57 protein-coding genes, 1 tRNA gene and 2 pseudogenes (1 of these 60 only partly in view) are annotated in these 54,618 nt (G+C 64.2%); 32 read left to right on the forward strand and 28 right to left on the reverse strand.

Going from position 1 to position 54,618, the window contains the following annotated elements:
- Nucleotides 1–286 precede the first annotated feature (286 nt).
- From AC5P9P_RS15310 to AC5P9P_RS15350, 9 genes are all read left to right on the forward strand, one after another.
- Nucleotides 287–2,863 (forward strand): TonB-dependent receptor plug domain-containing protein, encoded by a 2,577-nt coding sequence (locus AC5P9P_RS15310; protein WP_049403171.1) that lies wholly within the window; start codon nt 287–289, stop codon nt 2,861–2,863.
- A 52-nt stretch (nt 2,864–2,915) separates the two neighbouring features.
- Entirely contained in the window at nt 2,916–3,497 is a 582-nt protein-coding gene (msuE, locus tag AC5P9P_RS15315) for an FMN reductase (protein WP_049403172.1), read from the forward strand.
- Nucleotides 3,498–3,654: 157 nt separating this feature from the next.
- Nucleotides 3,655–4,017: a DUF3088 family protein gene (locus AC5P9P_RS15320; RefSeq protein WP_005409341.1), complete on the forward strand. Its 363-nt coding sequence runs from the start codon at nt 3,655–3,657 to the stop codon at nt 4,015–4,017.
- Nucleotides 4,018–4,031: 14 nt separating this feature from the next.
- Complete coding sequence (locus tag AC5P9P_RS15325) at nt 4,032–5,009, forward strand: MsnO8 family LLM class oxidoreductase (protein ID WP_049403173.1); 978 nt, start codon at nt 4,032–4,034, stop codon at nt 5,007–5,009.
- Nucleotides 5,010–5,027: 18 nt separating this feature from the next.
- A complete protein-coding gene (locus AC5P9P_RS15330; protein ID WP_049403174.1) occupies nt 5,028–6,371 on the forward strand; it encodes an LLM class flavin-dependent oxidoreductase in 1,344 nt (447 codons plus the stop codon).
- Nucleotides 6,372–6,375: 4 nt separating this feature from the next.
- Complete coding sequence (locus AC5P9P_RS15335; RefSeq protein WP_495232911.1) at nt 6,376–7,596, forward strand: M20 aminoacylase family protein; 1,221 nt, start codon at nt 6,376–6,378, stop codon at nt 7,594–7,596.
- The gene (locus tag AC5P9P_RS15340; RefSeq protein WP_111108871.1) at nt 7,593–8,144 is read left to right on the forward strand and encodes a GNAT family N-acetyltransferase; all 552 of its coding nucleotides are present in this window, start codon (nt 7,593–7,595) and stop codon (nt 8,142–8,144) included. Before AC5P9P_RS15335 ends, AC5P9P_RS15340 begins: the two co-directional genes overlap by 4 nt.
- On the forward strand, nt 8,141–9,886 hold the full coding sequence (locus AC5P9P_RS15345; RefSeq protein ID WP_111108870.1) for an amino acid ABC transporter permease/ATP-binding protein: 1,746 nt from the start codon (nt 8,141–8,143) through the stop codon (nt 9,884–9,886). Before AC5P9P_RS15340 ends, AC5P9P_RS15345 begins: the two co-directional genes overlap by 4 nt.
- A gap of 15 nt (nt 9,887–9,901) precedes the next feature.
- Entirely contained in the window at nt 9,902–10,879 is a 978-nt protein-coding gene (locus AC5P9P_RS15350) for an ABC transporter substrate-binding protein (RefSeq protein WP_111108869.1), read from the forward strand.
- Nucleotides 10,880–10,936: 57 nt separating this feature from the next.
- On the opposite strand, the pseudogene AC5P9P_RS15355 reads toward AC5P9P_RS15350, so the two are convergent.
- A pseudogene (locus AC5P9P_RS15355) lies at nt 10,937–14,057 on the reverse strand (galactose-binding domain-containing protein).
- A 523-nt stretch (nt 14,058–14,580) separates the two neighbouring features.
- Between AC5P9P_RS15355 and AC5P9P_RS15360 the strand changes: the two are divergent.
- Nucleotides 14,581–15,078 carry a helix-turn-helix transcriptional regulator gene (locus tag AC5P9P_RS15360; protein ID WP_049403212.1) on the forward strand — a complete coding sequence of 166 codons (498 nt, stop codon included), beginning with the start codon at nt 14,581–14,583 and terminating at the stop codon, nt 15,076–15,078.
- Nucleotides 15,079–15,116: 38 nt separating this feature from the next.
- Here AC5P9P_RS15360 and AC5P9P_RS15365 read toward each other — a convergent pair whose 3' ends face one another.
- A complete protein-coding gene (locus AC5P9P_RS15365) occupies nt 15,117–16,193 on the reverse strand; it encodes an MBL fold metallo-hydrolase (RefSeq protein ID WP_049403178.1) in 1,077 nt (358 codons plus the stop codon).
- Between the two features lie 104 nt (nt 16,194–16,297).
- On the opposite strand from AC5P9P_RS15365, the gene AC5P9P_RS15370 reads away from it, so the two are divergent.
- Nucleotides 16,298–16,909: a TetR/AcrR family transcriptional regulator gene (locus tag AC5P9P_RS15370; protein ID WP_049403179.1), complete on the forward strand. Its 612-nt coding sequence runs from the start codon at nt 16,298–16,300 to the stop codon at nt 16,907–16,909.
- Here the strand turns inward: AC5P9P_RS15370 and AC5P9P_RS15375 are convergent.
- From AC5P9P_RS15375 to AC5P9P_RS15385, 3 genes are all read right to left on the reverse strand, one after another.
- On the reverse strand, nt 16,906–18,852 hold the full coding sequence (locus AC5P9P_RS15375; protein ID WP_495201986.1) for an EAL domain-containing protein: 1,947 nt from the start codon (nt 18,850–18,852) through the stop codon (nt 16,906–16,908). The two genes, AC5P9P_RS15370 and AC5P9P_RS15375, sit on opposite strands and share 4 nt — an antisense overlap.
- A 96-nt stretch (nt 18,853–18,948) precedes the next feature.
- Nucleotides 18,949–19,665, reverse strand: a complete 717-nt coding sequence (locus AC5P9P_RS15380) for an SDR family NAD(P)-dependent oxidoreductase (protein ID WP_049430338.1) — start codon at nt 19,663–19,665, stop codon at nt 18,949–18,951.
- A 28-nt stretch (nt 19,666–19,693) separates the two neighbouring features.
- Nucleotides 19,694–19,876 (reverse strand): hypothetical protein, encoded by a 183-nt coding sequence (locus AC5P9P_RS15385; RefSeq protein WP_033834472.1) that lies wholly within the window; start codon nt 19,874–19,876, stop codon nt 19,694–19,696.
- A 75-nt stretch (nt 19,877–19,951) separates the two neighbouring features.
- Between AC5P9P_RS15385 and AC5P9P_RS15390 the strand changes: the two genes are divergently transcribed.
- A complete protein-coding gene (locus AC5P9P_RS15390) occupies nt 19,952–20,755 on the forward strand; it encodes an APH(3')-II family aminoglycoside O-phosphotransferase (protein ID WP_033834473.1) in 804 nt (267 codons plus the stop codon).
- Here AC5P9P_RS15390 and AC5P9P_RS15395 read toward each other — a convergent pair.
- Nucleotides 20,728–21,153 carry a DoxX family protein gene (locus AC5P9P_RS15395; protein ID WP_111108865.1) on the reverse strand — a complete coding sequence of 142 codons (426 nt, stop codon included), beginning with the start codon at nt 21,151–21,153 and terminating at the stop codon, nt 20,728–20,730. The genes AC5P9P_RS15390 and AC5P9P_RS15395 overlap by 28 nt on opposite strands.
- 142 nt (nt 21,154–21,295) lie before the next feature.
- Between AC5P9P_RS15395 and AC5P9P_RS15400 the strand changes: the two genes are divergently transcribed.
- The 3 genes from AC5P9P_RS15400 to AC5P9P_RS15410 all read left to right on the forward strand — a co-directional run bounded on the left by AC5P9P_RS15400 (nt 21,296) and on the right by AC5P9P_RS15410 (nt 24,057).
- Nucleotides 21,296–21,886: a TetR/AcrR family transcriptional regulator gene (locus AC5P9P_RS15400; protein WP_033834488.1), complete on the forward strand. Its 591-nt coding sequence runs from the start codon at nt 21,296–21,298 to the stop codon at nt 21,884–21,886.
- Nucleotides 21,883–22,917, forward strand: coding sequence for a DUF418 domain-containing protein (locus AC5P9P_RS15405; protein ID WP_049403186.1), 1,035 nt, complete (start codon nt 21,883–21,885; stop codon nt 22,915–22,917). The genes AC5P9P_RS15400 and AC5P9P_RS15405 overlap by 4 nt, the downstream gene beginning before the upstream one ends.
- A gap of 99 nt (nt 22,918–23,016) precedes the next feature.
- Complete coding sequence (locus AC5P9P_RS15410; protein ID WP_111188031.1) at nt 23,017–24,057, forward strand: aminoglycoside phosphotransferase family protein; 1,041 nt, start codon at nt 23,017–23,019, stop codon at nt 24,055–24,057.
- A 153-nt stretch (nt 24,058–24,210) separates the two neighbouring features.
- Here the strand turns inward: AC5P9P_RS15410 and AC5P9P_RS15415 are convergent, their stop codons facing one another.
- The 7 genes from AC5P9P_RS15415 to amaB form a co-directional block, all read right to left on the reverse strand.
- Entirely contained in the window at nt 24,211–25,098 is an 888-nt protein-coding gene (locus AC5P9P_RS15415) for a DMT family transporter (protein WP_032966688.1), read from the reverse strand.
- 32 nt (nt 25,099–25,130) lie between these two features.
- On the reverse strand, nt 25,131–26,192 hold the full coding sequence (gene murB / locus AC5P9P_RS15420; RefSeq protein ID WP_111188032.1) for a UDP-N-acetylmuramate dehydrogenase: 1,062 nt from the start codon (nt 26,190–26,192) through the stop codon (nt 25,131–25,133).
- Between the two features lie 8 nt (nt 26,193–26,200).
- Nucleotides 26,201–27,256, reverse strand: a complete 1,056-nt coding sequence (locus AC5P9P_RS15425; RefSeq protein ID WP_495232912.1) for a quinone-dependent dihydroorotate dehydrogenase — start codon at nt 27,254–27,256, stop codon at nt 26,201–26,203.
- Between the two features lie 8 nt (nt 27,257–27,264).
- Nucleotides 27,265–28,035: a class I SAM-dependent methyltransferase gene (locus tag AC5P9P_RS15430; protein WP_495201984.1), complete on the reverse strand. Its 771-nt coding sequence runs from the start codon at nt 28,033–28,035 to the stop codon at nt 27,265–27,267.
- A 4-nt stretch (nt 28,036–28,039) separates the two neighbouring features.
- Nucleotides 28,040–28,324, reverse strand: a complete 285-nt coding sequence (locus AC5P9P_RS15435; RefSeq protein WP_049403190.1) for a DUF4190 domain-containing protein — start codon at nt 28,322–28,324, stop codon at nt 28,040–28,042.
- A 259-nt stretch (nt 28,325–28,583) separates the two neighbouring features.
- Nucleotides 28,584–29,423, reverse strand: coding sequence for an SDR family NAD(P)-dependent oxidoreductase (locus tag AC5P9P_RS15440; RefSeq protein WP_049430871.1), 840 nt, complete (start codon nt 29,421–29,423; stop codon nt 28,584–28,586).
- Nucleotides 29,423–30,955, reverse strand: coding sequence for an L-piperidine-6-carboxylate dehydrogenase (gene amaB, locus AC5P9P_RS15445; RefSeq protein ID WP_049403192.1), 1,533 nt, complete (start codon nt 30,953–30,955; stop codon nt 29,423–29,425). Before amaB ends, AC5P9P_RS15440 begins: the two co-directional genes overlap by 1 nt.
- Before the next feature lie 183 nt (nt 30,956–31,138).
- On the opposite strand from amaB, the gene AC5P9P_RS15450 reads away from it, so the two are divergent.
- Nucleotides 31,139–31,215 (forward strand) — tRNA-Arg (locus AC5P9P_RS15450).
- A gap of 343 nt (nt 31,216–31,558) precedes the next feature.
- Complete coding sequence (locus tag AC5P9P_RS15455) at nt 31,559–34,117, forward strand: hypothetical protein (RefSeq protein WP_495232913.1); 2,559 nt, start codon at nt 31,559–31,561, stop codon at nt 34,115–34,117.
- A 70-nt stretch (nt 34,118–34,187) separates the two neighbouring features.
- Here the strand turns inward: AC5P9P_RS15455 and AC5P9P_RS15460 are convergent, their stop codons facing one another.
- The 11 genes from AC5P9P_RS15460 to AC5P9P_RS15510 all read right to left on the reverse strand — a co-directional run bounded on the left by AC5P9P_RS15460 (nt 34,188) and on the right by AC5P9P_RS15510 (nt 41,075).
- Entirely contained in the window at nt 34,188–35,177 is a 990-nt protein-coding gene (locus AC5P9P_RS15460; RefSeq protein ID WP_495232914.1) for a tyrosine-type recombinase/integrase, read from the reverse strand.
- Nucleotides 35,178–35,357: 180 nt separating this feature from the next.
- The gene (locus tag AC5P9P_RS15465) at nt 35,358–35,675 is read right to left on the reverse strand and encodes a hypothetical protein (RefSeq protein WP_495232915.1); all 318 of its coding nucleotides are present in this window, start codon (nt 35,673–35,675) and stop codon (nt 35,358–35,360) included.
- Nucleotides 35,672–36,259 carry a hypothetical protein gene (locus AC5P9P_RS15470; protein ID WP_495232916.1) on the reverse strand — a complete coding sequence of 196 codons (588 nt, stop codon included), beginning with the start codon at nt 36,257–36,259 and terminating at the stop codon, nt 35,672–35,674. Before AC5P9P_RS15470 ends, AC5P9P_RS15465 begins: the two co-directional genes overlap by 4 nt.
- Nucleotides 36,260–36,572: 313 nt before the next feature.
- Nucleotides 36,573–38,456, reverse strand: coding sequence for a DNA cytosine methyltransferase (locus AC5P9P_RS15475; protein WP_495232954.1), 1,884 nt, complete (start codon nt 38,454–38,456; stop codon nt 36,573–36,575).
- Entirely contained in the window at nt 38,449–39,066 is a 618-nt protein-coding gene (locus tag AC5P9P_RS15480; RefSeq protein WP_495232917.1) for a hypothetical protein, read from the reverse strand. Before AC5P9P_RS15480 ends, AC5P9P_RS15475 begins: the two co-directional genes overlap by 8 nt.
- A complete protein-coding gene (locus AC5P9P_RS15485; protein WP_495232918.1) occupies nt 39,063–39,275 on the reverse strand; it encodes a hypothetical protein in 213 nt (70 codons plus the stop codon). The genes AC5P9P_RS15480 and AC5P9P_RS15485 overlap by 4 nt, the downstream gene beginning before the upstream one ends.
- Nucleotides 39,276–39,352: 77 nt before the next feature.
- Entirely contained in the window at nt 39,353–39,595 is a 243-nt protein-coding gene (locus AC5P9P_RS15490; protein ID WP_495232919.1) for a hypothetical protein, read from the reverse strand.
- On the reverse strand, nt 39,595–39,999 hold the full coding sequence (locus tag AC5P9P_RS15495; RefSeq protein WP_495232920.1) for a hypothetical protein: 405 nt from the start codon (nt 39,997–39,999) through the stop codon (nt 39,595–39,597). Before AC5P9P_RS15495 ends, AC5P9P_RS15490 begins: the two co-directional genes overlap by 1 nt.
- On the reverse strand, nt 39,992–40,174 hold the full coding sequence (locus tag AC5P9P_RS15500) for a hypothetical protein (protein WP_495232921.1): 183 nt from the start codon (nt 40,172–40,174) through the stop codon (nt 39,992–39,994). Before AC5P9P_RS15500 ends, AC5P9P_RS15495 begins: the two co-directional genes overlap by 8 nt.
- Nucleotides 40,171–40,839, reverse strand: a complete 669-nt coding sequence (locus AC5P9P_RS15505; RefSeq protein ID WP_495232922.1) for a hypothetical protein — start codon at nt 40,837–40,839, stop codon at nt 40,171–40,173. Before AC5P9P_RS15505 ends, AC5P9P_RS15500 begins: the two co-directional genes overlap by 4 nt.
- Nucleotides 40,836–41,075: a hypothetical protein gene (locus AC5P9P_RS15510; RefSeq protein ID WP_495232923.1), complete on the reverse strand. Its 240-nt coding sequence runs from the start codon at nt 41,073–41,075 to the stop codon at nt 40,836–40,838. Before AC5P9P_RS15510 ends, AC5P9P_RS15505 begins: the two co-directional genes overlap by 4 nt.
- A gap of 198 nt (nt 41,076–41,273) precedes the next feature.
- Here AC5P9P_RS15510 and AC5P9P_RS15515 point away from each other — a divergent pair, with 198 nt between their 5' ends.
- From AC5P9P_RS15515 to AC5P9P_RS15555, 9 genes are all read left to right on the forward strand, one after another.
- Nucleotides 41,274–41,684: a phage replication initiator YdaU family protein gene (locus AC5P9P_RS15515; protein WP_495232924.1), complete on the forward strand. Its 411-nt coding sequence runs from the start codon at nt 41,274–41,276 to the stop codon at nt 41,682–41,684.
- Complete coding sequence (locus AC5P9P_RS15520) at nt 41,650–42,156, forward strand: hypothetical protein (RefSeq protein ID WP_495232925.1); 507 nt, start codon at nt 41,650–41,652, stop codon at nt 42,154–42,156. The genes AC5P9P_RS15515 and AC5P9P_RS15520 overlap by 35 nt, the downstream gene beginning before the upstream one ends.
- Nucleotides 42,157–42,441: 285 nt before the next feature.
- Nucleotides 42,442–43,431: a hypothetical protein gene (locus AC5P9P_RS15525; RefSeq protein WP_495232926.1), complete on the forward strand. Its 990-nt coding sequence runs from the start codon at nt 42,442–42,444 to the stop codon at nt 43,429–43,431.
- A gap of 29 nt (nt 43,432–43,460) precedes the next feature.
- Nucleotides 43,461–43,739, forward strand: a complete 279-nt coding sequence (locus AC5P9P_RS15530; RefSeq protein ID WP_495232927.1) for a hypothetical protein — start codon at nt 43,461–43,463, stop codon at nt 43,737–43,739.
- Complete coding sequence (locus AC5P9P_RS15535) at nt 43,736–44,131, forward strand: RusA family crossover junction endodeoxyribonuclease (RefSeq protein ID WP_495232928.1); 396 nt, start codon at nt 43,736–43,738, stop codon at nt 44,129–44,131. Before AC5P9P_RS15530 ends, AC5P9P_RS15535 begins: the two co-directional genes overlap by 4 nt.
- Nucleotides 44,128–44,823 carry a hypothetical protein gene (locus tag AC5P9P_RS15540; RefSeq protein ID WP_495232929.1) on the forward strand — a complete coding sequence of 232 codons (696 nt, stop codon included), beginning with the start codon at nt 44,128–44,130 and terminating at the stop codon, nt 44,821–44,823. Before AC5P9P_RS15535 ends, AC5P9P_RS15540 begins: the two co-directional genes overlap by 4 nt.
- A gap of 66 nt (nt 44,824–44,889) precedes the next feature.
- Complete coding sequence (locus AC5P9P_RS15545) at nt 44,890–45,141, forward strand: hypothetical protein (RefSeq protein ID WP_495232930.1); 252 nt, start codon at nt 44,890–44,892, stop codon at nt 45,139–45,141.
- A 102-nt stretch (nt 45,142–45,243) separates the two neighbouring features.
- On the forward strand, nt 45,244–45,744 hold the full coding sequence (locus AC5P9P_RS15550) for a glycoside hydrolase family 19 protein (protein ID WP_495232931.1): 501 nt from the start codon (nt 45,244–45,246) through the stop codon (nt 45,742–45,744).
- 65 nt (nt 45,745–45,809) lie between these two features.
- Nucleotides 45,810–46,304 carry a hypothetical protein gene (locus tag AC5P9P_RS15555; protein ID WP_495232932.1) on the forward strand — a complete coding sequence of 165 codons (495 nt, stop codon included), beginning with the start codon at nt 45,810–45,812 and terminating at the stop codon, nt 46,302–46,304.
- Nucleotides 46,305–46,378: 74 nt separating this feature from the next.
- On the opposite strand, the gene AC5P9P_RS15560 is transcribed toward AC5P9P_RS15555, so the two are convergent.
- Nucleotides 46,379–47,899 (reverse strand): KAP family P-loop NTPase fold protein, encoded by a 1,521-nt coding sequence (locus AC5P9P_RS15560; RefSeq protein WP_495232933.1) that lies wholly within the window; start codon nt 47,897–47,899, stop codon nt 46,379–46,381.
- Nucleotides 47,900–47,990: 91 nt separating this feature from the next.
- Nucleotides 47,991–48,083, reverse strand: a pseudogene (locus tag AC5P9P_RS15565) (DUF4113 domain-containing protein); the annotation flags it as partial.
- A gap of 107 nt (nt 48,084–48,190) precedes the next feature.
- Here AC5P9P_RS15565 and AC5P9P_RS15570 point away from each other — a divergent pair.
- Nucleotides 48,191–48,694, forward strand: a complete 504-nt coding sequence (locus AC5P9P_RS15570; RefSeq protein WP_495232934.1) for a hypothetical protein — start codon at nt 48,191–48,193, stop codon at nt 48,692–48,694.
- A 274-nt stretch (nt 48,695–48,968) separates the two neighbouring features.
- Here the strand turns inward: AC5P9P_RS15570 and AC5P9P_RS15575 are convergent, their stop codons facing one another.
- A complete protein-coding gene (locus AC5P9P_RS15575; RefSeq protein ID WP_495232935.1) occupies nt 48,969–49,967 on the reverse strand; it encodes a tyrosine-type recombinase/integrase in 999 nt (332 codons plus the stop codon).
- Here AC5P9P_RS15575 and AC5P9P_RS15580 point away from each other — a divergent pair.
- On the forward strand, nt 49,954–50,457 hold the full coding sequence (locus tag AC5P9P_RS15580; RefSeq protein ID WP_495232936.1) for a phage tail tip fiber protein: 504 nt from the start codon (nt 49,954–49,956) through the stop codon (nt 50,455–50,457). The two genes, AC5P9P_RS15575 and AC5P9P_RS15580, sit on opposite strands and share 14 nt — an antisense overlap.
- A complete protein-coding gene (locus AC5P9P_RS15585; protein WP_495232937.1) occupies nt 50,457–50,795 on the forward strand; it encodes a hypothetical protein in 339 nt (112 codons plus the stop codon). The genes AC5P9P_RS15580 and AC5P9P_RS15585 overlap by 1 nt, the downstream gene beginning before the upstream one ends.
- 170 nt (nt 50,796–50,965) lie before the next feature.
- Here AC5P9P_RS15585 and AC5P9P_RS15590 read toward each other — a convergent pair whose 3' ends face one another.
- Nucleotides 50,966–52,318 (reverse strand): aspartyl protease family protein, encoded by a 1,353-nt coding sequence (locus tag AC5P9P_RS15590; RefSeq protein WP_065183264.1) that lies wholly within the window; start codon nt 52,316–52,318, stop codon nt 50,966–50,968.
- 233 nt (nt 52,319–52,551) lie between these two features.
- Between AC5P9P_RS15590 and AC5P9P_RS15595 the strand changes: the two genes are divergently transcribed.
- The 3 genes from AC5P9P_RS15595 to AC5P9P_RS15605 form a co-directional block, all read left to right on the forward strand.
- On the forward strand, nt 52,552–52,767 hold the full coding sequence (locus AC5P9P_RS15595; RefSeq protein WP_495232938.1) for a hypothetical protein: 216 nt from the start codon (nt 52,552–52,554) through the stop codon (nt 52,765–52,767).
- Nucleotides 52,697–53,164: a hypothetical protein gene (locus AC5P9P_RS15600; protein ID WP_495232939.1), complete on the forward strand. Its 468-nt coding sequence runs from the start codon at nt 52,697–52,699 to the stop codon at nt 53,162–53,164. Before AC5P9P_RS15595 ends, AC5P9P_RS15600 begins: the two co-directional genes overlap by 71 nt.
- A 202-nt stretch (nt 53,165–53,366) precedes the next feature.
- A protein-coding gene (locus tag AC5P9P_RS15605) for a P-loop ATPase, Sll1717 family (RefSeq protein WP_495232940.1) crosses the window boundary here: on the forward strand, nt 53,367–54,618 show its 5' portion. 314 nt of this gene lie beyond the right edge of the window; 1,252 of the gene's 1,566 nt are visible here — the first part of the coding sequence; the start codon lies at nt 53,367–53,369; the stop codon falls past the right edge of the window.

The raw sequence follows: 54,618 nt of genomic DNA on the forward strand, positions 1-54,618 counted from the left end.
GACAGTCGACTCTACCCCCGTAGGTTGTCGCCCGCCGCCCGCCGCCCGCCGCCGGTCGCCCACCACCCACCACCCACCACCTGCCACCTGCCACCCGCCGCACATCATCCAGCGTCGATTGCCCATCGCCGTCCCGCGCGCGTGCTGTGCAGGGCTGCCTAACGTCATTACCAGCAGTCATGTGGGTGGCCGGATGTTACGGCTGGGTGACGCGATCGCGCCTGTCGCGGTGGGCGGACAGGCCCTTGAATGGAAGCGTGTTTCCGGCCCACCCCCACGAGCCCCCATGCCTGCCGCCCACGCCCCTGTCCTGAGCACTCTCGCTGTTCTGATCACCGCCATCCTCGCCGCGTCGCCCACCCATGCGGCGGAAGCCGATGCCGATCCTGCCGCCACCGCCGCGACCGCCAACGTGGCAGCATCCACGCTGGATGCGGTGGTGGTGACCGGCTCGCGCACCAGCACGCGTACGGTGAAGAACAGTTCCACGCCGATCGACGTGATCTCCGCCGAGGACCTTGCCTCCACTGGCCAGGCCAACCTGCTGGAAGCGCTGCAGCGCGCACTGCCGTCGCTCAGCCAGATTGGTGGCTACCAGAGCGACCAGGAGAGCCTGATCCGTGGCTACCAGCTGCGCAACCTGTCGCCCGGCTACACGCTGGTGCTGGTGAACGGCAAGCGCCGCAATGCCAGTGCCTATGTGAGCGGTGCCAATGGGGGCGGCTTCCCAGGCCATGCGTGGGCGGACCTGGCGTTGATTCCGGTGTCGGCCATCGACCACGTGGAAGTGCTGCGTGATGGTGCGTCGGCCATCTATGGCTCCGATGCGATTACCGGTGTGGTCAACGTGATCCTGAAGTCGCAGGCGCACGGTGGCGAGCTCGCCGTGGAAAGCGGGCAGAGCATTGATGGCGATGGCTCGCGAACCAGCGTGCGTGCCAACGTTGGCCTGCCGTGGGGTGCCGATGGCTTCGTCAACCTCTCCGGCGAGACCACCCGCCAGCATCATGCGATCCGCACCCGCCGCTACATCGATGGCTATCTGAGCTACCCGGCGGTGGATGGTAGCGGCAATCTGGTGGCGCTGCGGCCGAATAATCGATTGCCGGCCGGCGCATCGCCGAACCCGGCCGAAGCCAGCCGCAATGCCGAGGCCAACACCATCCTCAGCTCCCCGTCGTATGCGCTGAAGGCGTTCGCGGTGAACGTGGGCCATGGCCTGGGCGAGAGCGCGCAGTTCTACGCCAACGCCACGGCCAGCGATCGCACCGCGCAGGCAATCCAGAACTTCCGCCTGCCGGCGACCATCTTCACCACTTACAAGGCTCCAGGCGTGCTGAACGTGTTTCCCGATGGCTTCCTGCCAGTGCTGGAAACCAAGGAGAAGCAGTACACCGGCACTGCGGGCGTGAAAGGCCAGATCGCGGGCTGGGATTACGACGCCAGCCTGACCGGCAACCGCAGCACGGTGCGCACCTATACGCGCAACTCGGTGAACTACTCGCTACCGTACCCCGGTTCGCCCACTGATTTCTATGATGGCAAGCTGGACTACCAGCAGGGCATCGCCAACCTGGACCTGCGCCGTGGCTTCGAGGTGGCGGCGTTTGCGTCGCCGCTGGAGGTGAGCGCGGGCGCCGAGTACCAGCACGAACAATACGAGCGTGGGGCAGGGCAGTGGGAGTCCTACACCGGCTTTGGTGCTGCGGCCTTCGTCGGCTATTCCACTGCGGACGCGGTGAAGGCGACCCGCAACAGCAAGGCGGTGTACGGGGGTGCGGCCAGCAACATCACCTCGCGCTGGTATCTGGATGCGGCGGCGCGCTGGGAAGACCATTCCGACTTCGGCAGCGTGTCCACCGGCCGCCTGACCACGCGCTTCGACGTCACCGATGCGCTGGGCGTGCGTGCCACGGTCAGCAACGGTTTCCACGCGCCCAGCCTGGGCGCGCAGTACTACCAGGCCACCGGCAGCTGCCCGTGCGGCACCACGCTGGTGGCGCAGGTGTCTTCGCCGGCGGCGGTTGCGCTGGGTGCTACGCCGCTGAAGCCCGAGAAGGCCACCAACTACAGCCTGGGCGTGACCTGGGACCCGAGCCCTGCGTTCCATCTGGCCGTGGATGCCTACCAGATCGACATCCGTGGCCAGCTCGGCCAGTCCAGCCAGATCGGCTACAACGCGCAGGATCCAGCGCGCATCACCGACAACAGCGGCACGGTGCTGACTGCGGCGCAGAAGAACACCATCGATGCGCTGCTGGGTTCGGCCGGCATCAGCATCCTGCCGGGTGATGCGTTCTACGCCAGCTACTTCACCAACGTTGGCAACACCCGCACGCGCGGTGTCGAGCTGACCCTGGAGGCGAACCAGGAAACCGCGTGGGGCAAGCTGCGCTGGAGCTACGCGGCCAACGTGGGGCGCACCACCATCCAGAAGATCAGCGACATTCCGGCGGCGCTGCAGGGGCTGCCGAACATCAACCTGTTGACCAAGAGCAGCGAGTACGCGCTGCGCTTCCGCACGCCCAGCTACACGCAGGTGGCGGGGTTGGGCTGGCAGAACGGGCGCTGGCGCTCGAACCTCGACTTCACCTACTACGGACCGATCAAGCGCCTGAACAACGGCGTGGAGTACAAGCAGCCGCCGGTGCTGGTGACCAATCTCTCCGGTGCCGTGGAACTGGGTGCAGGCTGGAGTGCGGCGCTGGGCATCAACAACGTGTTCGACAAGCGCACGCGCAAGGTGCCGGAGTACGCGCGCAGTGCCACCGATGTGGCGAGCATCGAGACGACCTGGGACAACGGCGACGTGTTGGGCAACGTCGGCGCGTACTGGTATGGGCGGGTCAGTTACCGGTTTTGAGGTTCACGCCAAAGGCGGCCGGACGTGGTCCGGCATCATCGAGGAGCATTTCATGTCTTCTGCATTGAAGGTGGTGGCAGTGGTGGGGTCACCGACCAGCTCGGCGACGTCGCGCACGTTGCTGCTGGTGCGACACTTGTTGGCGTCGTTGCAGCAGCGGGTGCATGCCAGCGTGGAGCTGGTGGAGCTGGCGCCGATCGCGCGTTCGCTGGGGCAGTCGCTGTCGCGCGATGAAGCGGAGCCAGCCGTAGAGCAGGCACTGCAGGCAATCGAGACGGCCGGTCTGCTGGTGGTCGCGGCACCGGTGTATCGCGGTTCCTATCCCGGGCTGTTCAAGCACCTGGTCGATTTCATCGGGCTGGAAGCGCTGGTGGATACGCCGGTGCTGCTGGCGGCGACCGGTGGCAGCGAGCGCCATGCGTTGGTGATCGACCACCAGTTGCGGCCGTTGTTCAGTTTCCTGCAGGCGCACACGCTGCCGATCGGGGTGTATGCCACGCCTGCCGACTTCGATGGCGAGCACATCAACAGTGCAGCCTTGCAGGCCCGCATCGCACTGGCGGCCGAGCGCGCGGCAGGGCATCTGGCTTCGCAGGCGCTGGCGGTACCGGCGCCGCTGCGAAGGATCGCCTGACGGCATAACCGGCGGCGCTTTGCTTATGGCCAAGGCGCATCTGCATGGCCGGATCTGACCGCCGATTGTCGCCTGGCATCGCCGTGCCGACCGCCGTCATCTCTAGCATCGATATCGAAGTGGCATCGCATTGCCGCACCCCGATGAGGACGACCCCGTGAGTCTGGACGCAACCGACAAGCCCATCCTGTTCCTGCTCGACCGTGAGTTCGAGGACGGACAGATTCCCGGCCAGCGCTTCTTCTGCCGGCATAGCCTGTTGCTGGAAGGTGCGCTGTCGAGCATCGACGGCCTGGACGCGCAGCTGGACGTGCGCCGCATCGGTTTCGCACGGCCGCGCCGGGAGGTGATCGCCGAGATCGGCGAGCAGGACCAGTCGCTGCCGAAGCTGGTGCTGCCGCAGGGCGTGCGCAGTGACCTCGCGAGTGGCGTGCACCAGGACCGCCAGTACATCTCCGGTGCCGAACCGATCCTGGCCGCGCTGAACGGGTTGCTCGGCATCCCCGTGGCCCATCCCTGAGCGAGGACGCGACCATGAGCTATCAGATCAGCGTACTGGACAAGAGCCCGGTGGCCGAAGGCGCCTCGCCGGAGCAGGCGCTGCGCAACAGCCTGCAGCTGGCGCAGCGCGCCGAACAGCTGGGCTATCACCGCTACTGGTTTGCCGAGCACCACGCCGCGCCGACGTTGGCCAGCCCCGCACCGGAAGTGCTGGCCGCCTGGGTGCTGGCGCAGACCCGGCGCATCCGCATCGGCAGCGGTGGGGTCATGCTGCGTCACTACGCGCCGTACAAGGTGGCGGAGAACTTCAACCTGCTGGCCGCGTTGGCGCCAGGGCGCGTGGATCTGGGCGTGGGCAAGGCGCCCGGCGGCCTGCCGGCATCTACCGCTGCATTGGCAGCGGGGCGGCCGGCGTTCGCCGACTTCGACCAGCAACTGCGCGATCTTGAGGGCTATCTGTCCGGCGCCGAAGCCGATGTGCTGGCGCGGCCGATTCCGCAGCAGGCGCCGGAGCGCTTCCTGCTCGGTGCCAGCCCGCAGAGTGCACGGCAGGCGGCCGAGCTGGGCTGGCGTTTCGTCTACGCCGCGCACTTCGACGGCGACCCGAAGCACATCGAGGCCGCGTTCGACGCCTACCGCAGCGTCTCCTCGCAGCCACCGCTGCTGGCTACGGTGGCCTTCGCCGCGCCGACTGCCGAAGCCGCAGCACGTCATATCGGTGCGCTGCGCGTCTACAAGCTGCACCTTGGTCCCGGGCAGACGGTGAACCTGCCCAGCCCAGAGGCGGCTGCCGAGTATGCGCGCCAGGTGGGGGGGGCCGACTACCGCATCGAGGAAACACGCCCGAGCGTGTTGTCAGGCGATGCGCAGCACGTGCGTGACGAACTGGACGCGCTGCATCGGCGCTTCGGCGTGGGCGAGTTCATCCTCGATGCGCCGGTGGCCGACCTCGACGCGCGCCTGACATCCCTTGAACTGCTGTCGCCCGCGCCGCGCGCGGCGGTGGCCTGACCTGCAGGAGCGATTCCCATGAGCACCACTCCGCGCCACATTCCGTTCGGCATCATGCTGCAGGGCCCCGGCAGCCACATGCACGCCTGGAAGCACCCGTCCAATCCGGCCGACGCCAGCGTCAACCTGCAGTTCTACATCGACATCGCGCGCACCGCCGAGGACAACGGCATCGCGTTCGGCTTCGTTGCCGACGGCCTGTACATCAACGAAAAGTCGATCCCGCACTTCCTCAACCGCTTCGAGCCGATCTCGCTGCTGTCGGCGCTGGCCACGGCGACGAAGAAGATCGGCCTGGCCGGTACGCTGTCCACCTCCTACAGCGACCCGTTCACGGTGGCCCGCCAGTTCGCCTCGCTGGATCTGCTCAGTGGCGGTCGTGCTGGCTGGAACGTGGTGACCTCACCGTTGGAAGGTTCGGGTCGCAACTATGGCCGGCCGCACCCGGAGCATGCGCTGCGCTACCAGATCGCCGACGAGTACCTGGAGGTGGTGCAGGGACTGTGGGATTCCTGGGATGACGACGCCTTCGTGCGCGAGCGCGACAGCGGCACGTTCTTTGCGCCGGAGAAGTTCCGCCGGCTCGACCACAAAGGCCGCTTCTTCCAGGTGGAAGGCCCGCTCAACATCCAGCGTTCGCCGCAGGGACAGCCGGTGATCTTCCAGGCCGGTTCGTCTGATGATGGCATCGCGCTGGCCGGCAAGTACGCCGATGCGGTGTTCACCCATTCGCCATCGCTGGAAGAAACCCGCGCGTTCACCCAGAAGGTGAAGAACTCGGCGATCGCGCACGGCCGCAGCGGCAACGACGTGAAGATCTTCCCGGGCATCGGCCCCATCGTCGGCCGCACCGCCGAGGAGGCCGAAGCCAAGTACCAGGCGATTGCCGCGTTGGCCACGCTGGAGGATGCACTGGCGTACCTGGGCCGCTTCTTCGACCACCATGACTTCAGCCAGTACGACCCGGATGCACCGTTCCCGGAGCTGGGTGACATCGGCAGTAACTCATTCCGTTCCACCACCGACCGCATCAAGCAGGATGCGCGTGAGAAGGGGCTGAGCCTGCGCCAGGTGGCGCTTGAAGCGGTGAGCCCGCGACCAAACTTCATCGGCACGCCGGAGCACGTGGCCGATGAGCTGATCCGTTGGTTCGACGCCGGTGCCAGCGATGGCTTCATTCTCGGCTTCGCGGCGCAGCGCGAAGGCCTGGACGATTTCGTGACCCAGGTGCTGCCGATCCTGCAGGCCCGCGGCTACCACCAGCGTGAGCTGCAGGGTCAGACCCTGCGTGAGCATCTGGGGCTGCCGTACAAGGCCAGCCGCCATTCGACCGACGCCGAACCGGCGCGGAAGGTGGGGTAGGGCGATGAGCGGAGAGAATTCGGTAGCGCCCGGCCATGCCCGGCGAGACCCCGCGTCCATCGGCGTGCTGCCCGAAATCGCGGCACGCGCCGAGGCGGCCATCGCGATCCGCCATGACCTGCACCGGCATCCGGAGCTGGCCTTCGAGGAGCACCGCACCAGCGCCCGTGTGGCCGAGCTGCTGCAACAGTGGGGCTATGAGGTCACCACCGGGCTCGGTGGCACAGGTGTTGTCGGCACGCTGCAACGCGGGCAGGGCGGACGTCGTCTCGGCCTGCGCGCCGACATCGATGCACTGCCGATCCACGAGGACTCGGGGCTGGCCTACGCCAGCCAGAACGAAGGGCTGATGCATGCCTGTGGCCACGATGGGCACACCGCCATCCTGCTGTCCGCCGCGCATTACCTGGCCCATCACGGCAATATCGACGGCACCCTGCAGCTGGTTTTCCAGCCGGCCGAGGAGACGGGGTCGGGCGCATCGAAGATGATTGCCGACGGCCTGTTCGAGCGCTTCCCGGTGGACGCGATCTATGGCCTGCACAACTGGCCGGGCGTGCCGGTGGGCCACTTCGGCTTTGTCGATGGCCCGGCGATGGCGTCGGTGGACTGGGCACGGCTGAAGGTGATCGGAAAGGGTGGCCACGGTGCCGAGCCGCAGGGCAGCGTGGATCCGATCCTGGTCGCCGCGCACATCGTCACTGCATTGCAGAGTGTGGTGTCGCGCAATGTCGACCCGCGGCAGATGGGCGTGGTCACCGTCGGTTCGATCCACGGTGGACAGGCCGCCAATGTGATTCCGGACGTGGTCGAGCTGAAGCTGACCGTGCGCGCCTACCTGCCCGAGGTGCGCGACACGCTGCGCCGCCGGGTGACCGGGATTGCCGAGCAGACCGCTGCCGCTTTCGGGGCACGCGCCGAAATCGAGTTCCCGCGTGGCTTCCCCAGCGTGATCAACCACCCGCAGCAGACCGCCTACATCCGCGACGTGGCCGTGCAGGGCTTCGGCAACGAACAGGTGGTGCCGGAGTTCGCGCCGCGCACCGCCAGCGAGGACTTCGCTTTCCTGTTGCAGGCACGGCCCGGGAGTTTCGTGTTCGTCGGCAACGGCGACAGCGCACCGTTGCACAGCCCGCGCTATGTGTTCAACGACGCCGCAATCGCACCCGCTGCCAGCCTGTGGGCGCGGCTGGCCGAAGACTATCTGGTGAAGGACGTGGCATGAGCAACAACGAACGCTTCCTCTATACCTCGGTGGATGATCCATTGGCGCGGCCGCTGTTCGATGGCCTGGAGCAGGAGTACGACAGTCGCTATGCCGACGTGCGCCGACGCATCGGCGGCAGCGCCCGCGAGGAGCTGCAACGCTATCCGGCGCAGGCCTTCGCGGCGCCGGTAGGCGCGTTCGTGCTGCTGCTGCGCGATGGTGTGGCGATCTCCGGCGGCGCCTTCATGCCGCACCGCGATCCGGACACCGCCGAATTCAAACGCATCTGGACGCTGCCCGGGCTGCGCCGGCAGGGCATCGCGCGTCGCGTGCTTCAGGAACTGGAAGACCAGGCGGCGCGGCAAGGGTACCGGCGGGTGTTCCTGACCACCGGCTTCCGCCAGCCTGAAGCCGTCGGCCTGTACCTCAGCCACGGCTACACCGCGCTGTTCGATCTGGATGCGGACCCGGAAACGGTTGCGCATCTGCCGTTCGAAAAGCACCTGCGGGCACCGGCGCCCGTCATCGTGCCTGCGCAGACCCAGCTGCAAGGAGCCCACGCGTGAGCACGCCTTCGACCGCGCTGGATGGCATTGCAACCCGGCCGGCGCCCGCACCGGCGCTGAAGATCGTGCCGGCCCGGCATCCGCTGCAGGTGTTCGGCACAGTATTGGCACTGGCGCTGATCCTGATCGGGTTGCAGTCCGTACTGGGTAATCCGCGCTGGGGCTGGGGCACCTTCGCTGAGTGGTTCTTCGCACGCCCGGTGCTCGAGGGCCTGGGCCGCACGCTGCTGCTGACCGCGCTCGGTACCGGTCTCGGTTTCGCACTGGGCACCTTGCTTGCGCTGGCCCGCGTCTCTGGTTCGCCGCTGCTGTCGGCGGTGTCGTGGGGCTACGTGTGGTTGTTCCGCTCGATCCCGCTGCTGGTGCTGTTGCTGCTGCTGAACAACCTGGGCTATCTGTACAGCACCATCGAGCTGGGCGTGCCGTTCACCGGCATCAGCCTGTTCTCGTACCCGACCACGCAGCTGATCGGTGTGTTCACCGCCGCGGTGCTGGGCCTGACCCTGAACCAGGCCGCGTTCTCGGCCGAGGTGATCCGCGGTGGCATCCTCTCGGTCGACCACGGCCAGTACGAGGCTGCGGCCGCGCTCGGCCTGCCGCGCGGTCGCCAGGTGCGCCGCATCATCCTGCCGCAGGCAATGCGTTCGATCCTGCCGGCCGCGTTCAACGATGTGATTGGCCTGGCCAAGAGCACCTCGGTGGTCTACGTGCTGGCGCTGCCTGAGCTGTTCTACACCGTGCAGGTGATCTACCGGCGCAACCTGGAAGTTGTGCCATTGCTGATGGTGGCCACGGTCTGGTACCTGGTGATCCTGACCGTGTTGTCGCTGCTGCAGCGGCGCGTGGAGCAACGCTTCGCGCGCGGCCAACTGCAGCGCGAGCGCTCGGTGTCGCGGGTGTCGTCGCCCCCGCGTGTGCAGAGCGACGCCGCGCCGCGCGTAGCAAGCCGCCCGCGTATCGCCACCCAGGTTGAAGCGGGCGAGGGCGCGGCAGTGTCGCTGCATGGTGTGGGCAAGGCGTTTGGCGATCAGCCGGTGCTGGAAGATGTGAACCTGGAGCTGCGCGCTGGAAGCGTGACGGTGCTGATCGGCCCTTCGGGCGCCGGCAAGTCCACGCTGCTGCGGCTGATCAATCATCTGGAACGCGCCGACAGCGGTTACGTGACCGTCGGAGGCCAGCTGATCGGCTACCGTCGCGAGGGCGACACCCTGTACGAACTGCCCGAGCGTGAGATCCGCCGCCGTCGTGCGGAAGTGGGCATGGTGTTCCAGGGCTTCAACCTGTTCCCGCACCTGACCGCGCTGGAGAACATCATCGAAGCGCCGATCGCAGTACGCGGTGTGCCGCGCGCGCAGGCCGAACAACAGGCGCGCACGCTGCTGGAGCGGGTCGGCCTGGCCGACAAGGCCGATGCCTTCCCGCGCCAGCTGTCCGGTGGCCAGCAGCAGCGCATCGCGATTGCCCGCGCGCTGGCGCTGCAGCCGAAGGTGCTGCTGTTCGACGAACCGACCTCGGCGCTGGACCCGGAGCTGGTGGCTGAAGTGCTGAGCGTGATCGAAGAACTGGCCCGCTCCGGTACCACGCTGGTGATCGTCACCCATGAGCTGAGCTTCGCCCGCCGCGTGGCCGACCACGTGGTGATGATGGACCAGGGCCGGGTGATCGAGCAGGGCACGCCCGAGGCTCTGTTCGAGCGCCCGCGCCAGCAACGCACCGCCGATTTCCTGGCCAAGACCCTGTAACCCTCAAGGAATGCCATGAGCCCTGCAGCACCCCGTCGCCCCTCACGCAGCACCTTGTTGATCGCAGGCGTGCTGGTCATCGGCATCGCCGGCATCGTCTACTCGCGCGTGCGCCAGGCCCCGGATGCCGGCGCCGTGGCCGCGACCAGCCTGGCCGGCGCGAACACCGCCATCCTGAAGGGCACGCTCGACGCGGAGGCGCAGGCCTTGATTCCGGCTGGCTACCGCTTCGTCACGCCGGGCGCATTCACCGTGGCGACCCACCCGGGGCAGCTGCCGCTGGCCGATTACGGCGCCGACAGCAAGGACGTGGTCGGTATCGAGCCCGACATCGCACGGCTGATCGCCGATGCGTTGGGCCTGAAGCTGGTGATCGTGCCGGTGGCGTGGGCCGACTGGCCGCTGGGGCTGGAATCGGGCAAGTACGATGCGGTGCTGTCGAACGTGACGGTCACCGAGGAGCGAAAGAAGAAGTTCGATTTCTCCAGCTACCGTTACGACCTGCTGGGCATCTACACGCGCACTGATGGGCCGATCCAGAAGATCGAAAAGCCGGCCGACGTTGCCGGGCTGAAGGTGGTGGTCGGTGCCAGCACCAACCAGGACCAGATCCTGCGGCAGTGGGACCAGCAGAACATCGCTGCCGGCTTGAAGCCGGTGGAGTACCAGTACTTCGATGACGCGGTGGTCGGCCGGTTGGCGGTGATCACCGGGCGGGCCGATGTCTCGTTCGAGCCCAATGCCACCGGCGCGTACTCGGCACGCGACGGCAAGGTGCGGCGCGTGGGCCTGTTCCCCGGCGGATGGCCGAACGCTGCGGCGATCTCGGTGACCACCCGCAAGGGCAGCGGCCTGGCTGATGCGGTGACGCAGGCGCTGAACACGCAGATTGCCAGTGGTACCTATGCGCAGGCGCTGAAACGGTGGAACGTGGCCGAGGAAGCCGTGCCGCAGTCGCAGACCAACCCGCCGGGATTGCCGACGCTGCAATGACACCGGGCGTGGCCCGGGTGACCCCCGCTTTGTAGAACCAAGCCTTGCTCGGCTGCTTTACCAGCGCGCCTCCAGCGTTTTGAACGGTTTCGCCAGCCGCACACCCTCGGCATCGAAGTCGGAAACGCTATGCCTATCCACACGCACCGTCTTCGGCATGGTGCGCGCCGGCCACCAGACTTTCACTGCCTTCCCGCTGCGCAACCCCTTGCCCAGCGTGACCGTCAGCGTGCCGTCGCGCTGACGCGCCTGCATCTGCAACGTGCCATACGCGGTCGGCAGCCGCTCCACCGCCAACCCATCGCCCGCCACCCACGACGGCGGCGTGCCCGGCAGCAATGACAACGCATCATCGTCTTCGCGCATCAGCATGCCGAACAGCGTGCGGCCGTACTCGGCACCCATCCAGGTATGCGGCATGTCGCCCAGGTAGCGGGGGAAACGCAGCCGCGAGTGTACGACCTCGGCCAGTACCTGCCACTCAAGCGGGCGCCGATCATGCAGCAGTCCCTGCAGCAGCTCATCGGCAACCTGCGGTTGGCCCAGGTGCACATGGCTCAGCACGTTGCGGATCTCATACGGCGTATAGGCGTACAGCGCATCGGGCTGGCTGCGCTTGCGCACATCCTCCAGATAACGCGCGAAGGTGGTCCGCAGTGCCTCGGCGGGCAGCACGCTCTGCGCACCGGTGGGGTCCAGTGCGATCGATACGCCGGTTGGATCGCCATCGCCCAGGTCGGCCGAGGAGGGGATGAAGTCGATGCCCTTCCACGCCATCGTCGCCTGGATAGAGGCGTGCAGCGCGTCGTAGAGCAGCTTGTATTGCTCGCGCGCCCAGGCAGCAGTCTCGTGGTCACCCAGTGCCTCGGCCAGCCATGCGCCGTCGTGCCATCCCTTCAGGCCCCAATAGTCGTCCCAGTAGCTGTGGGTGGGAGATGGATAGCCCTCATGGCTGATCGACGGTGCAAGGATGCCCGCGAAGCGCTCCGGCGCCGGCTGGTCGGCCTTGTAGCCGGGCACCAGCGTGCGCTCGCGTAGTTCCTGCAGGAACTGCAGCGCGGCCTTCACCTTGGGCAGGTAGGCACGCACCGATTCCGGTCCACCATCCAAGCGCGCGACATCGGCCACCAACGCGACGTACTGTCCCTGGCTGTCGTACTCGATGTCCGATCCAAAGCCGGTGTTGACACTGCCATCGTCGTTGAGGATCGGCGAGACCAGGCCGTTGGCATGCACGCCGTGTTCGCTGTACCAGGCCAGGTAGTCGCGCGCGACGCGTGCTTCGCCCATGCGCAGCAGCACCGCCGAGGTGGCCATGCCGTCGCGGATGAAGGAGCGGTTGTAGTTGCGGGGCCCGGGCTGCATGGCCGGGCCGGTCTGGTTGATCAGCATGTAGGCGGCCTGCGCGCGCAGCATGTCCACCAGCGAAGGATCGGGCAGGCGCAGCCCGACCTGGCCCAGCCGTGCCTGCCAGTCCGCGGAGGCCTGCGTGGCCAGGGAATCGAACGCCGTATTGGCATCGCGGGGCAGCGTGGCCAGATCGAGCGCAGGCGCCTCCGGCAGTGCGCCCTTGCTATCGGCGGCGGCAGTACCCAGCGGGAACGCGACCACGATGGCATCGCTGGCGCCCGGTGCCAGTGATACACGGTAGTTGAGCGCGGCGGCGGCAAGACCCTGGTCATCACGCGCCTGTTGCGTGGAGGGCAGCTGGCCGGCAGCGAGGATCGCGGTGATTTCCGTTGCGCCCTCCCTGCCAAATGGCGCCGCGCCGGATGCAGTCACCGGCGTGGGCGACTGCAGCAGCGTGCGTCCATTGATGCGCACGGCCTGTCCATCGATCGCCACATCGCGGATGGGTGACAGCCCGCCGTTCTGCCACGGCGGATTCATCTGCATCGGGCGCACGACCAGGCTGAGCGTGCCTTCGATCCTGGCGCTGCCCGTGTTGTGCAGGCGATGCCGCAGGAAGGTCACCGGCTGGCCACCACGTTCGATGGCAAACACTTCGCTGCGCAGTTCCAGCCCGGGCTGCGGCGACCAGGTGGCGGAGGGCATCGGCTTCCAGCCATCACGCAATGCATGCTGCACGTTCTGCCCGGCGGCACCTGCAGTGCTCCCATTGGCGCTGCGCCAGATCGGCTGCACCAGCGGCGCTCCCTTGAACGCTTCCAGGTTGCCGTACTCGTCGAAGATCGATTTCTGTCGCCCGGCATGCACGCCGACGGCAGTCCAGTAAGTCTGCTGCATCTGCAGCGAGGCCGGGAACAACGCGCGCTGCGCGCCGCTGGCGACGATCTGATACTGCTTCATCGGTGTCATCACGGCTTTTGGGCCGAGCAGGCGCAGGTGTGCCACCTTTGGTGCAGATCCATCCACGCTCAGGCGGAATGCACGCACGGCCTGTGCGGCGTTGGCGGCCAGCCAGCTCTGGCGGTGGCTGGCCGCCTGCGCATCGTGCGCGAGGTCGTGCCACCGGCCCTGTGCATCCTGAACCTGCAATCGGGCAGGGCCGCGGTTTCCATCAGCCCAGTCGACCACCAGACCAGCCGTCGATTGAGTCTGCGGCAGCGTGATCTCTAACGCATGGGATCCATTTGTCCCGGCCGGCATCGGAACGGTGCCGCCGCCTTGCCAGAGCGCTGCTGCCTGCGCTGCATCGATACCGCTGATGCGTGCGCTGAGCGTGCTGTCCAGCGGCTCCATCTCGAAGATCGACACGCCCCAGTCGGAAGTGCGCTGCGGACTGGCCAGCCGCAGATAGCGCGCCTGCCGCGGCGCGAAGTACAGCGTTTCCACATCGCCCAGTGAATCGGCCATCGTGTACGCGGTCTGCCACTGCGTGCCATCCAGTGAGGTCTGCAGCGAATAGCCTTCCGGATTGGAGACATCCCAGGTGAGGCGCGCGCCGGCCAGCAGGGTGGGCGCGCCCAGGTCGATCTGGAACCAGTGCCCAGGGCTGAAGGCGCCGCCGGTCACGGTCTTCGGGTCGCCGTCGATCAGGTGGCCGATCGCCATCGCCGGCACCTGCTGCGAGGAACTGCTGGCCTGCCATTGGCTGCGCGGGGGGGAGGGTCTGTGCCTGTGCGCTGGAGGCCAGGGCGGCCAACAGCAGGGCAATGGCAGATCGCCATGGGATAGCTGAGCGGAAGACCTTGGAGCGTTCGGCGCGCAACGTCATTACGGACAGCCTCGCAGGTTCGACCGGAATCGGGCGAACGCTACGCTAGCAAGGGATGTAATCGGTTACATGACGCGCTGCAATAGCGCCAGGCTGTGCGCGGCGTGTCGGAGGCATGACCGCGTTGACGGCTATGGTTCTGGACGCGCGCCTCGGAAGGGCTAGCTTGGGTCAAGGTCAAGGAGTTCAGTATGGGTTGTCATATGACAACCTTCGTTGGACAGGTGCAGGCTTCGGAGAAGGCGGATGTCTCGTGTGTGTGACCCCGACAAGGACATTGAAGCCGCATTGCGATTTGCGGAAGCGAGGGGTTGGAGATTGCGGGTGGGCGGCAGCCATGCGTGGGGGCGGATGTACTGCCCCTACAACGACAGCAAATGCCGGAGCGGGGAATTCTGCGTCGCGAGCATCTGGAGCACGCCACGCAACACCTGCAATCACGCCAGAGTGCTGCGCCGTGTGGTCGAGAACTGCAGCCGTGAGCAATGAGAAACGGTGCGAGCCGAAACGAGATAGGCAGATGATGGAATTCAATTTCACCCTGAAGTACCGCCTGCCGGACGCCTACGACGATGGCGGCATGCTGGAGCAGCGACTTGTGGAATCGGGTTGCGATGATGCGCTGCTGGGCATCGGACGACCTGGCCGGATGGCGCTGGCATTCTGTCGTGAGGCTGACAATGCCGGTGCCGCCCTGGCGTCGGCATTGGGCGACGTACAGCGTGCCGTGCCGGGGGCCGAGCTGGTCGAAGTAAGCCCCGATCTGGTGGGGCTGACCGATGTGGCGGACCTGTTGGGGGTATCACGCCAGAACATGCGCAAGCTGATGCTGGCCAACCCGCAGTCGTTTCCTTCACCGGTTCACGAAGGGACGACGTCGATCTGGCATCTGGCTGACATCCTCGACTGGCTGCAGGCGCGCGGCAGTGGGAAAGTCACCTCGGAAATGGCGGAACTTGCTACCGCGGCGTTGCAGCTCAACCTGGCCCGCGAAGGGCGCAGGTTGCAGCCGAAGGTGTAGTGCGGGCCACGGTCAGCACCCACCCGGAAAGCGAGGCGTTACAACTCCACCGTCTCCCACCAGCGCGTGCCCGCCTCCGGCGCCTGCATGTCGAGCGCTTCGCCCATCATCGGCGTGGCCACCGGCACATTCTTCGCTGCGGCCAACGCGGTGATGCGTTCGAACGGCTGCTGCCACTCGTGCAGTGCCAGATCGAAGGTGCCATTGTGGATCGGCAGCAGCCACTTGCCGCGCAGGTCCAGGTGCGCCTGCAGCGTCTGTTCCGGCTGCATGTGCACGAACGCCCAGCGCGGATCATAGGCGCCGGTCTCGATCATGGTCAGGTCGAACGGACCATACTTTTCGCCGATGGCCTTGAAGCCGTCGAAGTAGCCGGTGTCGCCGCTGAAGAAGATGCGGAAGTCACCGTCCTGGATCACCCACGAGGCCCACAGGCTGCGGTCGCTGTCGCCCAGTCCGCGGCCGGAGAAATGCTGGCCCGGGGTGGCGGTCAGGCGCAGGCCGCTGGCTTCGGTGGATTGCCACCAGTCCAGCTGTTCGACCTTGCTGGCATCCACGCCCCAGGCGATCAGCTGGTCGCCGACGCCGAGCGGTGCAATGAAGCGCGCGGTCTTGCCGGCCAGCTGCATCACCGCTGCGTGGTCGAGGTGGTCGTAGTGGTTGTGCGAGAGGATCACGCCGGCGATCTGCGGCAGATCGTCGATGCTGATCGGCGGCGCATGGAAGCGGGCCGGGCCCATCCACTGCACCGGCGAGGCGCGCTCGGAGAACACCGGGTCGGTCAGCCAGTACTGGCCGCGCAGCTTCAGCAGGATCGTGGAGTGCCCCAGCCGGAACAGGCTGCGGTCCGGTGCAGCATCCAGTGTGGCGCGGTCCAGCGGCTGCACTGGAATCGGGTGCGCGGGCACGGTGCCCTTGGGTTTGTTGAAGAGGAACGTCCACCAGATCTCCAGGCCGTCGCGCAGGCCCATCGCTGGACGGGGCAGGGCATTGCGGAACTTGCCATCACGGTACTGCGGCGACTCGGGGAAGTCGGGGAGGGACCAGGACTTGCAGAAGGTGTAGGCGGTCACGGCGAGGATTCCAAGCAGGAGGACAAGGAGCAGGCGCTTCATGGGTGACGTCCGCTGAGTACACTGCACAGTGTAGTTTCGGGTTTTCCAAAAGTACACTGCTGAGTGTAAAATGGAGGCATCCGTTCAGTTATCCGGTTCCCGCCATGCCCCGTGCCCCGCAACGCCTGACCGACCGCAAACGCGAAGCCATCGTGCGCGCGGCGGTGGAGGAGTTCCGTGCGGCGGGCTACGAGGCGACCAGCATGGACCGCATTGCCGAGGCGGCCGGCGTCTCCAAGCGCACCGTCTACAACCACTTCCCGAGCAAGGAAGCGCTGTTCTCGATGATCCTCGAGGAGCTGTGGGAGCGCAGCGTGGCCAGCGACACATTGCCGTATCGCGCCGACCAGCCGCTGCAGGCGCAGCTGCTGCAGTTGCTGGGGCAGAAGCTGGAATTGCTCAGCGATGCCAACTTCATCGACCTGGCGCGGGTGGCGATGGCTGAGATCATCCACTCGCCGGAGCGTGCGCAGGCCATCGTCTGCCGCATGGGCGAAAAGGAAACTGGCGAGAGTGCGTGGATCCGCGCGGCAATCGCCGATGGCAGGTTGCGCGAGGTCGATCCGGAATTTGCTGGCCACCAGCTGCACGGGCTGGTGAAGAGCTTTGCGTTCTGGCCCCAAGTTACGATGGGGCAGGCGCCGTTGAACGCACAGGAGCGTGCCCGCGTGGCCGAATCGGCGGTGGCGATGTTCCTCGGTTTCTACGCGGTCTAGCTGGCGGCGAAGCGGCGGAACTCGTCGGCCGGCAGCGCCGCCGAGTACAGATAGCCTTGGCCGACATCCACGCCCAGTGCGCGCAGTTGTTGTTCCTGCGCCAGGGTTTCGGTACCTTCGGCCACCACGATCGCGCCGCAGCGGTGCGCAACTTCGACGATGAAGCGCACGATCGACTGCGACTTGGCGTCGGACAGTGTGGCGATCAGCGCCTGTTCGATCTTGACCTCGGCGATGGCCAGCTGCGAGAGCAGGATCAGGGTTGAATAGCCAGCGCCGAAATCATCCAGCGACAGTGTGACCTCCGCCGCCAGCAGCTGTGCGATGTTGGCATCGACCACGTCGCGCTCGACGATCTCAGTCCATTCGACGATCTCCAGGCGCAACATCACGCCAGGCACATCGTGCAGCTGCAGCAGTTCCTGCAGGCGCAGGCCGAAGTCGGGCAGGCGCAGTGACTCGGCCGAAACGTTCACTGCGATCTTCAGCTGCCAGCCATCGCGTCGGCACTGCTGCAGGAAGTGGATGGCCGACTGCAGCGTGGCCCATTCCAGTTCAGCCAACCGCCCCTGCCGACGCAGCAGGGAGATCACGCGCATCGGTGCGATCATCCTGCCCTCGGTATCGCGCATGCGCAGCAGTGCTTCGGCCCCGACCAGCCGGCGATCCTGCAGGCGATGCTTGGGCTGGTAGCACAGCGGCGCATCCCCCTGCTGCAACCAGCGTTCGAGTGAGCTCTCGATCAGGGCGTCGATCTCGCTGTCGCGCTGGATCGGGTCATCAAAGAACACCACGCCGGATTCGATCGCACTCAGTGCAACGGTGATCGCACGGAACGGAAGATGTCCTTCGTCGGCATCTACGGGGGGCTTCAATTCGACTACCGCACAGCGGAACAGCGGCCGGAAACCGGGCCAATCGCGGCCGACCCGGTCAGCCAGGTTGCTGGCCAGCTCGGTGATCTGCGGTTGCGTGCGCAGTTCGGACAAGGCCAGGTCGCGCACCAGGATCGCCAGCGCGGCATCGCCGAACTGGTAGATCTCCAGTTGCGTGGCCGGCAGCGAGGGCAGCAGCCGATGTACTTCTTCGGTGCTGTCGCGCTGCCAGATACCGTTGTCCTGCAGCGGACCATGGCGCAGGCGCAGATCGCGCAGGTTGCCCATCTCGGCCACGATCAGGCAGGCCTTGCCGATGCCGTCGTTGTCGCGCCAGAAGTGCTGCAGGCGTTCGCCGAGCGCGCGCATGTTGGGCAGGCCACTGATCGGATCGATACGCAGCCAGGCCTGTTCGCGTTGGCGCTGCACGTCGATCTGCGCATCGTTGTAGACCAGTGCGAACACCGCGCCCAGCATCAGCAGTGACAGCGGCAGCGCCAGCAGGCGCTGGATCGCCAGCTCTTCCACCGGCAGCAGCTCGGCGCCGATGATCGCCACGCCCAGGGCCAAGCCGAACGCGGTGACGGCGATGCGTACGCCCCAGGCCTGCAGGATCATGCGCAGCGAGAGTTCATTGAGCATGCGCGGGTGCAGGCGCCTGCGCAGCCAGACGCCTGCCAACATCTGCAGTGCGGCCTCAAGGCCAGCAGGCAGGAAGTACAGCGTGCCTGCGAACTGGTAGCGGGCCAGCAGGCTGGCGCCGAGGCAGGCCAGGCCGCCGCGCCAGCCGCCAAGCAGGCCACTGACCAGCAGGATGTCGAAGCCCAGATGGAGCTTGACCACCCCTTGCGTATAGCGGGCCACGAACCACGAGTTGAACAGGTAGATCAGGCCCAGCGCTACGCCTACGTACAGGCGGCGGCCTTCGATGGCGCGGCCGGCGCGACGGGTGGCGATCAGCAGCACGCCGATCATGCCGATCACCGCCGTGGCCTGCAGCAGGTAAAGCGGCAGGCTGGGCAGGGCGCTGTCCAGGACCTGGGCCGCAACCCGTGAAAGCGCATCCATAGCAGGTTCCCGCCTGTGACTGACGGCCAGTGAGGAGCAGGGTAAACCACGGCCGCCTGTGCGGCCACCGCGAGTGCCCTGCGCTGCCCCTGGGGGTCAGTAGCGCGGGTCGGCGATGGCGGGCAGTACCAGTTCACGTACGAAGCCGGACGGCGACAGCTGCAGCAGCGCACGCACCAAGGTCACCACGTCGTGCACCGGCACCAGTTCGCCATCGCCGCGCGCTGCCGCCGCTGCCACGGGAACCGATAGTGCATCGTCGGTATTGAGGTAACCCAGCTGCAGGCTGGTCACGGCCAGGCGGCGGTCACGGAAGCCTTCGCGCAGGGCATCGGCGATGCCGTTGAGTGCGAACTTCGAGGCACCGAAGGCGACTTCCGGGCGCCCGCTGCGTGGCAGGGCCGAGGTCGAGCCGGTCAGTACCAGCTGTGGGCGCGGTGCGCCCAGAACGCGCGGCAGCAGGCGCTGAAGCAACACGAGCGTGGCGGTGATGTTGACGTCAACCAGCTGGGTGAGCGCGGCATCGCTTTCGTCGAGAAAGGCGTACTCGTCGCTGAAGGCCTTCTCTTCCCAGATGCCCAGGTTGTGGATCAGCACATCCAGATCAGCGGGCGCCTGCGCTGCGATGTGATTGGCAGCGACAGCAGGCTGGGACAGATCGGCTTCGATCCATTGCAGTGCGACGCCTTCGGGGCAGGCGATGTAGCGCGGGCGAGTGCGCGAGACACCGACGACGGTGTCGCCGGGCTGGCACAGACCTTCAACGAATGCCCGACCCAGGCCCCTGCTGGCGCCGATGACCATCAATTTCATGTTGCTTCCTTGTTGTACTGCGGCAGTCTCAATCGACTGCCAGAACGGTGTCCCAGTCGGCGAACGCACGCAGGTTGGTGCGTTCAGCGGTAATGATCGAGGCGATGTTGTCGAGCTGGCAACGGTACTGTGGTAGTAGCCGTCGCAGCTGCTGCAGGTGCTGGGATGCACTGACCACTGACAGCCGGGTCAGTTTGGTCAGGCCTCCCATTGTGCGCTCTGCTGGGCGTTGTGCCTCGGGAGCGGCGAGAATCCGTAGGGTCCACAGCAACAGGAACATCCCGGCATGGGAGCACCCAATCCCTTCACTGATGGCCTGCGGCTGCCGCGGGCATGGCAGGAAGCGTTGGCCGATGCGCACATCGAGCGGCAGTCGATCGGCGTGTCGCGCGCGGATGTCGCGCGGGTGCATCGTCCCGGGCAGACCGACGCCTTCCTGAAATCGGAAGTGATCGATGCCTTCAGTGAACTGGGTGATGAGATCGCCCGGCTGCGTTGGCTGCAGGCGCAGGGGCAGTCGGCGCCGACGGTGATTGCCACGACCGAGGAGGGCGGTCGGCGCTGGTTGTTGATGAGCGCGTTGCCCGGCCGCGACTTGGCCTCCTCGCCGGAGCTCGCGCCGAGACGGGTGGCAGAACTGCTGGCTGACGCACTGCGTGGCCTGCATGCCGTGCCTGTAGCCAACTGCCCGTTCGACCAGCAGTTGGCATCGCGCCTGCAGGCCGCACAGGCACGCGTCGAGGCGGGGCTGGTCGATGCCGATGACTTCGACGACGAGCGGCTGGGCCAGAGCCCGCAGCAGGTTTTCGCCGAGCTGCGCGCTACCCGGCCCGCTCATGAAGACCTGGTGGTCAGTCATGGCGATGCCTGCCTGCCCAACCTGATGGTGACCGATGGGCGGTTCACTGGCTTCATCGATTGTGGCCGGTTGGGCGTGGCCGACCGCTATCAGGACCTGGCCCTGGCCGCGCGCAGCCTGGTCCACAATTTCGGGGAGAGCCGCTGTGTCGCCACGCTGTTCCAGCGCTACGGTGCGGTCCCTGATGAGCGGCGGCTTGCATTCTATCGGTTGCTTGACGAGTTTTTCTGAGACCGCGCACGGCTGGCGATGGCTGCGCAGATCAGGCCACCCACCACGCTCAGGTGTTCCAGCGCGAAGAACAGGGCCAGTTTTTGTTCCGCACCTTGCTTGGCCCAGAAGGTGTGCACGATGACGATGGTCAACAGCATGAACACCGCAAGTGCACCGCTGCCCAGCCACAGCAGGCGATCAAACAGCAGGCACAGTGAGCCGCCCAGCAGCACCACGGCACTGGCGATGTTGAACAGTACAGGCGGGTGCAGCCCGGCCGCCTGCATTTCGGCCACGCTGTTATCCCACGCCAGCAGCTTGGCCAGACCCGAGGACAGGAACACCACGGCCAGCAGCAGTCGGGCGAGGAACCACAGCACGCGGCTGTCGAGCAGGGTGGCGATCATCCGTGGCATGCAGGAACTCCGGGAGAGGACGGGGCAGGGCGCGCAGCATCGGGCCTCAACCGCAGTTGAGGTCAAGGTTGGCTGAACGAAGCCCGGCGATGATCTGAGGCCTATCTTTTAAATGGACGAACGTTCGTTCACTATCTGCACCATGAGCCGAACCGACCGCAACGAGCAACGCATCGCGCAGATCCTGCAGGCCGCCCTGCAGTGCTTCCTCGTCAGGGGATTCCACCAGACCAGCATGCGTGACATCGCGCAGGCGGCCGGCGTCAGCCTGGGCAATCTCTACAACCACTTCCCGGGCAAGGAAGCGATCATCCTTGCCGTGGCGGTGGCAGAGAGCGAAGAACTGGCACCTTTGCTGCAGCGACTGGCCGCGTCCGATGGCGAGCGTGCACAGGTACTGGTTTTCCTTCAGGACTTCCACGCACTGTGCCGCCAGCCGGAATGGGCGACGCTTGCCGTCGAAGTGCTGGCCGAGAGCGCACGCAATCCGGCCGTGGCCGAGGCCTTCGCGGCCAATCGCAGGCAATTGCAGGCGACGCTGGCCGAAGCCCTGCAGCAGTTGGCTCAGCGCGAGCGGCGGCGTCCCGTGCTGGCAGCGGCACTGCAGGCGCAGGTGCTGCTGGATGCCATCGAAAGCGATGCACTGCGTCGGGGGCTGGGCGAAGCCGATGGCACCGATGGGGCATCGCTGGATCTTGGCCTGCTCGCGCTGCTGCTCGGGGCACGCGCATGAGCGCCGTTGACCGGCGCTTGCACGGCCTTGATCTGGCCCGCTACCTCGCCTTGGCCGGCATGGTGCTGGTCAACTTCCGCCTGGCGATGGCCGTGCCGGCAGAGGGTGAGGGTTGGTTGGCAGGATTCTTCCATCTGCTGGAAGGCAAGGCGTCGGCGACCTTCGTCACCCTGGCCGGTCTTGGCCTGGTGCTGGCTACGCAGCGGCAGCAATGGTGGCCGGCCAGTGTGCAGACCTGGCGGCGCGCGCTGTTCCTGCTGGTGCTGGGCCTGCTCAATCTGACCGTGTTCCCCGCCGACATCCTGCACTACTACGCGGTGTATTTCGCGCTGGCCGTGGTGTGGCTGCGTGCCTCGCCGCGCGTGCTGCTGGCCAGCATCGTGGCCATTGCCGCCTGTTCGTTCTGGGCGCTGCTGCACTTGAACTACAGCGAAGGCTGGAACTGGCAGACGCTGGAATATGCCGGCCTGTGGCAATGGCCGGGCGCGGCCCGCAACCTGCTGTTCAATGGCTTCCACCCGTTGATGCCGTGGCTGTGCTTCTTCCTGCTGGGGATGCTTCTGGCACGGCTTCAGTTGTCGCAGCCGCGGGTACAGCATGCATTGCTGGTGCTGGGGCTGCTGCTGATCGGGGCTGGACATGGCGTGCAGCAGCTTGCGCAGGGAACGTCCTGGCAGGTGTGGCTGGGAACGCAGCCGATGCCGCCGGGACCGGCTTATGTGCTTACGGGGGCGGGTGCGGCCTGCAGTGTCATCGCCGCCTGCCTGTGGCTGGCGCGTGTGCGACCGGGTGACTGGTTGGAGCCGTTCACCGCGGCCGGACGCATGACCCTGACCCTGTATGTGGGCCACATCCTGCTGGGCATGGGCACGCTGGAAAGCCTGGGCCTGCTCGATGGCAGCGCGTCGCTCGCATCGGTGCTGCTGTGGGCGCTGCTGTTCCTGATGCTGGCGACGGGCGCGGCCTGGCTATGGTCGTGGCAGTTCGCACGCGGCCCGCTGGAGACGGTGATGCGGCGCATCGCAGGCTAGTTCCCTGGTCGTGCTGAAGCGATGTTGTGACGGACATGTCTGTGCCGCGACGAACGCATCTGCGATAGTGGTGGCAGGTAACACTTTCTGCTTGCATCCATGTCATTCGCTTCGGCGCAGCATCTCGGCGAAGTCCTGCAACAATCCTATGGCATCACCCCCACCGCCGTGGTGCCACGCCCGGTGGGCGCCGACGCCAATGCCAGCGTGTATCGCGTCGATGCGCGGCACGGGCAGTGGTGGTTGAAATGCCGTACCTACCAGGTCGCCCCAGCGGTGTGGGACAGCCTGCATTGGATGCGCGGCACGCTGGGTATCGATGAGATCGTCGCGCCGTGGCCGGCGTTGACCGGTGGCGCGTCTGTGCAGCGTTGGGGATTGCAGTTCACCCTGTTCCCGTATGTGGAAGGCCAGTCCGGGTTCGAGGCGGCGTTGAGCCGCACGCAGTGGAAACGGCTGGGGGAGGTGCTGCGGCGGCTGCATGGCGCGCAGTTGCCGGCGGAACTGCAGCAGGCACTGCCGATCGTACGGCTGGAAACCGCGGCGCTGGAGACCGTCGGGCAATGGCTGGCCGGCGAGGGCCTGGCGGCCGCGAAGGACGGGCTGGGCCGCGCATTCGTTTCGGTATGGGACCAGCAGCATGCGCGCATCACCGCGCTGCACGCGCAGGCACTGCAGCTGCTCGCGGCATTGCAGGGGGTTCCGGTTGACCTGCACCTGTGCCATACCGATCTGCATGCCGGCAATCTGCTGATGGGCAATGACGGTGGCCTGCACCTGATCGATTGGGACGGCCTGTCGCTGGCCCCGCGTGAGCGTGACCTGATGTTCATCGGTGCCGCGGTTGGCGGGCGCTGGGGGCGTGAGAATCCGCTGGGCTTCGAGGAGGGCTATGGCAGCGACCGCGGCGACCCGCGCTGGATCGCGTGGTACCGGCACTGGCGCATCCTGCAGGACCTGATCGAGTTCCAGCAGGTGCTGCTGGGCAGCGATGGAGAGGAGCGATCGCCGCAGTTGCGCCGGCAGTCGCTGCACTACCTGGGGGAGCAGTTCGCACCGGGCAATGTGTTCGATGCGGCGGAGCGGGTATATCGCGCGCTGGATCAGGTTCCAGGCCGTTGCCAGGATCTCCCCGGGTAGAGTCGACTGTTGGTCGACTATCGCGCGCAGCGCGGTTTCTGCCCGCTCCGAACGAAAAGCAGTCGACTAACAGTCGACTCTACCCATGGCCTGTCCATGCACGACCCATGGCTTGCCCGTGCAGGCCCCATGGCTTGTCCATGCAGATGGTTTTCATTCGGCGGGCTTGGCTGCTGCCGAGGCCGCCGCGCTTGCGGCGCGGCGCGACAACACGGCTTCGCGGTGGGCGATGTAGGCGTTGGCGGCGAGGATGATGCCGGCACCGATGAGCGTCCAGCGATCCACGCTTTCGTTGAACAGCAGCCAGCCGAGCAGCGTTACCAGCGGCAGCTGCAGGAAGCTGATCGGGGTCAGCGCCGAGACTTCACCGAGCCGCAACGCCCGCGTCCACAGCAGCTGGCCGACGGTGCCCAGTACGCCGGTGGCCAGCAGCCACAGCCACGCCATGCCGGAGGGCCAGACCCAGACGAACAGTGCCGGGACCAGCGACAGCGGCACCCAGAACACGTAGGTGTAGAGCACCACGGTGTCAGCGCTGTCGACACGGGTCAGCTGCTTGATCTGGATCGCCACCAATGAGCTGAGCACGGCGGCTGCCACCGCTACCAGGCTGCCGGCGGTGAAGCCGGCGGTACCGGGGCGCACGATCACCAGCACACCGATGAATCCAACCACCACCGCGGCCCAGCGCCGTATACGCACGGTCTCGCCCAGCCACAGCACGGCGGCGATGGTGACGAACAACGGCGTGGAGTACGAGAGGGAAACCGCCTGCGCCAGTGGCAGATGGCCCAGTGCCCAGAACGCGCACAGCATCGAACCGAGGCCGATCGCACTGCGCACGAAATAGCGCGGCAGCTGCTGGGTCTTCAGCGGCGCATGGCCCGGGCGCAACAGCATCGGCAGCAGTGCCAGCAGGCCGAAGGCATTGCGGAAGAACGCCACTTCCTGGGTCGGCACGTAACGGGTGGCATAACGAATCGCCACCGCCATCAGGCCGAAGGCCATCGTGCTGCCGAGCATCAGCAGCGCCGCCCGCATCGGGGCGGCGCTGGGGGAGAGGGCGGGGGTGTTCACCACTGTGCGCCGAGCAGGCGGGGCTCCGGTTCGATCGGTACGCCGAACTTCTCCAGTACCGAGGCCGAGATGCGGCGCGCCAGTGCCAACAACTCTGCACCGCTGGCGTTGCCATGGTTCACCAGCACCAGTGCGTGGCTCGGGGCCACGCCGGCATCGCCTTCGCGGAAGCCCTTCCAACCGCAGGACTCGATCATCCAGGCCGCCGAGACCTTGCGCTTGCCGTCCTGCTCGGACGGGAACACCGGCAGGTCGGGGAAGTGCTGCAGCAGCACGTCAACCTGTTCCTGCGGCAGCACCGGGTTCTTGAAGAAGCTGCCGGCATTGCCGAGTACATCCGGGTCGGGCAGCTTGCGGCGGCGGATCGCGATCACCGCATTGGCTACGTCCACCGCACCCGGCAGTTCCACGCCCTGCGCCTGCAGTTCCTCGCGGATGCCGGCGTAGTCCATGCGCAGGTCATGCAGCAATGGCAACTTCAGCTCGATGGCAGTGATCAGGTAACGGTCCATCTGCTGCTTGAACACGCTGTCGCGGTAGGTGAAGCGACACTGCTCGTTGTCCAGCCGTACCCAGGTTTGTTCCTGGCAGTCCCAGGCCTCGACCGCCTGGATGAACTCGCCGACCTGCGCACCGTAGGCGCCGATGTTCTGGATCGGCGCGGCACCGGCGGTGCCGGGAATCAGGGCCAGGTTCTCCAGCCCGGACAAGCCTTCCTGCAGCGACCACATCACCAGGCCATGCCAGGGCACGCCGGCCCCGGCGCGGATCACTGCGTGGTCAGCGCGGTGTTCCAGGAAACTGATGTCACGGTTGCCGAACACCAGTACCGTGCCTGGCAGGTCTTCGGCGATCAGCACGTTGCTGCCGCTTCCCAGCACCAGCAGTGGGCCGCTGGCCACTTCGGGCAGCGCCAGCACTTCCGGCAGCAGGGCCGCGTCGTGCAGTTCCAGCAGCTGGGCTGCACTGGCCTGCACATGGAAGGTGTTCAGCGCCTGCAGTGGCGCATTGCGGGTGAGCGTCCAGCGCAGCGGGGCGTTGCCGTCGACGGTATCCATGGGCGCGCTCACAGTGGGGCCACCGCGCCGCGGCTCGGCGCTTCGCGGCGGCGACGGATCGCCTCCACGCATTCGGAGACCAGGGCAGGGCCACGGAAGATCAGGCCGCTGTAGCACTGCACCAGCGCGGCGCCGGCGGCCATCTTGGCCACCGCGTCGGCACCGGACAGGATGCCACCGACCCCCACCAGCGGCACCGATTCGGGCAGGCGCGAGCGCAGTCGGCGCAGCACCAGGGTGGACTGCTCCAGCACCGGTGCGCCGGACAGGCCGCCGGCCTCGTTGGCCAGCGGATCGCCGGCCACCTTGCTGTGGTCGATGGTGGTGTTGGTGGCGATCACGCCGTCCACCTGCACTTCGCCCAGCACGCGCGCGGCGGCATCGATGTCGCGGTCACTGAGGTCGGGCGCCACCTTGACCAGCATCGGTACGCGGCGGCCGTGGCGCGCCGCGAGATCTTCCTGGCGGTCGCGCAACTGGCTGACCAGCTGGCGCAGCGCGGTCTCTTCCTGCAATTCACGCAGGCCGGCGGTGTTGGGCGAGGAGATGTTGACGGTGACGTAGTCCGCCAGCGGATACACCTTGTCCAGGCAGGCGATGTAATCGTCCACCGCCTGTTCGTTCGGGGTGTCCTTGTTCTTGCCGATGTTGATGCCGAGCAGGCCGCGGCGGTTGCGCGCGCGCTCGACATTGCGCACCAGCGCGTCCACGCCCGCATTGTTGAAGCCCATGCGGTTGATGATCGCGTTGTGTTCCGGCAGGCGGAACAGGCGCGGCTGCGGGTTGCCGGCCTGCGGGCGCGGGGTGATGGTGCCGATCTCCACGAAGCCGAAGCCGAGCGCGAACAGCGCATCGATGTGCTCGCCATTCTTGTCCAGGCCGGCGGCCAGGCCGACCGGATTGGGGAAGGTCAGCCCGAACACCGTGCTGGGCATCGGCGCGATGCGTGCGGCCAGCAGCGGCGTGGTGCCGGTGCGGTAGGCCAGGTCCAGTGCGGACAGGCCGAGGCCGTGGGCGCGCTCGGCGTCGAGCGAGAACAGGAAGGGGCGGGCAAGCGAATACATGCGTCGGTTCAGTCCAGCGTGCCGAGGAAGGCTCGGGTTCGATATTCAAAAGCGACCTGGCCGTCGACCGCGTGGGCGGCGAACAGGTCCTGCAGAGCGTCGATCATCGGCGCGTGGCGAGGATGACCGGATTGGGGTGCGTAGGAGGAGGACAGCAGGCGCCCGCGCAGGGCGTCGAAGTCCAGATGCTGTACGTTCGGCAACTCCACCATGCCGCGCAGGCCGCGGCCGAACCAGGCCTGCATGGTGGCATCGTCCTGGTAGCGCTCGGCCACCGCGGTGTAGTCGGTGCCGTAGTCCAGCAGCAGCTGTTCGTAGCCGACCAGGAATGGACTGGCATCGAGCAGGCGTGAATTCCAGTAGATCAGTGCCAGGCCACCGGGGTAGAGGATGCGCTGCCACTCGGCGCGCACCGCCACGGTGTCGAACCAGTGGAACGCCTGCGCGACGCTGACCAGATCAATGCTGGCATCGTCCAGGCCGGTGGCCTCGGCGCGGCCATCGACGGCGGAAAAGCCCGGATACTGCGGCGCCAGCCACTCTTCGGCGGCGGCGCGCATGGCGCCGTTTGGCTCGACCGCCACCAGCGGATGACCGCTGGCCAGAAACTGACGGCTGGAAATGCCGGTGCCAGCACCGATGTCGGCGACACGGGCCTGGTGACTGACATCCATCGGGCGATGCAGCCATTCCAGCAGCGCGGGCGGGTAATCGGGCCGGTAGCGGACGTAGTCGGCGACGCGGCTGCTGAAGCGTTCAGTGCTGTCGGAAGTGGTCATGGCGTCAGTTCGACACCGCGGCCAGCCACGCCAGGCCGCCGAAGAACAGGATGAACACCAGGATGGCGGCGACTACCGCGCCGACCATCACCCAGCCCAGCACAAGACCGGTGACGGCAAGGCCATCGCCTTCCAGTTCCTGCGGGCGGCGGCGGATCTCGGCGCGGGCCATGTGGCCGGTGACGATCGCCACGATGCTGGCCACGAAGGGCAGGACGGTCCAGCTGGCGATGCCCATGACCAGGCTGACTACGGCCAGGGCGCTTGTCTGTCGGGGTGCCACGCTCATCGGGGTCCTCCTTGGCAGTGTGCACATGATAGAGCCTCTGCCCGGGCAATCCCATGCCCGGCGGATGCGATGGCGGGCGTGGACCCTGGTCGACAAACGAGGTGCCAGCCCTGGTAGGCGTCGACCTTGGTCGCCGAAGGGCATTTCAGCAGGGTAGGCGTCGACCTTGGTCGACGAAAGCCATTTCATCAGGGTAGGCGTCGACCTTGGTCGACGAAAGGCATGCCAACCAAGGTTGGCAGCTACCGGAGTGCCGGTGTCAGCCCATCAACACCTGGCCGCCATCCACATTGAGCACATGGCCGGTGATCCAGCGCGCCAGCGGCGAGCACAGGAACAGGGCCGCGTCGGCGATCTCGCGCGGATGGCCGAAGCGGCCGAACGGGATCTTCGCCAGGGTGCCGTGGTACAGCGCCGGATCTTCGGTGCGACGGCGATCCCACAGGCCGTCATCGAATTCAATCGAACCGGGGGCGATGGCGTTGACCCGGATCCGGTCCTTGGCCAGCGCCAGTGCCTGCGAGGTGGTGTAGTGCGACAGCGCGGCCTTGGCGGCGGCGTAGGGCGCGCCACCGGGGCGTGGCTGCTGTGCGGCGATCGAGGACAGGTTGAGGATGCAGGCATCGCTGGATGCGCGCAGCCACGGCAGTGCCAGGCGCGAAGCCCGTACCGCCGCCATCAGGTCGATCTGCAGGCTGGCGGCCCAGCCATCCTCGTCGTCGGCCATGCCGTAGCCGGTAGCGTTGTTGATCAGTACATCGATGCCGCCGAGCGCATCGGCAGCGGCCTGCAGCCAGGCCTGGATCTGGCCGGCGTCGGCCAGATCGGCGGAGACGGTATGCAGCGGGGTGCCCTGTGCCTGCGCATCGGCACGCAGGGCATCCAGGCCGGCGTGGCCACGTGCGCAGACCGAGACCTGCGCACCGGCGCCGGCAAATGCCAGCGCCATTTCACGACCGATGCCCTTGCTGCCGCCGGCGATCAGCACGCGGCGACCGGTGAAATCGAGGGTCGGAGCCCCATTGGGGATCCGGCCCTGGGCAGGGGTCAGATCCCCGGAGGGGCTCTGACCCGCAGCCATGGCAGAAACGTCTGCCATCACAGATCGAACTTGATGCCCTGGGCCAGCGGCAGCGAGTCCGAATAGTTGATGGTGTTGGTCTGGCGGCGCATGTAGACCTTCCACGCATCCGACCCGGACTCGCGGCCGCCGCCGGTGTCCTTCTCGCCACCGAAGGCGCCACCGATCTCCGCACCGGACGTGCCGATGTTGATGTTGGCAATGCCGCAGTCGCTGCCAGCGGCCGACAGGAACTTCTCGGCAGTCTTCAGGTTCTGGGTGAAGATCGAGGACGACAGGCCCTGCGGCACGCCATTCTGCATGTCGATGGCTTCATCGAGGGTGTCGTACGGCATCACGTACAGGATCGGCGCGAAGGTCTCGTGCTGGACCACGGCATCGCTGTTCTTCAGGCCGGAGACGATGGCCGGCAGCACGAAGTTGCCTGGGCGGTCGATGCGGGTGCCGCCGGTTTCAATGGTGCCGCCGGCGGCCTTGGCCTGGGCGATGGCATCGAGGAACTGCTGCACGGCGCCGTCGCTGTTCAGCGGGCCCATCAGGTTGGCCGCATCGGTCGGGTCGCCGATCTTGCCTTCGACCTGCTTGTAGGCCTTGACCAGGGTGGCCAGCACGTCGGCGTAGATCGAGCGGTGCACGATCAGGCGGCGGGTGGTGGTGCAGCGCTGGCCGGCGGTGCCGACGGCGCCGAACACGATGCCCGGCACGGCCAGCTTCAGGTCGGCGGTTTCGTCCAGGATGATGGCGTTGTTGCCACCCAGTTCCAGCAGGCAGCGGCCGAGGCGACGCGCGACCTTCTCGTTGACGGTGCGGCCGACCTGGGTCGAGCCGGTGAAGCTGATCAGCGGCACGCGACGGTCATCGACCATCTTTTCCGACAGCGCGGTGCCGGCATCGTTGATCAGGAAGAAGATGTCCGGGAAGCCGGCTTCGCGCAGGGCGTCGTTGCAGATCTTCAGCGAGGCGATGGCGGTCAGCGGCGTCTTGTTGGACGGCTTCCAGATGCACACGTCGCCACAGATGGCGGCCAGGAACGAGTTCCAGCTCCACACCGCGACCGGGAAGTTGAAGGCGGAGATGATGCCGACCAGGCCCAGCGGGTGGTACTGCTCGTACATGCGGTGGCCGGGGCGCTCGGAATGCATGGTGTAGCCGTACAGCATGCGGCTCTGGCCCACGGCGAAATCGGCGATGTCGATCATCTCCTGCACTTCGCCGTCGCCTTCCGGCTTGCTCTTGCCCATTTCCAGCGCCACCAGCGAACCCAGGGCGTCCTTGTGCTTGCGCAGCGCTTCACCGCACAGGCGCACGGCTTCGCCGCGACGCGGGGCCGGCGTGGTACGCCAGATCTTGAAGGCTTCCTGGGCGCGGGCGACGACTGTCTCGTACTCGGCCTCGGTGGTCGCGCGGACCTGCGCGATCGGCTCGCCGGTGGTCGGGTTGACCGGGGTGATCAGCTCACCGCTGGTCGCGCTCGACCACTCCCCGTTGCCCAGGTACGTGCCAGCGTTGATCGCGTCCAGGCCAAGGGACTTGAGCAGCTCGGAAGACATGCAGACTCCTGTGTTTCGTTACGTTGTTTGGTGCCATCGCGGGCAGGTGGGGGGCGCGATGAACTGAATCGCCGATGGTAGCAGAGCGGCCTGTCCGGCCATGGTGCAACGCGCCAGCGCCGCCGTGTGGAGCACGAATGCTTGGAGGGCAGGGTGTGTTGCCTGTAAACTTCCCGGCTGCATGGCCCCGTAGCTCAGCTGGATAGAGCGTCCCCCTCCTAAGGGGAAGGTCGCCCGTTCGAATCGGGCCGGGGTCACCAAGATCAATAGGTTATAAGCATCTGCAGGCATCTAACCTGCCATGGCTTGGTCTTATCTGGCTGATACTTGGCACAGTTGGCACAGTGACTTTTCTTCTGGGAGGCCTTTCGTGCGCGCCGGGCACCTTGGGCTGGCGACCAGATGGTCAAGCCCCGCATGCCACGATGAGGGCCTTCCGACAGGTTGGGGCTGACGTTTAGCGCCGAGGCTGCAAAGCTTGCGGGCGGGCGGCTGTATGCTTATCGTCGCGCTTGACCGCAGTTCTTACGCTCGCGTGCAACTCAGTGCTGCCATGCCGCAGGGTCAGAATTGCGTCCACTAACCCTGTTGCTAGGACGCATCATGACTAATGAGCACGGACTGAAGCTTCTGAAAAGCTTCGGCAAGCTGGATCTCCAGAACGCCAATGAGGCAGCTACAAGACTCAAGGTTATCGATCGCATCCTGCGAGAAGTGTTGGGCTGGCTCGACGAGGATATATCGCCGGAGGAGCACGTTACTGAGGACGGTGCGACTACTTACGCTGATTATGTTTTGAGGGCCGCAAATGCTGCGATCGTGGTGGAGGCGAAAAAGGTGGGTTTGGCATTTACAGCCGAGCCAGGGCAGCGTCGCGTAAAGCTGACGCGCTCCTTCCTGCAGAGCGAGCTTGGTGAGGCAATAGAGCAGGCCCGCGATTATGCCCGCAAACTTGGCGTAGATTATGCCATTGCCACTAACGGCCAGGTGTGGGCTGTATATCCCGCTCAGCGGCATGATCAAGTAAAGTTCCATGACTCGACAGCGTTGATATTCTGGTCCCTCGAAGACGCATTGAGTGAAAGCTATCAAGAGTTTTATGATCTCTTGAGCAGAGATTCGGTTATCTCGGGTAGCTTGGAGCCTGCTCTTTTGGGTCGATCCGGCAACCAGGGCGCTAATAGAAAGTTAGGGACATTTTTTTCCAATAATGCGCAAGAAGCTCGGCGTAACCCCGTCTTTCACCTCATCGAGGATCAGGTCGTCACTGCTTTCTCGGACTCAATCGCGGAACTGAACAGCGACTCCTTTGAGCGATGCTACGTTGCTGCACCTGAATCCATTAAGTTCGATCATAAGATCAGAATGAACGTGGCGAAGCGGCCGTCTGTAGTCGGTGGGGCAATCCGCAGGCCTATGAAGTCAGCCGACAGCACAGCAGTCGAGAAGAGATTTCGCGAACAGGCAGTCCGGGCCGGTGGCGCACCATCGCCGAGATCTTTGGCCATGCTCGTGCTCGGGACTGTCGGGGCAGGCAAGACAACGTTCTTACACTATATGCGGAAGGTCAGGCTGAAAGATATTTTCGAGAAGCCATCTGTAAGTCCGCATCCACATTGGCTCCACCTCGATTTCCTGAACAATGCTTCGGGTCGCGCTCCCGCTGAATTTATCTACCGATCTCTTCTTGAGTATATCAATTCAGATCCATTCCTGAGCAGTGGTGAGCATTGCGTTAAGAAAGCGTATGCCTCCGAAATCGCGGCCATGAAGTCTGGGCCCATGTTCGCTATTGCGAACGCAGAGGATGAGGTTGCCAGAAGAGTTACGGACATGATGATGGCGGACTACCATCGAATTGATCCGTATGTCGAGAAAGTTCTCCGGCATGCCACAAAGATTTCGCCGTTCTTTCTCGTCATCGATAATGTTGACCAGATCGAGGACGAGGATCTCCAGTCGCGACTCTTCACTGAAGCGCTGAGCATCTCCAGGGCACTTTCTCTCAACCTAATTTTATGCTTGCGTCAGGCTACCTTTGCTAAACATAGAAACAGTCCTGCAATTGACGCTTTCGATTTTGAGACTGTTCAAATTGACACTCCGCGTATCGCTAGCGTGCTTTCCAAGCGGTTTGATTTGGTTCGATATCTGGCCAAAGGTCAGAAAGGCGACTTCACAGCCGAGAATGGCGCGCATATCACGGTGGAGGATGCCAGTCAAATCGTGGATCTGTTGCAGGGGTCCGTTCTGGGGACAGAGATCGGGCAACGGATAGAGGTGCTCGCAACGGAGGACGTGCGTCTTGCGCTGCGTATGACGCGTGAGTTTTTGGAGCGAGGCTATACTAATCCCGGTAGAGCCATTGAGCACTATCGCAACACTGGCCGGTACATTCTTCCGAAACATGAAGCTTTCAGGGCCATCATGTTGGGGACTAAGACAGTCTACCGCGAGGATTCGTCTTCGATCGGCAATCCCTTTGATTCGCAGCTGGCGTCGGATCAGATGCAGTTGCTACGGCTATTTGTCCTGTCTGCCATTGTTTCGTATGCCGGCGAATCTGGCTTTCGCTTGGTGGATGGCTCGATGATATCTGAGAGCATGCGAAAGATCGGTGTCGGCGACTCCTACACTGAGAGGGTTTTGTCGGACCTTTGCTCATTTAGGTTCCTCTTCACCGCAGGCCATGGTGAAGCAACGCTTGCGTCTAGCTACATACCTTCAAGGCTTGGTGGTTATATAGTCAGGGAGCTTATTTCCAACTTTACGTTCATTGAAAACGTAATGTACGACACTTATATTCCTGAGCTGAGCGTCTGGCTGAAGCTTAAGCAATTCACGCAGGAAGTCGAAGCTTCTCGCGACAAGTTGCGCAGGGTCCGGCTACGAGTGATAAGGGCAAGAGAGTTCTATACTTACATGCAGCTAATGTACGCTCCATTACTCACTGAAGCTCGAAAAAGGGGGCTGCCTCCTCAGTGGTCCCACGACGTTTTGGCTGAGCGGAAAGCGGATTTGACCAATGAGCTGGAAAGGGTCATTCGCTCAGCGAAAATTAATTACGGTCGCAACAGTCCTTCTTCCAGTCAGCGGTCTGACGAACTTAACGAGTTGTTGGACGAGTTGGCCGAAGAGGCTGCGCAAAGTTCTGCTATGTGAGCGTTTTTATTTATTCATGAAAGATATTTGATAATATTCAGGTCGCTGCGAGTTGCCGAATAAATATGGCTTAGAAGCGGAGGGTCGCTACAGCGTCCTCCGCGCCCTCTGGCGTGAGATGGGCGTAGTATTTCTCCGTTGTCGCGTAGTCAGCATGACCCGCAAGTATTTGAATCCGTCTCAGAGATACGCCTGCCATCACCAAATGAGCGCAGAAGGTGTGCCGCAGTCGGTGAAGGTGCCCGCCGATACCGGCGGCGTCCGAGTCCCTTCTGAACCAATCTGACAGGGTGTCCTTGTGCACCGTGACGAGTGGATCTGGAAGGCGCCGCAGCGCCCACCGGGCATAGCGGTTGAGGGGAACCTCCCGCCACTTGCCGGACTTTGTCCGGCCTTCACCCTTCTCGTCGGGGTCGCTCTCCACGAGCAGGCGCCCTGCGACCACCGAGCTTTTGTCTAGGCCGATGATTTCGCCTCGCCGCAGCCCGGTGTGGGCCATAAAGAGCCAAAGCGGCGCCCGCGCAGGGTTCGCCCGATAGAGCCGGCGCATCGCCGCCCGGTCATAGAACTTGACGGCCACGCTCCGCACACCGCGAGGCGCGTTCACTGAAGCCAGCGGGTTCACGTCCAGCTCTTTCCATTCGACGCCGCGGTTGAACGCCGCCTTCAGCCGTCTAATCTCCTTTCCCACAGTTTCCTTTGCCGCCTTGTCGTCTAGCAGCCTAGCGCGCTTGTACTGCTCCACTTCGACCGCTCGGATGCTGTCGATCGGCCGGTGGCCGAAGCGCTCAATGAAGCGCTTCACTTCGCTCCTGGCCTTCGAAATCGTGGTGGGGTGCTCGGCCTCGTACCAGTCCAGATACCACTCCAAGTAGTCGCGGACCTTTGGCAGCCGCGCCAAGATCGGCACCCCGTGGGTCAGTTCTGCTTCTTTCGCGGCACGTATTCTCTCCGCCTCACGGGCGTCAGGTTGCCCAATGGACCGGCGAAAGCGCTCGCCGCCTTCCGCCCAGTCGAGGTAGGCCTTGCTGCCGCGCCAGTAGAGTCGAACCTTTGCCATTCCTCTGCACCTTCGATCGCGGCATAGAGCGCCGCCTTTTCGTACAACTGCTTTCCCATGAAGCGGCGGGGCGTGAGCCCGTAGCACATGGCGTTCTTCCTGAACTGGCTGTTGGACACGCCGCAGTAGTGGGCGGCTTCCTCAACGGTCAGCCAATCCTTCCCCGATAGATCGAGCCTTTCAGCGGCGCCCATTAGCGCCTCCCGTGGCTTTCCTCCTGGCCGGCGCCTGCTCGGCGAGGCTGAGGTTGAACTGCACAACGTTGTCAGCGACGGCCGGCAGGGCTGGCGCCCGCGCGCTACGCGGTGGTCGGTTGAGCCGGCGCCATGCCGCAATGGCCGCGTCGGGGTCGGCATGCTTGCTGGTCGACCTGCAGGCGCACTCGACCAGGTGGCCGCCGCCGGCGGCCGCGCACCGCTTGTCGTGGATGTGGCGCGCGCGGTGGCCGGCGGCGCAGTTCGGCAACCCTTCCGGGTGGCTGATATGTTCCTGGGTCATGGCTTGTTGCACTCCTCGATGTGGGCTTCGAGCTGTTCAATCAGGAAGGTGGCTTCGGTGGCCCTGCGGCGACGTTCGTGCGCGCTGACCGGATCCGGGCCGGCGTCCCGGATCCACTTCAGCGGCTCAAGGAACCAGCTCGGTTCGACGGGTAGGCGCTTGCGCGGGTCGACTTTCTGGACCAGCGGCTCACAATCCGGGCCGGCCCAATCCTCGCTGTCGCCGCAGCGGACGCACACGCGTCCACTGAACTCGTGCAGCTTCTCCGGCTGGATCACGCGTGGGGTTTCGAACAGGGCGCGGACAACGAGCCCACGCTGGTGGGCGCCGTAGACGTGCCCTGCGTCGGCCTGCATCCAGCAGCCTGGCGCGAAGTCGCCCTTGAGCCTGTACTCCCAGCGCACAGGCTGTGCGGTGTAGAGCGCGGTCATCAGCGTGTCGGCCCAGGCGCGCACCTGGCGACCATCAACAGAGGAGGCAGGATCAACACGCCGCATCGCGGAGAGAACCGCGGCGACAGGCGACGAAGCCTTGGTGACTTCAATCGCTGTCGCTGGTGTTGGTACATGGGCATGTGTCGTCATGTCAACTGTTCTTGTAACGAAACGCTTGTTTGCGAAGGGATGAGCGTCGTAAGTTCAGAAGAGCCGTCAGCACTGGGACTAACGTTATGAATTTCGAACGAATCAACATGCACGAAGTCCAACTTTTCGCCGCGGGGCGCCGCTTCACGGCACTGCTTTGGATCGAGTCGTCGAGTTGCGTGCATCTCAAAAAGATCTGTCTGGAGAGCGGGGAGGTCCTGCCTTCCTATCGGGTCGCATACCGTAGTGAGGAAGAGGCAAAGGACGCCGCACGGGGAGCTGTTGAGGCTTGGGCCAATGGCAACTGACGCAGTCATGCTGCCTCCGCCATGTCGGCCGGCACCCGGTCCAGATTGGCCTCGGCCAAGGCACGCATCGGTGGCGGGCTGACGCTGTTGCCGACCATGCGCACGGCGGCGCTGGTGCTTAGCGGCGTGCCGTTGGCCGTGCGATCAATGATGTAGCCTGGCGGGAAGCCCTGGGCGCGGTAAAGCTCGTGCGGCTTGAGCATGCGCAGGCCGATATCCACGATCACGTACGTCGTGCCTTGAACATGGACGGTCACCAGTTCGAGGCGATCTCGGGTGGTGATCGTGTCGACCGGGACGCGTAGGGCTGGCACGTTGGCCCCGGTCCCGTAGTACTTCACTAGGAACGCTGCCACGCGAAGTGCGCCGGCCTCCTGATCGGGCGACAGCTGGGCCAGGTCGGCGCTTACCAGGCGCTGCTGGCTGCCACTGGCGGTGATGGTACTGACCGGGTCGCGGGCATCGTTGCCAGCGCCCTGATAGAGGCCGCCGTTGGCCTGTTCAAGGAATGCGGTCGCCACGCCGAGAGCGTGCGCGGCGCCGGCCGGGCGCGCAGCACCAGCACCAGAGGTGATGGTGGGCACAGGCTCGCTCGCCGACGTGCCGATGCTCTCACCACGGAACTTGACCAGGTGCGGCGCCACCAACGCGGTGTCTGCCTTGGTCGTCATGGTGTAGAGCGGTTCGCCGCCTGAGCGCGGCTCGGACTGACCGGCCCGGCCGCCGACTCCGGCAAGGATCGGCGTCACCATGGAGAAGTGGCCACCCTTCACACCGGCGCAGACGGTGCGCGGCGGTTCGTCTGCGCGCATGGAGCCGAGCGCATGGCTGCTGTTCGCATGCTCAGCGATGAAGGGAGCCAGCTCAGGCGCGGCCAGCATCAGCTCGCCGCGGTTGGCGGCGGTGATGGTGCGCATGGGATCACGCACGTCGTGGACGCGATCGCCGCCCTGGTGCGTCACCGGAACAATGAAGGGATCGGCTGAGTTGATGACGTGGCGCATGACGCCCTTGGCGATGCGACGCATGGTGGCATCGGCCAGCGGCCGGGCGCGGGTGAAGATGGACGGGCAGGGGATGGAGAAGTCCAGGCAGTCGGCAGCGGTCACCTGCGGCTGTTGCCCCGGTGCGGAGCCGTGGCTGGCTTGTGGCCACACGATGGTCTCGCCGTCGCGGCGGCCGAGCAGGAACAGGCGTTCGCGGCTGGTGCCGGCACCGTAATCGCTGGCTACCAGCTTGCGCCATTCGACTGCATAGCCCAGCGCACGCAGCGCGGCCACGAACTGCTGCCAAGTGCGTCCGCTGTGGCGCTTGTCCGGTACCAGCTGCTGGTTCTCGACCGGCACGCGCTCGCCGCGCGCTGCAACGGTGCCGTCCATCTTGATGACGCGGCCGGTGTCCTTGCAACGCTTCGCAACCAGCGGACCCCAGGTGAGGATCTGCCAAACGTTCTCCATCGAGATGATGCGCGGCGCGGTGTTGGTGCCGTGCAGGCGATCGGCGCGCAGCAGCTGGCCAACCCACTTCAACACCACCCACGACAGGGCGCGGGTCTTCCGGCTTCGCGGCTGGCCGCCCTTGGCCTGGCTAAAATGCGTGCAGTCGGGCGAGGCATGGAACCAGCCGATGGGACGGCCGGCCACGTCCACGCGCGGGTCTGCGTGCCAGATATCCTCGCGGTGGTGCTGGGTCAGCGGGTGATTGGCGGCGTGCATGCCGATGGCCAGCTCGTCGTGGTTGTAGGCCAGGGCGGGATCGATGCCAAGGGCCTGTTTGAGCCCTTCCGATGCCCCGCCACCGCCCGCGAACAGGTCCACCACTATTTCGCCCGGTCGCAGACGGGAGCGCTGTGGAGCAGGGAAGTTGAAGGAGCGAGAACCGTCAGCCATGCGCATTTCCCTGTGAAATTGGGTAACGTCCTTCCATCGAAGGATGCGAGAGGAATAAGAAATGAATGGGGAACTTTGGGCAGCATGGATAAGCGCCGGCGGTTCGCTTCTCGCTGTCGGCGTAAGCGTGTGGTTGCACCACGCCTCGCTTGCTGACAGAAGGGCAGCAGAGGCCACTGCCGCGAGGAATGCCGCGCTCGTTGTGTTGCCAAAATTCAGAGAGGCAGAGAGGTCCTTGGCCTGGTCGCTCAGCCAACTCGCGGCTGGTCGCAATCCGAGTTTCATCGGTACTGATGAATCGGGACAGGACTTCGGTGTCGGATACCTGAGGCGTTGCTTCGATAGCTTCGCGCCCACTATTGAGTCGATTGGGCAATTGGGGACTGCGGCTGCTGCGGCGCAATCCGCCTACCAACATTTCAGAGAACTTAGCGAAGATCTTGCTGAGTACATCGCGCCGGATCATTGGCCAGGGGATCCAATCGTTTATGACGGGCGCGCTTGGATTGCGACCAGAGCTCTGATCGAAAAAGCGGATGAGAAAATGCGGAAAGCAGTTTCCGAGATCACTCGACTTCTGCATTGAATTGGATGTGAGCGTTCCACTCATGCTCGCGGCTCCTCTGCGCCGTTGATCCTTTGGCCGCCGAGGGCAGTGCTGTATTCCCAGCGCTCTGCCTCGCGGATGTAGAAGGCGGCGCGCTCCAGGCGCTCGCTTTCGGTCAACTGCTTGTCGTGCAGCGCATGGTCGGCGGCGGCGCGGTTGGCCGCTGCCATGCGGGCTGGGTCGTGGTCGAAGATGTCGAGCTGGTTACGCACGCTGGACTCCTGGAATGGGTTGCCGACTTGTGGAAGTACGGTCGGCACGGAGCCCGGTGCCCCGGGCGGGCGGTTGCTCAGTGGGTGTCGTCGGCGGCGAGCGGCGCGCGCTGCCGTTCATCGCTGCGGCGCTGCATCTCGGCCTTGAACGCCGGCCAGCTCGTGCGGAGGTCTTCCCAGCAGCGCCATGCGAAGAACACGGCGCCGATGGCGCAGGCGAGTGCGACCCGGTCGACGTGGTTGCGCAGGGCCCAAGCGAGCAGTGCGAGGAGCAGGCCGACGACGACGGCGCAGAAGAAGGGCAGGGCCAGGTGGCGCATTAGTCGGCCTCCTGCCGCAGGCCGTAGTCGGCGAAGCGGTGGAAGGCGCTGTTGGTGATCGTCCAGTAGCTGGTGTTGCCTTCTACGAGGCGAATCCAGTCATTCAAAAACGCGTCCAGCCTGATTTTTTGTGCAGGCGTCACCGATTCCAGGAAAATCTCGGCCGCTTCGCCGATCTGGTCCAGCATCTGGTCCCGGGCCCAATCAATAATGGCTTCGGCATGGACGACGCTGGTAGGAAGAAGCGGCTCCTGCTCCCCGATGTGGACACCCGGCCGCAACTCGCTGGCATCGGCGGTGCGCACTTCCCAGTCGAACGCTGCCTTCATGGCCTCATCGATCGATCCGAATTCGCCGTGGTAGGTCTCTTCGTCGAAGGACCAGCTGTAGGTGGGCTTATCCATGGTTCTGTTCCTCGGTGATGACGTAGAACGCGCCGTCGGCGGCTCTGCCGACCTCGGTGTGCATGTCGGGGCCGTTGGCTAGGTCGAGGCCGATCCAAACCGGCGCCGGTGCCGCCGGAGGCTTGATGGGCGGGATGCCGACGGCCATGGCGGCGAAGAAGTCGTGGTCGGTCATGCCGGCACGCTCCGGCCGTCGTACGCCCGGACGGCGTAGGCGATCGCGTAGAGGCGCCAGTAGAAGTGGAAGGTGTAGTCCTGCAGCTGGTTGCCGTACTCCCAGGCATCCGTGAATCGGAATCGCGCGAAGGGCTCATCCTTGCTCGGCTCAAACCGATCCATCGCGCCAATGGCCTCTGCGACGGATTCACCACCTATGTGGAGAACCTCATCCTGCAGTTCCTCCCAGAGCTGCGGTGCCCATGCCGGCTCGCCGTCGTCGTCATCGTGGTGTTCATCGATGAACTCGTCGAATCGCTGTTTAACCAGTGCTTCGAACAGATCGGCGCGGAACTCGCGCTTGTCCCCGTCGTTGGCGACGCACTTCTCGGCCCAGTAGCCGGGGTTGATGCGCAGCTGCCCGGATTCATCCCCGTCAGCCTTCCACCGGAAGAACTCGAACATGTCGCAGAGCCGGCTGAACATGGAGTCGCCCATGTCGCCACTGATCGCCAGGTATCCGGGCCAGGTGACAACGTCGAACGAGAACGCGTAGCTACCCGGGCGCTTGAACCGGAGATGGCGATAGATGCCGTTGTCCAGCAGCACCTCCATCCGGTGCTGGGAGGTGTCCACACGGAAGCGCTCGAGCGCCCTGGATTGGTTCTCCACCTTGGCGCTCATACAGCACTGCCTTTGGTGCGCATCTGGCGCATGGCGGCGCCGAGCTGGTCGACCATTTCGCTGACGGCGCGCGCTGCGCTGTACCGGCCACTGAGGAAGTCCTTACGGGCGATGGCTGCGGCACAGTCGGCGTTGTGCGGGTGGTATCCGAGCCGCATCGCGGCGTGTCGCACGGCGTCGGCGACGGCCTTGGCGCGGACGCGCCGGGTCGGGAACTGGAGGATGACGGCGCTCATGCGGCCACCGCCTGCTGGAGCGCCAGCGGCTTGGAGCGGGCGATGGTGGCGACTTCGGTCGCGCCTTCGTCGATGGCGTCGGCGCAGACGGCCAGGTGTTCGGCCAGTTCGCGGGCCTCGGCGGAGGTCAGGCTAAGGAGCGCTGTGCCGCCGACCCGGACGACGACGGTTCCGGCTTGGGGCCGGGATCCGCTGGCGTTGACCGCCGAGCAGGCTGACCGCGAACTGGCCGGATTCGGCAGCACGCCGCCCGGCGTCGACCGCGAGCAGCTGGCCCGGTTCGTCCGGCACCGCGCCGCGATCCGCCGGCCGCTGTCGGTCCAGGGCTGGCTGCAGGTCCGCCAGCAGCTGCTGGACCTGATCGCCGCCGGCCACGACCCCAACGAATCCCTGAAGCAGACCATGGCCGCCGGCCTGTCGCTGCCCGTGTTCCCTGTCGCCCAGCCATCCGCAGGAGCAACGCATGCAAGCCCTCAACACGGTTCTGCCGACCGCACCGAGCAGCTCGAGCAGCAGTTCTACGCCCAACGCCGAGGCGGTGGCCACGGTGGCGGCGCTGGGTTCGAGCCAAGCGATGTCGTCGACGCCGAGTTTGCCGTCGTCGGCTGAGCCGCTGAGCGAGTCGCAATCGGCCTACCTGTGGGAATTCTGGAAGCAGATGACAGCCATGTTCCCGGGGAAGTGGGAGAGCGAGAACGGCGCGGCGCCGTTCAAGAAGGACGGCAGCCTGACCATCGCGGCCGGAACGTGGTTCCAGGTGCTGAAGGGCCGCAGCCGGGCACAGCATGCGCGCGGCATGGCTTGCTGCCTGACCGAGGGCAGGGAGTGGCCGCCGAACCCACCGAGGTTCCTGACGATGTGCCTGGACATTCCGGTCATGGCGGCGGTGGAGCGGGAGATGGCGCCGGGCCGGCCGCAGAGCGGCTTCACCGTGCTGGTGCGCTCGCTGCTGGATCTGCACGTCTACGCCTCGGCCGACCATGGATCGCAGCAGCGGCGGATGTTGGAGGGAGCCTACACGCGCGCTGTCCAGCACGTGGTCGACGGCAAGCCGCTGCCGCAGCCGGTGCTGGCGATCTAGCAGGAGAAGCATGGCGTACGGCCGGTACGTGACCGGGAATCGGCGCGCGCTGCCATGGAGCGAGCCGCGGCTGAACTGAACTTCGATGGTGACTGAAGCGGAACTGGTCCAGGCGGAGCAGGCCGGCCGCTGGGCACGCGATGCCTGCCGCGGCCGGGAATCAGCGCCGCGGTACGAGATGGGGCAGGACGGTATGACGCGGCGGCGGCGCTGGCAGGCCGGGTGGGACAAGCGGGACCAGAAATTGATCGCGGCACGCCGCAGCACGATGAGGAACAGACGCTGATGAACTTCACCAAGTACAGCACGCGCAGAAGGTTTGCCAAGGACATCAACGCCGGGCATTCGGCGTGGTTTAGCCGCCAGCGTCTGAGCGACAACCTGCACTTGTTGTGGCACGGCCAACTGCAGGGTGATCATTCCAAGCAGTCCACACACGTGACGAATCAAGCCGGCACATGGCAGCTCGGCTGGCGCTTTGTCGTCTACCCTGAGGTTGGCTTGATGTGCCTGCTACTGGTGCTTTGCATCCGGTCTGGCATTTACAGGAAACATCGCTTCAATCGCGCCCTGCGAATCAGTGAGTCCATTGAGCACGCCAAACATGAGGTTGTAGAACGCCTTCTTGTCTTCTATGTAGTTGTTCACAGTACTGGTCCTGACGTACTGGTTGAGAGTGCTGAAGGACTTGGTTCCAATAAGCTTCTTGGCAGCAATCACGCCATAGATCGCTTGTTGAAGGCCTTTTGCGGCAGGGCCAAGTTGGTGGATATCGGTAATGGAAGCGTGGATCTCATGAGGTATATCGAGGGCGGCAAGGGTGCGTGGTCCTGCAAATCCTCCGTTCTCGCCGTCGTTCTCGTAGCTTTCGGCATCCGGATTTTCATGTTTCCAGAGAGCTTTGTTCTTCTCAGCAAAGTCACGAATGTGAGGGAGAAGATGGAGCCCGAGGCTGCGCGCTCGGTCTTCAGATTCAAGCGTTCGGCGACGCTCCGAGAGCATGTGCTGTGCAGCTGGCACTGCGACAGCAAGAAGAATTGCAAGGACGCTGCCCACCGCTTGGACCCACGCTGGCCAAATTTGCCCAGCCTCCTTATCAACCCAAATGCGAAATGGGTAGATGGATATCGTGTAAGCAGAGACAAAACCTATCGCTATGCAGGCCCACATCAAGACAACGTTCGTCCAACGAATTGGCTCTCTCGCCACAGCAAAATTCCCTTGATTTGTGGTCAAATTCTAGCTGGTGTTGCGAGTTCCGAGGAGGGGTTTTAGTGCACGGAAACTACCGCGACCGAGCACTGTTGAACCTGGCCTACCAGCTCAGCTGCACCCTGCAGATCGAAGGGGTGTGCGAGGGCGGCCCGGGCGAGCCGTGCCAGAGCAACCAGTCCCGCCACGGCAAGGGCGGCAGCATCAAGGCGCACGACTGCTTCTTCGCTAGTGGCTGCCGGAGTTGCCACCGCGAGCTCGACCAAGGCAAGTGCTTCACCCGCGACGAGAAGGCCGAAATCTGGCAGCGGGCGCACGACCTGACCATGTTGCAGCTGTGGCAGCAGGGCTACCTGCGGGTGCGCGCATGAACGAGCTAATCCTGCCGTGGCCGAGCAAGGAGCTGTCGCCGAATGCTCGCGTTCATTGGTCTCGACGTGCTGCGTTCGCCAAGGTGGCGAGGCAATACGCGCTGGTTGCAGCCATCCAAGCGGATTGGAGCGACGCCGGTTTGCCCACTGGCCGTCTGCACCTGCACGTCACCTTCCACCCGCCAACCCGTCGCCTGCCCGACGACGACAACATGCTGGCCCGGTTCAAGCCGTACCGGGACGGCATCGCCGACGCGCTCGGCATCGATGACAAGCGGTTCATCAGCCACCCGCTGGTCAGCAGCGAGGTCCGCAAGGGTGGCCAGGTGGTGGTGCGGATTGCGGGCGGCCCGGCGGCGGCCGGCGAATCAACGACAGGGGAACGGGGATGAATCCACGAGAGACGATGGCGCGGCTGGGGCCGAGCACCGTGAAGTTCGACATCGGCAGAGGCGGTGGGAAGCCCGACCTGACGAACCAGGACATCGCCGCGGCGCTGGGGATGGTGCCGGCTGGGCTGGGTCGGGAGCTGCTGGAGGCGTGCTGGTGGCCGGATGGCGCCGCGCTGCGCCGGCACAAGCTGCGCGACGCGGTAATCGCGCTGGTGACGCCGGAGCTTCAGCGTCAGCAGCGCCGGCTGGCTGAGGCTCGGACGGATCTCGGCTTGGCCGAGGTGTGCATCGGCTGGGTCGGCGCGGCGACGGCGGAACAGCGGACGAATCGTGACGCAGCCCAGCAGCGGCTGGGCCGGATCAAAGCGCAGTGTTGGCCGATCAGCACCTTGGAGTCGCTGCCGACCCTGGCGGCGGCAGTGATCAGCGAGATCGCCAAGCGGCCGCATTGCGCGGCCTGCGAGGGGAGGGGCCAGGCGATGGTGGGGGAGCTGCTGGTGCCCTGCAAGGTGTGCGGTGGGTCGGGAGTGGGGCCGGTCAGTGACCGGCGCCGTGCGGCTGCCATCGGACGTGACGAGTCTACCTACCGGGCGAAGTGGCGCGGGGTCTACGAGTGGTTGCTGCAGAAGATGACCGAGGCCGAGCAGGAGGCGTGTTGGGCGCTTGGGAGCGCGTTGAGCCAAGCTGCGTAGAATTGGCAATAATAGGCAGCCCACACCGGGTTTATGGAGAACGTCGCAGTGAATGGAAACGGATTGGTGGCTCTTCGATTGGTCAAGAGCGAGCAGGTGGATGTGGACGGAACGACCTTCGATGTGAGCCTGTTTGCTCAGGAAGGTGGCGGCGCCATCATGGCCCACGCCAGCAGCGTGAGCGATGGCCGAAAGTGGGCTGTGAGCAGTGACACGGAAACTGCCCGTGACGCGAAGTTCAGCAACATCGACATCGTTCAGGTGTTGTGGAACCAGGTGATCGAAGACGTGCGGAATAAGGTTGACCTGATCGATTGATTGCGGGAGTGACACTCCCGCAATTCTGGGGGTAGATTCACTACCATTGCGCACGACCCGACCCCGGCCACAAAGCCGGGGTTTTTCATTTCCGGAATTGCCATGCTCCTGACCGCCTCGACAATCCAGCAGGCAGTCGGCTGCAGTGCCGCCGTCGCCGCGCAGTGGGCCCAGCCCATGACCGACGCCTGCACGGCGTTCGGCATCAGCACCTCGAAGCGGGTGGCGGCGTTTCTAGCGCAGGTCGGTCACGAGTCGGCGAGCCTGACCCGGACCATCGAAAACCTGAACTATGGTGCGCAGGGTATGGCCGACACTTGGCCCAGCCGCTACGCCGTTGACCTAAAGGCCAAGCCAAGGAAGCCGAACGACCTGGCGCGCGCGCTGGAACGGAAGCCGGTTGCGATCGGCAACAACGCTTACGCCAATCGGCTGGGCAACGGTGATGAGGCGAGTGGCGATGGCTACCGCTATCGCGGCCGTGGTCCGATCCAGAACACTGGACGGGCCAACTACGCGGCCAGCCGCGCTTATCGGCGCCAGCTTCGGCGGGTCGATCCAGAAGAACCTCGACTTCCTGCAGCCGACTCCGGTTGCCCATGAGTTCCCCGATGCCGACCTGCGAACCCTCGCAGCATTCGGCCTGAAACCCCCAAGAGGCTGATCGCATGGCAACTGCCGGCTCCATCGTCATCGACCTGCTGATGAAAACTGGGTCGTTCGTGACGGACACCCAGCGGGCCGAGAAGTCCATGAAGTCGATGGAGCGGACCGCGGCCGGCGTAAGCAAGGGCATCGTGGCCGGATTCACTGCCATCGGGAGCGTGATCGGCGGAGCCATCGCTGCATTCGCGAGCATGGACGCAGCGATCATCCTGGGCGGTTGGTCGTCGGGAAGTGGCAGGATGATGGCCACTGCCTATGGCAAGAACGACAGTCGGCGCGCGACCACGGCCCAGCCAATTGATGGCCAGTTCGCATCACCGGGTGATCCACTCAAAGGCGTCGCGCCCAGCATGCTGCAGGCGGATCTGATGACAGCAGGGCGGCTGCAGGCCAACTACCTCAATGAGCAGATGGGCCGGCAGGTCGCAGGCGGGCGTCTGCTGATCGGGTTCTTGCAGCAGGGCCAGGCTGTGGTGAAGGACCTAGGACCGATCTGACGCTTGAGGCTAGGTAGCTGGACGAATCGGCCGCACATGGCCGGAGGGTAGCCCTGCCGGCCGTTCTCGCTCATTCAGCCTGTGGCGCCTTGATCTGTGATGACTGGTGGTGTCAGACGGACAAATTCCCTGGCATATCTCCATGGGTCAATTCCACCAGCATCACGTATTCTGATTGCGAGTATTGCTTTAAAACTGTACTCTGCACAATTTATTTGATGGCGGGGAATGCTGTCTAGTATTAGTTCCCACTTGGCTGGCTCTTCACCGTCAAATCTATTCCCTTGCAAGGCAATTGCGCGCATTAAATTTCCATTATCGCCGAAAAAATCGGTTATGGCTGACCATTGTTCGGTTTTCGTGAGGTGGTCATGCATTTCGAGCAGCAAGGCTGAATCATTTTTAGATGGTGTTAATAGTTTGGAGTCTTCAATTAATGATCTAAAGCTTGTCGGATGAGCAAATCGCAGGCAGGATATGTAGCAGTCCACAATTGGGATAATTGCTGTGCCTTTGGCTCTGGAGTGGACGAAAGCGGTTAGCATGGTCAACGCTTGTCCCGTGTCTCGAAGGCTCAAGTTCATTGCAGACGCGATCGCGGGAAAGTGCTCTAAATACTCACCTTTATCTAGTTCCGTTTTCGGTGCGTTGTCTATGCGGTCGATAAAGCTTCGCAGGTGGCACTGTGTTGGCCGAATTGCGCTGCGCACTATAGGCTGTATGTCCGGCAGGACGTGCTTTGTTACGACGTGCTTTGCATAAGTGCTGGTGCACGGAGCGGGCAGATGAAATTCATAGTCGAAGAACTTTCTAAGGTAGAGTTCACCTTCTACATGAGCCCCATAGACGGTGCGGACAGCTGATGGCAAGTTGCCCCGATCGGTTGCGATTAGGAAGGTTATGCCAGGAATATCGAAGTAGTGTTTGATCCTCTCAAGCATTCTGATGGCGTAATCGGGACGGCACCTATCCAGTTCATCGATAATTAGTAGCATCGGTTTAACTGGGCTGGGTTCATTGCGTCGTGTTAATAGATCTCGAGCTTTTACAAGTGCATCACGAAAATCTGGCTCTGCTTTGCGCTTTTCGTCCTGAGCATCAAGTAGTCGCTCGCCCATCTCGCCTGCTCCTGCCGAAGCGGCGCCGATCCCGCTTCCGGGAGCCATGAACTCGGCTGCGACCGCAACGGCAGGTAGGACCAGCTTTGCCCCATGCTGAGCCATCGACGTGATGGCCTTTCCAATCGCTACCTTGGTTTCGGCCCCCCTCGAGCGAATCGCCTTCTTCTCTAAAGATAGCTTTATCTCTGAAATGATAGTGACCAAAGGGTCTTGTGATTCATCATTTTTCCAAGCATCGATCAAGATTGAAGGTATTGCGGACTCTCCTCTTATGTGGACCTGAAGTCTCTTAAGGAAGGTCGTCTTTCCAGAGCCCCACGGTGCTTGAAGTGACAATACTAATGGGTCAGTAATGCTAGATGCGATAAGGCGAGATAGCATCTCGGCATCTCGTTTCCGGTCAAACGGATCATCTTTCCATGCGTCAGAATCTGAAATTTTTGGGGCGTCTGGCTTCTTGAGTAGGGGAATCATCCTTGTTCCTTTTAAGGGATGCATAGTTCGGCGCTGGTTTGCGACGCTTGCGAATATCTCATAGTGCCGGGCACATTTCTCCATCTGGATGTCAGCAGCTTGCCGGCGGTATCTCGTGCACGGAGGTTGTGTAGTTCGGCGAGAGCATGTGCTGCCGCATGCCCCACACTGGCCGTGCCTGCCAACCTGAAGCGCCGCGGTCGCTCGTGCCCGCAGCGTGACCCTAACGGTTCAGCTGGTGAACGATCCCCGGTCGCAGCCTTTGCGACAGCCGGCCGTATCCTTCCGGCCATGTATTCCTCCCACGGCTTCCGCACCGCTCCGATCCCCGCTGGCTGGGTCCAGACCGGTGAGCGCTGGGCGCTCTGGTACAACGGCCGCGAGACGGCCAGCGTCACGCCCGATGGCGGCCCTGGGGTCCGGCTATGGATGGAAGGCCAGAAGATGTGGCAGGTGAAGGAAGTGCGCGCCGCCAGCGTCCGGCAGGCGAAGCGGTACGCCGAGCGCTGGTGCGCAGCACGGCTGTATCCCGAGCTGCCGCTGCGTGAGGCCGTTGCCCGGCTGACCGACAGCACGCCGATCCAGTTGCCCGCGCCACTGCCCAGCCTGCCGCCGACCCGCGAGCAACGGCAACAGGCCCGGCGCCTGGCCGAGGCCGGAGCGAAGGAGGTCGAGCGGATCAAAGCAGCACTCGAACCGCGCAAGCCGCCAGCAGAGACCAAGCCCCGAGCGAGAGACATTCGCAGCAAGGCATGGGTGAGTGCAGGGCTGCAACAGATGCGGCGTGGCGTCTGAAAGGCCTGACCGCGCTCCGGAGTGGCTGCGGATACAGCGTTTCGGGGCGCTTGCGGATCCCCGGTCGCGCGTAATCTGGCACAGCATTGGCACAGATCGCGCTTAGAGCATTGGCGGATATAGCTGGATCGCCCCCCTCCTAAGGGGAAGGTCGCCCGTTCGAATCGGGCCGGGGTCACCAGAATCAATAACTTAGACAAACTCAGTGGTGAGCATTTCCCACTGTTTCCCGCATATCCACAGGAGTTGGTCCCAGTGGTCCCAGCGGTGCGGATCAGTACTTGAGCTTCGCTACGGCGCCATCGTCGCCCTCGGGCGTTAGGTGAGCGTAGAACTTCTCGGTCGTGGCGTAATCAGCGTGCCCGGCCAGAATCTGCACCCGTCGCAATGGCACTCCGGCCATGACCATGTGGGCGCAGAAGGTGTGCCGCAGCCGGTGGAGGCTGCCACCGATTCCCGCACGTTTGGCATCTGAGGCGAACCAGTCGGACAGTGTGTCCCTGTGCACGGTCACCAGCGGATCGGGTAGGTGGCGAAGCGCCCAGCGCGCATACCGGTTCAGCGGCACCACCTCGCGCCACTTGCCCGACTTCGTGCGTCCCTGGCCATCTTCGTCTGGATCGCTCTCGACCCTGAGTCTGCTCCCTGCCACCGAATCCTTGTCCAGTCCAACCAGCTCACCACGGCGCAGACCCGTGTGGGCCATGAACAGCCACAGGGGTGCCCGGGCCGGGTTCGCCCGGTACAGCTTGCGCATCGCGGCCCGGTCGTAGAACCGCACCGCCACGCAACGAACGCCTCGCGGTGCCCGGGTCTCCTCCAGCGGGTTGAAGTCCAGTTCCTTCCACTGCACGCCACGCCGGAACGCGGCCTGCAGCCTGCGCACTTCCTTCCCAACGGTCTCCGGTGAAACCTTGTCCTTGGTCAGGCGATCCGTCTTATAGGACTCCATTTCCATCGGGCGCAGCGTATCGATGGGGCGATGACCAAAGCGGGCGATGAACAGCCGAACCTCGCTCTTGGCCTTGCCGTGCGTGGTGGGATGCTCGGCCTTGTACCACTCCAGGTACGGCTCGAGGAAGTCGCGGACTGTGGGCAGCCGGGGAAGAATGCGCACTCCATGGGTCAGTTCCGCTTCTTTCGCTGCTCGTACGCCCTCAGCTTCGCGTGGGCTGACGCGACCAATGGCGACACGGCTTCGCTTGCCGCCTTCCCGCCAGTTGAGGTACGCGGCGCCATCGCGCCAGAAGATTGTGACCTTGGGCAACCACATCCTGTACACGGAGAGCCTGGAGATCAGCGCCACGTACACGCTGCGAGCGCAGGTCACTTCCGACGGCCGCATCTACGGCGCGGGCTTCGGCCTGGACGTTGAGCAGCAGACCGATGGCAGCTTCCAGAGCCAGGCGCTGTTCCAGGTGGACCGCTTCGCGCTGATCAACATCGCCAACAACGTGACTACGGCGCCGTTCGTGGTGCAGAACGGCCAGACCTTCATCAGCCAGGCGCTGATCGGCACCGCGTGGATCACCAGCGCCAAGATTGCCGACGCGGCGATCACAAACGCGAAGATCCGCGGCGCAATCCAGTCCGATGACTACGTGGCCGGTCAAACAGGCTGGAGGATCGACAAGTCGGCTGGCGGCGGGTTCCAGTTCAAGGGCATGGTGGCCGGCGGGTATCGCCTCAACATCACCAACCAAGGCGTCTACATCTACTACCCGAACGGCAACCCGGCCGTCGAACTTGGAGTGCTGCTGTAATGGCCGATGTGGGGCTGCGCGTCAGGAGCGAGAGCGGGTATGTGGAGACCACGGTCACCACACGTCTGACCAAGATCATTGGGTCATACAGATTCCCGCTCTACAACCCGGTCAACTCCAACAACAAATGGGTTGCCCCGCCCGAGGCGAATGGCGGGCTCGTCGCCAACGATTTCTCCGGCGGCGAGCCCTCCTACTACTTCACCTGCGAAGGGCAGCGGTCGGTGTACGGGATGCTGGTGCCTTCGGTGACCATCTCGGGCAACAGCATCAACTGGAGCTGGGATCCTGACGGGTTCACTGGACAGAACGGGCATAGAACATACATTTTTGGCTGACTTGAGGGGTGGCCAGACATCCCTGTATGGGTCTAGCGTTTTTGGTTCGGCGCGGCGCTTGGGGCCGCAGGCCGCTCAACCAGGGCGCGTGAGGAGCGGCTCGCCGACAAAGAGTCGAGCCAGGCTCGACCCTGCGATTTTGGCAAATTGAAGATTTCGTCCAGCGCCGATCAGTCGCCGGTGGGCGGCGCGGTAACTGGCTTCGGTGGCAACAGCGGCGGTGCTTCGGCAACGGCAACTGGGCAACCGTAGGTGCCAGCAACGTCCATGTACAGGCTGTAACGTTGGGTTGAAGCAAAACCCAAGCGCCACTCGGGATTGAACAACGGCCTGGGCCCAGGTGAAAGGCCTATGTCCATCGGGAGATTCAGAACTTCGTCGCCAATCATCACCGGCGTGGTTGCTTCCACGTACTGGATATCTTCGCTGCCTTCGGTGGTGATCACGTTCTTGCGCCGTATAGCAGCTGCCGGTGGGCGGGCGGGCAGTGTTCCGCGCGCCTGGAAGCCACCGTTGAATCCGGTATCCACCTTGACCAGCACATTCTGCTTGCCGGCACGGATCGGATAGCGGACGTCATACGCATCGCCCCACAGCGAGGATAGTGTCGCCATCCGTCGCGCGCATGGCACCGGGCTGGCAGCGGCCTGGATCACAAGGGCGTTTTGGTTGATACGCACCCGTCCAAGCGCGCGCAACACGTCTAGGCCGATGCGCGGTAGATCGTCCTTGCCCAGCACTGCAAAGGAGACATCGCGCACCAGAACACTTCCGATGTCCAGAGTCACCGGCGACGCCAGCGCATACACCGCCCCAGCCTTTCCATCGGCAACCATGAAACCTTCGGTGAGTTCCAGCCCGAGTTCGGCTGCCAGCGTGCGCCCGATGCGCGAATGCGCTGCGCCACTGTCCACGTGTACGCGCAGCTCGCGCTCACCGGCCTTAGTGCGCATCTTCAGGCTGAGTGTCGGCAGTTCGTTTTGCAATTGGATGGGAACATGGATATCGCTTGGAGGTGTTTGTGCCGCCAAGGCAGTGCGTGGCCAGGCTGTGAAGCGCTCGAAATGCGGCTCGCTGATGCCCGCTAGGTGGATGTCGCCCGCTTGCTGTTTGAGCATTGGGCGGATATCGCGGTCCAGCAGCGTTCGAACTTGGATCATCTGCGTCGCCCATCCGGCAATATCGCCCTGGATGAGTAAGTTGCCTGCCAAGGAGGCTGCACATAGGTACTCGATGCCTTTTACCTGTTCGCGGGGCTCGTTGGCCACCGCCTGAAGACATTGCTCGGCGGCTTTGCTGGAGCGGTCGATTTCGCCGCGTACACGGTAGAAGCCTGTCTGGCCAAGCAGCCCCTTAGCGCCCTGCGTCTTACCCATCGCCTGCAGCGCGCCCAGTTCAGCACGGCGTACGCTGCGGGTATAGCCGTAGGGATCGCTCAGTTCACCCTCGGGTGTGTCGGCTGTCGCAGCTGAAGCCACTGCCGTAACGAATAATGCACTCACGCCCCACCAGCGTCGATTCATTGAGGTTGCTCCCTTCTACCTGGTTGAAACTAGCATGGCGACCATCACGACTTCCATCGCCGCCGCTCGACCCCTGAACGACGGTATATGGGTTGCCTCGTGGATCAGCAGGGACATGGTCCGGGCGGGCCGTTCCGCTGGTGCAGCAGCTGCGCAGCGCCGCGCCGGTTCAGATCCAGTGGACACTGGGCAGTGCTCCAGCCATAGTCTCGACTTGCCAATGGACGCGCCCCATGAGCATCCTCAATGTTCTGATCAGCCGTGACCAGCTTGTCGTTGCAGTGGACCCGCTTGCGGAGGATGCCTTGACCGGCGCCCATTCCGCTGGTGCCAAGATGCTCCTGATACCGCAGCACAACATGCTGCTGGCGACGAGAGGTGCGGCCCAGTTTCCTGAAGATCTACGAGCTGGTCCTGCAGGCCAGCTTCCGTGCGGATTTCTCCATTGAGAAACTGTCCGCCGAGATGGGGCCTGTAGTGGACCAGCTATTGCTGAACTACGAGAAGGCCGCGGCGGAGGCTGACCTGCCAATCGAACAACTGGGGACCGAGATCATCCTGGGTGGTTGGTCGCCGGAAAGTGGCAGGATGATAGCCACTGCCTATGCCAAGAGCGACAGTCGACGCGCAACCGCGGTCCAGCCGATCGTTGGCCAGTTCGCGTCACCAGGTGACCCACTCAGGGGCATCGCGCCCAGCATGCTGCAGTCCGATCTGATGACGGCTGGGCGGCTCCAGGCCAGTTTCCTCAACGGTCAGATGGGCCGGGAAGTCGCTGGCGGCCGTCTGCTGATCGGGTTCTTGCAGCAAGGCCAGGCGGTCGTGAAGGACCTAGGGCCGATCTGACGAGCTGGCACACGCGAATCTGCAATCGCCTGGGCGATCAGCGCGCACTGTTGCCCTGGTCTGGCCATTGCGTTCGAGTTGCATTAGTCTGCCCCGATAGCAGGTAGTGCGGGGTCAGCAATGACCCATTGGGCTGCACCGATGTCTCTACGGTGAACGGGACGGGGACATGAGCTTAAATGCGAGCCGCAAGGAGGCGAAGATGAAGCTATTGGATCACTTGGCAGAGTATTTCCCTACAGGTACGACGGAAGGGGAGCGCCACATTCTCAAGCGCGCCTTCGTGCAGCTGGATGAGTTTTCAAATCTGATATGTCCTCCACCGTTTAGTCCGCGCGTTCTGGTCGGGAAGAAGGGCAGCGGCAAGAGTGCCGTCATAGACTTCTCCATGGCGCTCTTCCAGCGGAATGGCGTGCCATGCCTCGCCCTTAAACCACTAGATATTGAATTTCCGCCGGCCGAATCTAACCAGTCTGTGGGGGCCGCAACGCGCGTAGCTCTTGAGGTGCTTACAAAGTCCATTGCGCAAGCGCTTGGTAATAATGCTTCTGGCTTGATTGGCGAATCAGATTCGGTTCTCTATAGGGAGGCCGTCGCTGCTGGCCTTAAGGAGCGAGATACTATTTCGCAGCTGGCTCGCCTGCTCCCTAAACTGGCCAAGCCGATGATAAAGGCTGACTTGGGTGACCTTTTGCCGGAGGAATCCGCTGCAAAGAAGAATCAATTGCTGCGCTCCATTCAAAACAACTTGAAGAAGAGTGGTAGCGTTTTTTACCTATTTATTGATGATACTGATCAGGTGGCGGCGCCGGATCAGTCGGGACACTTGAATCGAATCTGGGCCTTCTTGCTGGCTGCGCGCGAGCTTTGTCAAAAGGTTGAGCAATTGCGCTGCGTCATTTCTCTGCGAGAGGAGGTGTGGCGCCGCATTAGTAGTGATAAAGCAAGTCAGAGAGATCAAACGGATCATTTTGCTCCTTTGGCGAAACAGCTCAATCCGAGCAGAGATCACATTCGACAGATTCTGGAGAAGCGGTTGGAGCTTGCACGGATTGATGCGGTCGCAGATGGACATGCAAGATCGCCAAACGGAGACTGGCTGACATTTTTTGACCCAAAGGATCCCAGGATTCCCACTTCGGATAAAAGGAGTAGTTGGCCCGATCTGGTTGTTTTGCGTTCTAGAGATCGTCCTAGGGATGCGGTTCAGCTTATAAATGTCCTCGCTAACTCAGCGTTGCAGAGGAATGAACTTAAGATTACCGATGACCTGCTCGAAGCTGAGATGGTGGAGTTTTCGCGTCAGCGGGTTGAGTTGCTTTCGCAGGAAAGCGAGCAAGATCTGCCAGAGCTGGGTAACGTTATTCGTTCTTTCGCTAAGTTGAATTTTGATCACGGATCGTTCAAGGCGAAGACGGAGACCATGAAGGAGCATCTCCGCCGCCACGCGTTGT

It is taken from the genome of Stenotrophomonas sp. YJH_SMC_14-1, assembly GCF_059372275.1.

Coding starts and splice junctions, on each gene's coding strand:
- AC5P9P_RS15350 (WP_111108869.1), top strand. CDS start 9,902: ATGAGCCCTGCAGCACCCCGTCGCCCCTCACGCAGCACCTTGTTGATC.
- AC5P9P_RS15495 (WP_495232920.1), bottom strand. CDS start 39,999: ATGGATAAGCCCACCTACAGCTGGTCCTTCGACGAAGAGACCTACCAC.
- AC5P9P_RS15465 (WP_495232915.1), bottom strand. CDS start 35,675: ATGACCCAGGAACATATCAGCCACCCGGAAGGGTTGCCGAACTGCGCC.
- AC5P9P_RS15325 (WP_049403173.1), top strand. CDS start 4,032: ATGAGCTATCAGATCAGCGTACTGGACAAGAGCCCGGTGGCCGAAGGC.
- AC5P9P_RS15480 (WP_495232917.1), bottom strand. CDS start 39,066: ATGAGTGGAACGCTCACATCCAATTCAATGCAGAAGTCGAGTGATCTC.
- AC5P9P_RS15570 (WP_495232934.1), top strand. CDS start 48,191: ATGTATTCCTCCCACGGCTTCCGCACCGCTCCGATCCCCGCTGGCTGG.
- AC5P9P_RS15510 (WP_495232923.1), bottom strand. CDS start 41,075: ATGAGCGCCGTCATCCTCCAGTTCCCGACCCGGCGCGTCCGCGCCAAG.
- AC5P9P_RS15455 (WP_495232913.1), top strand. CDS start 31,559: ATGACTAATGAGCACGGACTGAAGCTTCTGAAAAGCTTCGGCAAGCTG.
- AC5P9P_RS15405 (WP_049403186.1), top strand. CDS start 21,883: ATGAGCGCCGTTGACCGGCGCTTGCACGGCCTTGATCTGGCCCGCTAC.
- AC5P9P_RS15365 (WP_049403178.1), bottom strand. CDS start 16,193: ATGAAGCGCCTGCTCCTTGTCCTCCTGCTTGGAATCCTCGCCGTGACC.
- AC5P9P_RS15310 (WP_049403171.1), top strand. CDS start 287: ATGCCTGCCGCCCACGCCCCTGTCCTGAGCACTCTCGCTGTTCTGATC.
- AC5P9P_RS15535 (WP_495232928.1), top strand. CDS start 43,736: ATGAACGAGCTAATCCTGCCGTGGCCGAGCAAGGAGCTGTCGCCGAAT.
- AC5P9P_RS15340 (WP_111108871.1), top strand. CDS start 7,593: ATGAGCAACAACGAACGCTTCCTCTATACCTCGGTGGATGATCCATTG.
- AC5P9P_RS15370 (WP_049403179.1), top strand. CDS start 16,298: ATGCCCCGTGCCCCGCAACGCCTGACCGACCGCAAACGCGAAGCCATC.
- AC5P9P_RS15380 (WP_049430338.1), bottom strand. CDS start 19,665: ATGAAATTGATGGTCATCGGCGCCAGCAGGGGCCTGGGTCGGGCATTC.
- AC5P9P_RS15390 (WP_033834473.1), top strand. CDS start 19,952: ATGGGAGCACCCAATCCCTTCACTGATGGCCTGCGGCTGCCGCGGGCA.
- AC5P9P_RS15375 (WP_495201986.1), bottom strand. CDS start 18,852: ATGGATGCGCTTTCACGGGTTGCGGCCCAGGTCCTGGACAGCGCCCTG.
- AC5P9P_RS15475 (WP_495232954.1), bottom strand. CDS start 38,456: ATGGCTGACGGTTCTCGCTCCTTCAACTTCCCTGCTCCACAGCGCTCC.
- AC5P9P_RS15415 (WP_032966688.1), bottom strand. CDS start 25,098: ATGCGGGCGGCGCTGCTGATGCTCGGCAGCACGATGGCCTTCGGCCTG.
- AC5P9P_RS15385 (WP_033834472.1), bottom strand. CDS start 19,876: ATGGGAGGCCTGACCAAACTGACCCGGCTGTCAGTGGTCAGTGCATCC.
- AC5P9P_RS15470 (WP_495232916.1), bottom strand. CDS start 36,259: ATGACGACACATGCCCATGTACCAACACCAGCGACAGCGATTGAAGTC.
- AC5P9P_RS15500 (WP_495232921.1), bottom strand. CDS start 40,174: ATGACCGACCACGACTTCTTCGCCGCCATGGCCGTCGGCATCCCGCCC.
- AC5P9P_RS15410 (WP_111188031.1), top strand. CDS start 23,017: ATGTCATTCGCTTCGGCGCAGCATCTCGGCGAAGTCCTGCAACAATCC.
- AC5P9P_RS15595 (WP_495232938.1), top strand. CDS start 52,552: ATGAGCATCCTCAATGTTCTGATCAGCCGTGACCAGCTTGTCGTTGCA.
- msuE (WP_049403172.1), top strand. CDS start 2,916: ATGTCTTCTGCATTGAAGGTGGTGGCAGTGGTGGGGTCACCGACCAGC.
- AC5P9P_RS15540 (WP_495232929.1), top strand. CDS start 44,128: ATGAATCCACGAGAGACGATGGCGCGGCTGGGGCCGAGCACCGTGAAG.
- AC5P9P_RS15560 (WP_495232933.1), bottom strand. CDS start 47,899: ATGATTCCCCTACTCAAGAAGCCAGACGCCCCAAAAATTTCAGATTCT.
- AC5P9P_RS15430 (WP_495201984.1), bottom strand. CDS start 28,035: ATGACCACTTCCGACAGCACTGAACGCTTCAGCAGCCGCGTCGCCGAC.
- AC5P9P_RS15505 (WP_495232922.1), bottom strand. CDS start 40,839: ATGAGCGCCAAGGTGGAGAACCAATCCAGGGCGCTCGAGCGCTTCCGT.
- AC5P9P_RS15440 (WP_049430871.1), bottom strand. CDS start 29,423: ATGGCAGACGTTTCTGCCATGGCTGCGGGTCAGAGCCCCTCCGGGGAT.
- murB (WP_111188032.1), bottom strand. CDS start 26,192: ATGGATACCGTCGACGGCAACGCCCCGCTGCGCTGGACGCTCACCCGC.
- AC5P9P_RS15590 (WP_065183264.1), bottom strand. CDS start 52,318: ATGAATCGACGCTGGTGGGGCGTGAGTGCATTATTCGTTACGGCAGTG.
- AC5P9P_RS15525 (WP_495232926.1), top strand. CDS start 42,442: ATGAACTTCACCAAGTACAGCACGCGCAGAAGGTTTGCCAAGGACATC.
- AC5P9P_RS15425 (WP_495232912.1), bottom strand. CDS start 27,256: ATGTATTCGCTTGCCCGCCCCTTCCTGTTCTCGCTCGACGCCGAGCGC.
- AC5P9P_RS15435 (WP_049403190.1), bottom strand. CDS start 28,324: ATGAGCGTGGCACCCCGACAGACAAGCGCCCTGGCCGTAGTCAGCCTG.
- AC5P9P_RS15330 (WP_049403174.1), top strand. CDS start 5,028: ATGAGCACCACTCCGCGCCACATTCCGTTCGGCATCATGCTGCAGGGC.
- AC5P9P_RS15585 (WP_495232937.1), top strand. CDS start 50,457: ATGGCCGATGTGGGGCTGCGCGTCAGGAGCGAGAGCGGGTATGTGGAG.
- AC5P9P_RS15555 (WP_495232932.1), top strand. CDS start 45,810: ATGGCAACTGCCGGCTCCATCGTCATCGACCTGCTGATGAAAACTGGG.
- AC5P9P_RS15395 (WP_111108865.1), bottom strand. CDS start 21,153: ATGCCACGGATGATCGCCACCCTGCTCGACAGCCGCGTGCTGTGGTTC.
- AC5P9P_RS15335 (WP_495232911.1), top strand. CDS start 6,376: ATGAGCGGAGAGAATTCGGTAGCGCCCGGCCATGCCCGGCGAGACCCC.
- AC5P9P_RS15520 (WP_495232925.1), top strand. CDS start 41,650: ATGTCGTCGACGCCGAGTTTGCCGTCGTCGGCTGAGCCGCTGAGCGAG.
- AC5P9P_RS15575 (WP_495232935.1), bottom strand. CDS start 49,967: ATGTGGTTGCCCAAGGTCACAATCTTCTGGCGCGATGGCGCCGCGTAC.
- AC5P9P_RS15550 (WP_495232931.1), top strand. CDS start 45,244: ATGCTCCTGACCGCCTCGACAATCCAGCAGGCAGTCGGCTGCAGTGCC.
- AC5P9P_RS15400 (WP_033834488.1), top strand. CDS start 21,296: ATGAGCCGAACCGACCGCAACGAGCAACGCATCGCGCAGATCCTGCAG.
- amaB (WP_049403192.1), bottom strand. CDS start 30,955: ATGTCTTCCGAGCTGCTCAAGTCCCTTGGCCTGGACGCGATCAACGCT.
- AC5P9P_RS15460 (WP_495232914.1), bottom strand. CDS start 35,177: ATGGCAAAGGTTCGACTCTACTGGCGCGGCAGCAAGGCCTACCTCGAC.
- AC5P9P_RS15360 (WP_049403212.1), top strand. CDS start 14,581: ATGGAATTCAATTTCACCCTGAAGTACCGCCTGCCGGACGCCTACGAC.
- AC5P9P_RS15490 (WP_495232919.1), bottom strand. CDS start 39,595: ATGCGCCACCTGGCCCTGCCCTTCTTCTGCGCCGTCGTCGTCGGCCTG.